General features: G+C 58.1%; 37 protein-coding genes, 1 tRNA gene and 1 pseudogene (1 of these 39 cut by a window edge). 6 read left to right on the top strand and 33 right to left on the bottom strand.

What is annotated here, in order from left to right; translation table 11 throughout:
* Positions 1-118: 118 nt before the first annotated feature.
* Entirely contained in the window at positions 119-1,159 is a 1,041-nt protein-coding gene (locus PHA01_RS25235; protein ID WP_271899034.1) for a glutamine synthetase beta-grasp domain-containing protein, read from the bottom strand.
* Positions 1,160-1,666: 507 nt separating this feature from the next.
* Between PHA01_RS25235 and PHA01_RS25230 the strand changes: the two genes are divergently transcribed.
* Positions 1,667-2,365: a DUF899 family protein gene (locus PHA01_RS25230; RefSeq protein ID WP_271899033.1), complete on the top strand. Its 699-nt coding sequence runs from the start codon at positions 1,667-1,669 to the stop codon at positions 2,363-2,365.
* 177 nt (positions 2,366-2,542) lie between these two features.
* On the opposite strand, the gene PHA01_RS25225 is transcribed toward PHA01_RS25230, so the two are convergent.
* From PHA01_RS25225 to fdnG, 10 genes and pseudogenes are all read right to left on the bottom strand, one after another.
* A complete protein-coding gene (locus PHA01_RS25225; RefSeq protein WP_334312056.1) occupies positions 2,543-3,160 on the bottom strand; it encodes a hypothetical protein in 618 nt (205 codons plus the stop codon).
* A 44-nt stretch (positions 3,161-3,204) separates the two neighbouring features.
* Positions 3,205-4,599: a selenium-binding family protein gene (locus PHA01_RS25220; RefSeq protein WP_271899031.1), complete on the bottom strand. Its 1,395-nt coding sequence runs from the start codon at positions 4,597-4,599 to the stop codon at positions 3,205-3,207.
* Between the two features lie 282 nt (positions 4,600-4,881).
* Complete coding sequence (locus PHA01_RS25215) at positions 4,882-5,370, bottom strand: hypothetical protein (protein WP_271899030.1); 489 nt, start codon at positions 5,368-5,370, stop codon at positions 4,882-4,884.
* Between the two features lie 26 nt (positions 5,371-5,396).
* Positions 5,397-5,492: transfer RNA gene (locus PHA01_RS25210), tRNA-Sec, on the bottom strand.
* Positions 5,493-5,615: 123 nt separating this feature from the next.
* Positions 5,616-7,448: pseudogene (gene selB / locus PHA01_RS25205) on the bottom strand (selenocysteine-specific translation elongation factor); the annotation flags it as partial.
* Entirely contained in the window at positions 7,445-8,860 is a 1,416-nt protein-coding gene (gene selA / locus PHA01_RS25200) for an L-seryl-tRNA(Sec) selenium transferase (protein ID WP_271899029.1), read from the bottom strand. The pseudogene selB and the gene selA, both read right to left, overlap by 4 nt.
* A 10-nt stretch (positions 8,861-8,870) precedes the next feature.
* Entirely contained in the window at positions 8,871-9,788 is a 918-nt protein-coding gene (fdhE, locus tag PHA01_RS25195) for a formate dehydrogenase accessory protein FdhE (protein WP_271899028.1), read from the bottom strand.
* A gap of 52 nt (positions 9,789-9,840) precedes the next feature.
* Positions 9,841-10,536 carry a formate dehydrogenase subunit gamma gene (locus tag PHA01_RS25190; protein ID WP_271899027.1) on the bottom strand — a complete coding sequence of 232 codons (696 nt, stop codon included), beginning with the start codon at positions 10,534-10,536 and terminating at the stop codon, positions 9,841-9,843.
* Complete coding sequence (gene fdxH, locus PHA01_RS25185) at positions 10,533-11,477, bottom strand: formate dehydrogenase subunit beta (RefSeq protein WP_271899026.1); 945 nt, start codon at positions 11,475-11,477, stop codon at positions 10,533-10,535. Before fdxH ends, PHA01_RS25190 begins: the two co-directional genes overlap by 4 nt.
* Before the next feature lie 9 nt (positions 11,478-11,486).
* Positions 11,487-14,573 carry a formate dehydrogenase-N subunit alpha gene (gene fdnG, locus PHA01_RS25180; protein WP_271899025.1) on the bottom strand — a complete coding sequence of 1,029 codons (3,087 nt, stop codon included), beginning with the start codon at positions 14,571-14,573 and terminating at the stop codon, positions 11,487-11,489.
* Positions 14,574-15,052: 479 nt separating this feature from the next.
* Here fdnG and PHA01_RS25175 point away from each other — a divergent pair, with 479 nt between their 5' ends.
* The 5 genes from PHA01_RS25175 (at position 15,053) to PHA01_RS25155 (ending at position 19,234) form a co-directional block, all read left to right on the top strand.
* Entirely contained in the window at positions 15,053-16,150 is a 1,098-nt protein-coding gene (locus tag PHA01_RS25175) for a transglutaminase domain-containing protein (protein ID WP_271899039.1), read from the top strand.
* Between the two features lie 38 nt (positions 16,151-16,188).
* Positions 16,189-17,250 (top strand): selenide, water dikinase SelD, encoded by a 1,062-nt coding sequence (gene selD, locus PHA01_RS25170; protein WP_271899024.1) that lies wholly within the window; start codon positions 16,189-16,191, stop codon positions 17,248-17,250.
* A 129-nt stretch (positions 17,251-17,379) separates the two neighbouring features.
* On the top strand, positions 17,380-17,670 hold the full coding sequence (locus PHA01_RS25165) for a DUF1236 domain-containing protein (protein ID WP_271899023.1): 291 nt from the start codon (positions 17,380-17,382) through the stop codon (positions 17,668-17,670).
* Between the two features lie 313 nt (positions 17,671-17,983).
* Positions 17,984-18,352: a hypothetical protein gene (locus PHA01_RS25160; RefSeq protein WP_271899022.1), complete on the top strand. Its 369-nt coding sequence runs from the start codon at positions 17,984-17,986 to the stop codon at positions 18,350-18,352.
* Positions 18,353-18,793: 441 nt separating this feature from the next.
* Positions 18,794-19,234 carry a hypothetical protein gene (locus tag PHA01_RS25155; protein ID WP_271899021.1) on the top strand — a complete coding sequence of 147 codons (441 nt, stop codon included), beginning with the start codon at positions 18,794-18,796 and terminating at the stop codon, positions 19,232-19,234.
* A 419-nt stretch (positions 19,235-19,653) separates the two neighbouring features.
* On the opposite strand, the gene repC is transcribed toward PHA01_RS25155, so the two are convergent.
* The 22 genes from repC to pcaC all read right to left on the bottom strand — a co-directional run.
* Positions 19,654-20,934, bottom strand: a complete 1,281-nt coding sequence (repC, locus tag PHA01_RS25150) for a plasmid replication protein RepC (RefSeq protein WP_271899020.1) — start codon at positions 20,932-20,934, stop codon at positions 19,654-19,656.
* Between the two features lie 159 nt (positions 20,935-21,093).
* On the bottom strand, positions 21,094-22,056 hold the full coding sequence (repB, locus tag PHA01_RS25145; RefSeq protein WP_271899019.1) for a plasmid partitioning protein RepB: 963 nt from the start codon (positions 22,054-22,056) through the stop codon (positions 21,094-21,096).
* A gap of 82 nt (positions 22,057-22,138) precedes the next feature.
* Positions 22,139-23,338 carry a plasmid partitioning protein RepA gene (gene repA / locus PHA01_RS25140; RefSeq protein WP_271899018.1) on the bottom strand — a complete coding sequence of 400 codons (1,200 nt, stop codon included), beginning with the start codon at positions 23,336-23,338 and terminating at the stop codon, positions 22,139-22,141.
* A gap of 250 nt (positions 23,339-23,588) precedes the next feature.
* A complete protein-coding gene (gene cydX, locus PHA01_RS25135; protein WP_271899017.1) occupies positions 23,589-23,714 on the bottom strand; it encodes a cytochrome bd-I oxidase subunit CydX in 126 nt (41 codons plus the stop codon).
* A 15-nt stretch (positions 23,715-23,729) separates the two neighbouring features.
* The gene (gene cydB, locus PHA01_RS25130; RefSeq protein WP_271899016.1) at positions 23,730-24,884 is read right to left on the bottom strand and encodes a cytochrome d ubiquinol oxidase subunit II; all 1,155 of its coding nucleotides are present in this window, start codon (positions 24,882-24,884) and stop codon (positions 23,730-23,732) included.
* 6 nt (positions 24,885-24,890) lie between these two features.
* Entirely contained in the window at positions 24,891-26,468 is a 1,578-nt protein-coding gene (locus PHA01_RS25125; RefSeq protein ID WP_271899015.1) for a cytochrome ubiquinol oxidase subunit I, read from the bottom strand.
* A gap of 84 nt (positions 26,469-26,552) precedes the next feature.
* Positions 26,553-28,241, bottom strand: coding sequence for a thiol reductant ABC exporter subunit CydC (gene cydC / locus PHA01_RS25120; RefSeq protein ID WP_271899014.1), 1,689 nt, complete (start codon positions 28,239-28,241; stop codon positions 26,553-26,555).
* Positions 28,241-30,013, bottom strand: a complete 1,773-nt coding sequence (gene cydD / locus PHA01_RS25115) for a thiol reductant ABC exporter subunit CydD (RefSeq protein WP_271899013.1) — start codon at positions 30,011-30,013, stop codon at positions 28,241-28,243. Before cydD ends, cydC begins: the two co-directional genes overlap by 1 nt.
* 4 nt (positions 30,014-30,017) lie before the next feature.
* On the bottom strand, positions 30,018-30,590 hold the full coding sequence (locus PHA01_RS25110; RefSeq protein ID WP_271899012.1) for a GbsR/MarR family transcriptional regulator: 573 nt from the start codon (positions 30,588-30,590) through the stop codon (positions 30,018-30,020).
* 395 nt (positions 30,591-30,985) lie between these two features.
* Positions 30,986-31,813, bottom strand: coding sequence for an iron uptake system protein EfeO (efeO, locus tag PHA01_RS25105; RefSeq protein WP_271899011.1), 828 nt, complete (start codon positions 31,811-31,813; stop codon positions 30,986-30,988).
* An 11-nt stretch (positions 31,814-31,824) separates the two neighbouring features.
* Positions 31,825-33,132 carry an iron uptake transporter deferrochelatase/peroxidase subunit gene (gene efeB / locus PHA01_RS25100; RefSeq protein ID WP_271899010.1) on the bottom strand — a complete coding sequence of 436 codons (1,308 nt, stop codon included), beginning with the start codon at positions 33,130-33,132 and terminating at the stop codon, positions 31,825-31,827.
* Positions 33,133-33,137: 5 nt separating this feature from the next.
* Positions 33,138-34,328, bottom strand: a complete 1,191-nt coding sequence (efeO, locus tag PHA01_RS25095) for an iron uptake system protein EfeO (RefSeq protein ID WP_271899009.1) — start codon at positions 34,326-34,328, stop codon at positions 33,138-33,140.
* Between the two features lie 30 nt (positions 34,329-34,358).
* The gene (gene efeU, locus PHA01_RS25090) at positions 34,359-35,192 is read right to left on the bottom strand and encodes an iron uptake transporter permease EfeU (RefSeq protein WP_271899008.1); all 834 of its coding nucleotides are present in this window, start codon (positions 35,190-35,192) and stop codon (positions 34,359-34,361) included.
* Between the two features lie 412 nt (positions 35,193-35,604).
* Positions 35,605-36,327 carry an ABC transporter ATP-binding protein gene (locus PHA01_RS25085; RefSeq protein ID WP_271899007.1) on the bottom strand — a complete coding sequence of 241 codons (723 nt, stop codon included), beginning with the start codon at positions 36,325-36,327 and terminating at the stop codon, positions 35,605-35,607.
* Positions 36,305-37,066: an ABC transporter ATP-binding protein gene (locus PHA01_RS25080; protein WP_271899006.1), complete on the bottom strand. Its 762-nt coding sequence runs from the start codon at positions 37,064-37,066 to the stop codon at positions 36,305-36,307. The genes PHA01_RS25085 and PHA01_RS25080 overlap by 23 nt, the downstream gene beginning before the upstream one ends.
* A complete protein-coding gene (locus PHA01_RS25075) occupies positions 37,063-38,061 on the bottom strand; it encodes a branched-chain amino acid ABC transporter permease (protein WP_271899005.1) in 999 nt (332 codons plus the stop codon). Before PHA01_RS25075 ends, PHA01_RS25080 begins: the two co-directional genes overlap by 4 nt.
* Entirely contained in the window at positions 38,058-38,921 is an 864-nt protein-coding gene (locus PHA01_RS25070; protein ID WP_271899004.1) for a branched-chain amino acid ABC transporter permease, read from the bottom strand. The genes PHA01_RS25075 and PHA01_RS25070 overlap by 4 nt, the downstream gene beginning before the upstream one ends.
* A 21-nt stretch (positions 38,922-38,942) precedes the next feature.
* Positions 38,943-40,115, bottom strand: a complete 1,173-nt coding sequence (locus tag PHA01_RS25065) for an ABC transporter substrate-binding protein (RefSeq protein ID WP_271899003.1) — start codon at positions 40,113-40,115, stop codon at positions 38,943-38,945.
* 183 nt (positions 40,116-40,298) lie between these two features.
* Positions 40,299-41,354 carry a 3-carboxy-cis,cis-muconate cycloisomerase gene (locus PHA01_RS25060; RefSeq protein WP_271899002.1) on the bottom strand — a complete coding sequence of 352 codons (1,056 nt, stop codon included), beginning with the start codon at positions 41,352-41,354 and terminating at the stop codon, positions 40,299-40,301.
* Between the two features lie 3 nt (positions 41,355-41,357).
* Positions 41,358-41,972: a protocatechuate 3,4-dioxygenase subunit alpha gene (gene pcaG / locus PHA01_RS25055; protein ID WP_271899001.1), complete on the bottom strand. Its 615-nt coding sequence runs from the start codon at positions 41,970-41,972 to the stop codon at positions 41,358-41,360.
* The gene (pcaH, locus tag PHA01_RS25050) at positions 41,972-42,712 is read right to left on the bottom strand and encodes a protocatechuate 3,4-dioxygenase subunit beta (RefSeq protein ID WP_271899000.1); all 741 of its coding nucleotides are present in this window, start codon (positions 42,710-42,712) and stop codon (positions 41,972-41,974) included. The genes pcaG and pcaH overlap by 1 nt, the downstream gene beginning before the upstream one ends.
* 13 nt (positions 42,713-42,725) lie before the next feature.
* Positions 42,726-43,125, bottom strand: the 3' portion of a protein-coding gene (gene pcaC, locus PHA01_RS25045; RefSeq protein ID WP_271898999.1) for a 4-carboxymuconolactone decarboxylase. The gene runs 8 nt beyond the window's last position; the window shows 400 of its 408 coding nt (coding positions 9-408); its start codon lies beyond the right edge, outside the window; it ends in the stop codon at positions 42,726-42,728.

Raw genomic sequence — 43,125 nt, 5'->3', positions numbered from 1 at the left:
CCTCGGAACAACTCGCGGGTGGGGGGCTGGGCGGCCTACTCTCAAAACCCCCCCCGGGGGGGCGCGCTTGGGGTCTGGTGCGCAAATCTAAATTTATTTTGGCCGCACTTTGCGTCCTTTAGGCAGCGACCGAGATGTCGCTTTCGAGAGGAACGGATGCGATGGTCTTGAGAATTTGGGACGCGATCTGATAGGGGTCGCCCTGTGAGTTCGGGCGGCGGTCCTCGAGATATCCACGGTAACCATTGTTTACAAAGCTATGCGGTACCCGGATGGATGCGCCGCGATCAGCCACGCCGTAGCTGAACGTATGAATGGACTGCGTTTCGTGCTTGCCAGTCAGGCGCAGATGATTGTCGGGGCCATAGACGGCGATATGATCGGCCGTTGCACTCTGGAAGGCGCCCATCAACTGCTCGAAATAGTCTTTGCCGCCGATTTCCCGCATATATTGTGTGGAGAAATTGGCGTGCATGCCCGAACCATTCCAATCGGTATCGCCGAGCGGCTTGCAATGATATTCAACGTCGATGCCATACTTTTCGGTCAAACGCTGCAATAGATAGCGCGCTAGCCAAATCTCGTCGGCAGCCTTTCTGGAACCCTTTCCGAAGATCTGGAACTCCCATTGGCCTTTGGCCACTTCGGCGTTGATGCCTTCGTGGTTGAGGCCCGCTGCCAGGCAAACGTCGAGATGTTCTTCGACGATCTTGCGGGCGATATCGCCGACGCTGCTATAGCCAACGCCCGTGTAATATGGCCCCTGTGGTGCTGGATATCCGGCTTCCGGGAAGCCGAGTGGACGGCCATTTTTAAAGAAGAAATATTCCTGTTCGAATCCGAACCATGCATTTTCGTCATCGAGGATCGACGCGCGCTTGTTCGAAGGATGCGGCGTAACACCATCCGGCATCATGACTTCGCACATGACAAGAGCACCGTTCTTACGCTCGCTATCAGGATAGATGGCCACTGGCTTCAACACGCAATCCGAACTTCTGCCTTCAGCTTGCATCGTGGAGCTGCCGTCGAATCCCCACATCGGCAAATCCTCGAGTGCAGGAAAACTGTCGAATTCCTTGACCTGCGTCTTGCCGCGAAGATTCGGCACCGGGGTGTATCCATCCAGCCAAATATACTCGAGCTTGTATTTTGTCATTTTTTTACCTTCCTTGTCTGAAGGCGTAGCGATCCAGGATATTCCGATGATCGAGTAACGCCAGCTTGCACCATGAGAAGACAAAGCATGTTCCATGCCAACTCATCTGGCCGTCTCGAATTTCTTCAAAAATTGCAGCGTCCAGAGGGCCAACCGTCGAAATAAGAACGATTCATGACAGGCGGGTAGAAGCCGATATCCTCCCTTCCAGCGACTGATCGCGATGTTAGCCAGTGAAACGACAACGAGTTCGGCAAAATCGCCTCTGATTTCGGCTGAGGGTGAAACGAACCGCATTAAAAAGCATCAAAGTGATTTTAATTTGAGCATCGCAAAATCGAATTTGCTGTCCGTATGAGCATGGTGAAAGGCAAAATAGTCGAGGCGGAACATCTCACAATACGATACGTTGATATCAACGTTATAATGCCCTAGACTTCTTTGTGGCAGGCTCATCCCAGCGACTGGGCCGCCGGATCGAATACACAACCACCCAAAGGATCGATCATGAACACCACCCATCCACTGACACCCGCAGCGGAGCTCGTGAAGCTGAGCGAAGCGCACTTTCCGAACGAAACCAATGAATACCGGCAGGCGCGCAATGCGCTGTTGGCGGAAGAGATCGAATTGCGGCGCCATATCGAGCGCGTTGCCGAGCAACGCCGGGCATTGCCACCTGGCGGCGAAGTCGCCAAGAACTATCGATTTGAAAGCGAGCACGGACCTGTGAGTTTCGCCGACCTGTTCAATGGCAAACAGACACTCGTGGCTTATAGCTACATGTTCGGGCCGCAGCGCAAGCGGCCGTGCCCGATGTGCACCTCGCAGCTCAGCGCCTGGGACGGCGAGGCTCGTGATGTCGAACAGCGCGTAGCCTTGGCGGTGATCGCGCGCTCGCCGATCGAGCGGCTTGTCGCTTTCAAAAAGGAACGTGGCTGGCACGACCTCAAGCTCTATTCCGACATGAGCGGCGACTATACTCGCGACTATGTAAGTTCCGAGGACGAAGATAGAGCCGCATTCAACGTCTTCACCCGTCGCGATGGCACGATCCGTCATTTCTGGAGCGAGGAAATGGGCGTAGCGACCGCCGATCCCGAGCAGGACCCGCGCGGCGCACCGGACCCCATGCCACTGTGGACCATTTTCGATGCAACGCCCGAAGGTCGTGGCAAGGATTGGTATCCGAAGCTTGAGTATTAAACAGATCCCGCTCTGAGTAGACAAAACTCGCTCTAGGGGCCGTTGAGATTCACGCTATGACGCGGCGAAAATGGTGGTTTCGAGCACCGGAGTGCAGCGTACATTCTGGTACGTGAGCACCGGAAGCACAGAAAAGCGCCATTTGCAGGCCGTCAGAGTGTGAATACCAACAGCCCCTCAGACAATCAGGACAATACCCGTAATCGCAAGCGCCGCGATCCAGATGGCATCAAAGTTGATCCATCCGCGGCGCAAAAATGCGAGGCCAAACCAATCGTAAACCGCGATCGCGACCAGCAGGATCACCGCGAGCATCGCTGCCATGTGCGTGCCGATAGCCGCCAGGGCTATCGGCAATGAACCCGCCGCTGTCAGTTCTTTCGCGGGGCTATTCGAGAGGCAAAGCGGGATGACAACCGGCACCAGCATGAGGCCTGCCCCATGGGCGGTCGCCATCAGGAATGACCACAACCCAAGTCCTGTCATTCCGGTTGTCATGCCAACCCGGACACGGTGGCGATGGCCGTATGTGGCGAAGTAGACAGCCCATGCGAGCAACACCACGCCGGCGATAATTTCGAGAACGCGCTGGTCGATGATCAGGCCGAGCAACACGGCCAAAAATGCAACGACAGCGATCGAAATCGCGTGCCCTATGGCGATAGGAATTACCGACAGGAAAACTGTCTTGCGGCTCCTTCTGTGCAGACCAAGCGCCACGGCAAAGAGCCAGCCCATCGCGGGATTGAGACCGTGAAAGACGCCAAGGCCAGCAAGTACCAGCCACGGTGACATGGCTATCATCTATGCTGCCATTCGTTTTGCGGATACCGGCCTCATCAAGGATAGCAATACGAGTCCGATGAGCAGTCGCCCCCTTCCAGCCGCACCTGATGCGGACGATGGCCTTTCGGCCAATCGACGAAGAAATTCTCGTCGAATGTGATCCCGCCGTTGTCCCCGACGTCAAGCTTTACCATCCAGCCGTCGATACCGTCCGGATAGAACTGCGGATCGATGGCGCGATAGAGCGAGTTGGTGAAATAGACACGCTTTCCGTCCCGACTGATTTCCACCATTTGCGGCCCGCCATTGAGCGCGCGGTTGCTGGCCTTCGGATGGGTAGCCCGGGAGACGATACCACCAATCCTGACCCGGCCGGTTTCTTTCGGGTGGAAAGGATCCGATACGTCATACTGGATCATATCGCCCGTGCCCCAGCATGAAACATAGAGGAACCGATCATCCATCGACAGATCGATATCGGTGACGAGCGGGGCAACCGCCTGGAAGCCCTGCAGCACAGGCGGTAGCAATGAAGCATCGGCAGGCTCGGCGGGAATCTCGATGATCTTTTTGACAGCCCATTTGTTACCGTCGCGATACCACGTCCAGATCGATGCGGAGAGGTCCTTCAAACTGATGACGCAGCCAACGAAACCATAGGCCTTGGTCGGATCATGCGCAGGGCGTAACTCGAACACGAGCTGGTGCTCTTCACCGAAATCGATCTCCTGCAGATGCTTGCGCTTGTGGAGGTCCCAGAAATGCAGTCTGCGTCCATATTTGCTGCCGAGCAGAATCTCCGGGACAAGCCCATCCTCGAATGTATCGGGCGTACCCCATTCACTTGTGATCATCGTGTCGTGGCCGAGGTGCCACCAGAAATCATAGGCGAGCTTTTGCGGCCCGCGATCCATCTCCCATTGGCCAAGCACATTGAAACTTTCGGGATCGAGCAGGAATATGCCACCGGGCGCCTTGCCCTCGGCGTTTCCAAGCGCATTGACATAAATCCCCTCGGGTCCGCAGTGAATGGTATGCAACCGGGAGTACCCCGCCTTTTCGGCAATTTCTTCGGGCTCGATAACCTTGACGATCATCGGATTTCGGGGATCTGGCTTCGTATCGATGATGTGCAGCCTCGACGATCGCAGGCCCGGCACGACGAGATAACGCCTTTCCATGTGGGGGTGCGGCGCATTGGGGCAAAGGCAGGACGAGCACGCATTCCAGCCAAAATGATGCAGTTCGTCACCCGCATTCGGCATGTCGACCTGGCCGACAATCCGGGAATAGGAAGGCGATTTCGGATCAACATCGACGACGGCGATTGCATCGGGTTTCTTGCGATCCGGATCGAAGGCGGCGACGTAGGCCAACTTTTCTGCCGGCGCCTTGGCGGCCATTCTCGGCGAGGGATAGAATGAGGGATCGGGTTGCCAGGTTGCCATGATGGAACTTCCTCTTGATCAAAACGAAGTCTTGCGCAGCGGTTTCCTAAAATGAATGTGACGGGCGATCTTCGCACCTGGAAGAAGCGCTGTCCAATCAAGTCATTTGATGACAGATGCAGTTCTGACTGGTTGTCTCAGAGCCCGTTTGGAAAGTCGCTGCGGCGAGACATATGGCGTGGTTTTCGAGAACCGGAGCGCAGCGTACATAAAGTACGTGAGCACCGGAAGCACAGAAAATCGCGTCAGATGACCGTCGCAGTAGAGTTTACACCCGGGGTCTCAGAAGTCGACGCGCGGCGTATCTTGCATCGGATTATCAAAAAGCATCCAGAACGAAACGCCGTGAGCCTCCTCATACCAGACCTCGAAGCGCCCAAGCGCATCATCAATACCTGACGTCCTATCAGGCATCCCCGCACCGTCCGAAGCACGATGAAGCGCAATGACCACAGGTGCGAAATGCGCAAGCGGTGCATCCCGGGTTTCACTATCCGACGACCAGCCCAACCTCACCCGCAACAGCGCTAGGGCGCGCGCGACGGCGATTTCCTCACCGCTCCGCTCGGCCGGATCACTATCGTCCTCCATTTGCGGCTTTGCCGCCTCGGCGACCGACCGCATCAGGTTCATCCGGCGAAAGGCGAAAGCACGTTCGCGCTCGAGTGCAGCTATGCGGGCCGCCGCCTCCCGCCGATAGGCGGTCTCGGCCGATTGCGCCTTGTCGGCGGCTTGCTGCAGCCGCTCGAGATAGGTGGCTACCGTCGTCATCGGGAGCTTCCGGAGTGGCCGGGTGGTGGCGGAAGAGAGTGGGAGTCGAACCCACCAAAGACCGTCTCTCGGCCCCTCCCGGATTTGAAGTCCGGACGCCCCACCGGGGACGATTCTCCTCCAGAAACAGTATTGTCGCTGGTCGCACCATCTGTATTCGCGAAGAGATCCAGACGGTTGCGGTTAACCCGACGAAGGTCGCCACGACGCAATGTGATGCTATGATGATCGAAGAAATCAAGGATCTGGATTGCAACCTTGCGACCATTTTCGACGCGGTCGCGAAACTGCGCGGCGGTAAACCAGCCTTCATCGGCAGCTGTGCTGATCTCGACGATGATGGCAACCATTTCTGCAACCGTGCCTCGCAGGAAGAAATGGTCGTGTGCCACCTCATGTACTTTGCCCATGCGGCTGCCCAGCTTCAGCAGCCGGCGCACCTGCGGCTCCGGCACAGCAAACAACGCGGCAATATCGCGGACGCGCGGCGGGCGGAAACGTTCGGCTCCGCCGAGTAGCGGCTCAATCGCATCCCACAGTCGCTCGTCAGCCGGGGCCATCGTCACTTCGTGCCCGGAAAGCCGGACCCAGGCTCCGTCCAGTGCGATCTCCCCGCCACGGACCAGACTTTGCAGGGCTGCACGGAACGCAGGTACAGGCAGGCGCAACTCAAGCTGCGTCCGCAGCCGTTCAATGCCGATCCCCAACAAATCCGGATTGTCAGCATGGAAAGCTTCCAGCCGGTCCAGAAGATCTCGCTGGAATTTCTTCCACTGCCCAAACGATATGCCGACAACCGAAGCATCAACAGGCAACTGCACCGCACCCACTGACTCTGCCAAAGCGCTGATATCTGCCATCACCAAGGCCCTGTCACGGGCGAAGGCCTCGATGTCCAGATAAAATGGCGGCACTGCAAGCAATGCTTCCAGCGCCCGATCCGGCTCGATCAGTTCGTGCGCATCGAGCTGTGCCCTTCGCTCCGGAGTGCGGCGTTTGCGGGCTGGCGCACGCAAATCCAGAAAGCGGCCGCCACCAATCGTGCGGCGCGCAGACGTGTCGCGGATCACGTAACGATCGCCAACCGCTGCAGCGATCGGCCGGTCGGGCACAAGTTGCACACGGGTACGTGTCCCGGGGGCTACTGGCTCATCGGCCAGCAAAGCGATGCGAGCGCCGACCTCGGTCGACGCATGATGCAGCCGAACCGGAAACCAGTGACCGATCGGCTTGCGTTCGGAGCCAAGCACACGCAATGTCGCGTCAATCCGGCTCGTCGGCGCATGCAGGCTGGCGTCAAGCACCACGTCGCCACGATTGATCGCTGCCTTCGTGATGTCTGCACCGACGAGATTGAGAGCGCAGCGATCACCGGCTCGGCCAACCTCACTCGGCCGGTTCTGTGCATGGATTGAACGGATGCGCGCTGACAGGCCAGAGGGGCTCACCGTCACATGATCATCGACAGCAATCGTTCCCGAAAGGACAGTTCCGGTTACAACGGTGCCTGCCCCCTGGATTGTGAATGAGCGGTCGACCGCCAGCCGGAAGCGGCCAGTTGCTTGGCGACGGGCAAACCTGCGTGCGGCGTCAACGATTTCATCGCGCAATGCCGCGATGCCACGACCCGAGATCGTTGAAACGGCAATGATCGGAGCATCGCAAAGCGCCGTGCCGGCAAGTTCGTTTCGTATTGCGGTTTCCACCTCGACGAGCCGTTCTTCCTGCACCAGATCGGCCTTGGTAAGAGCAACGACACCGCGTTCGATACCAAGAAGGTCGATGATGGCGAGATGCTCACCTGTCTGGGGCATTGCCCCGTCGTCCGCAGCGACGACCAGCAGGGCAAAATCGATGCCACTGGCCCCGGCAAGCATGGTGTGGATGAACTTCTCGTGCCCCGGCACATCGACAAAGCCGAGTATCTCTGCGCCTTCTACGGGCATGTAGGCAAAGCCGAGATTGATCGAAATACCGCGGGCCTTTTCCTCTTTCAGCCGATCGGTGTCGACATTGGTCAACGCCTTGACGAGCGATGTCTTGCCGTGATCGATATGCCCTGCGGTACCTACGATCATGGCGTGGTGACCTTGTGCGGCCCCGTTGAAACGCCGGCAAAATTCGCCGCAAAACCGGCCTCGTCCTCAAGGCAGCGCAGGTCCAGCACCAGCGCTCCGCGCTCGATACGGCCGATGACCGGCATCGGAAGTCGCCTGAGTCCAGCTGCGAGTTCAGCGAGCATGCTTCCACTGCCCTCGACCGGCGTCAGGGCCAAGCCGGCGCTCGGCACCGTGGAAAGCGGCAAAGCCCCGGAGCCGATCTGGCTTTCGCACGTAATAACGGCAACGCTGAAAGCGCCTTTCAGCGCACGCTCCACGATCGGCGCCAATCGCTGCGCCTGCGCGTCGATGGCGTCCTGCGAACGGGTAAGAAGCCGCATGGTGGGCAGCCGCTCGCTCAGGCGATCCGGATCGCGATAGAGCTGCAATGTCGCTATCAGCGCCGCAAGGCGGATTTTGTCGACACGCAGCGCCCGTTTCATCGGGTTCTTGTTGATCGTCTCGATGAGCGACTTGCGCCCGACGATGAACCCGGCCTGCGGGCCGCCCAGCAGCTTGTCACCGGAAAAGGTCACGATGTCGGCACCCTCAGCGATCGCTTCACGCACGGTCGGCTCGTGCGCAAGTCCGTAACGCGTGATATCCGTCAGTGTGCCGGAACCGAGGTCATTGACCAGGGGAACGTCCTTGCTGCGCGCGATGCCAGCCAGTTCACGCGCACCCACCTCCTTGGTGAAGCCTTCGACGCGATAGTTGGAGGTATGGACTTTCAGTATCAGCCCCGTATCGGGACCGATGGCATCGCGATAATCCCGGGCATGGGTGCGGTTCGTGGTGCCGACCTCGACGAGACGCGTACCGGCGCGCGCCATGATATCGGGCATGCGGAAAGCCCCGCCGATTTCAATCAGCTCACCGCGCGAGACGATGGCTTCCCTGCCCGCCGCCAGACTGTTCAGGACCAGAAGGACAGCCGCCGCGTTGTTGTTGACGATTGTCGCCTCTTCCGCCCCGGTCAGTTCGCAGATCAGGGAACGCAGATGATCATCGCGTTCACCGCGCTTGCCGCTCTCGAGATCGAATTCGAGTGCAACGGCCTCGCGCATGGCCGCCGTTGCAGCCTCGATTGCCGCTTGCGCAAGCAATGCACGACCGAGATTCGTGTGCAGTACCGTACCCGTCAAATTGAACAGGGGCCGGAGCGATGACTTGTCAGCCGCCTCAAGGCTGGCCAGCGCGGCAGCCATGATGGTTTCTGCGGAGGGAGCATTATGGCCATTGCGCACGTCATTACGTGCCTTTGCCAACGCACTCCGCAAGGCTTCAGTGAGGGCCGGACGGCCAAAACGTTCGATTATGCTAGCAGCCGACACCGACTTCAGAAGCTGGTCCACGGAAGGAATGCGGCGCAAGCTGGCATTGCTGTCCATGTCCACCCTCCTAAAAGCCGGCTAACAGCGGAGAAAAACCGCCACGGTGGTAAGGCCCATCCCGCATCAGGAGATCGAGGTTGAGGCTCGCCACATCATCGGCAGCGGGATCGGCTGCGGGCTCCTTGTCCTGATATAGGATCTTCGACCAGCCATGGCATTCATCGCAGGTCTCGGCCTTGACGATCCCGCCTTGTCCGTCAATTTCCTGGTAGCCGATCCCCTTGGTAGAACCGCAGAGCACGCATTTGACCCGGACATAGTGCCAGAGCGTGCCGCACAGGGAACATGAGCAAAAACGCGCGCCGTGCGAACCGGGCCAGCCGACGACCATCGAGGACATCGGGGCGCCACCACAGACAGGACAAACGCCATCGGCGACCGGCGCCAGCGCGGCCACATCAAGAACGGATGCAACACGGGCGAAATATACCTGTAGCCCCGCCCACACAAAAACATGCTCGGCAATCGCATCGCCGGGCAATGTGTTGGAGAATATGGTTTGCGCCATGGCAAGACGTTCGGCAGGATCGGCTGCTGTCACGCGAGCCAGCGCCTTAGCGGCGGCAACCGGCTTCTCGATTGTCGCAGCCGCGGCGAACAGGCGATCGAATAAAGTGCCAATCGCCGGGTCGCCCCCGATCAGGCTTCGGTCGAGCGGCGGCATTTCGAACTCGCGTGCACGCGCAATCGTTTCCGCATCGGGGCTCTCCGGCAGAGGCAGATCCGACTGGATATCGTTTTGGGCTTGGCCAAGTTCGGCAAGAAAATTCAGACAGGGTGCCAGATCGCTTGTTTCAGCCAACTGGCGCAGACGCCTCGATCTGGCAGAAAAAAGCGAAGCGGGATCGGGCAGACGCGCAAAGGGCGGTGACGCAATATTCCCAATCGCTGTTGGATCCGGTACGACCGCGCTTTTGCGACTCATAAAACTCCCTCACGAACCCGCCGGGCCACGTGGACCGATGTTGAACGCCCTGTTATTCGGCGGGCGTCGATTTGCCTTTTGACGCTTTGCCGACCAGCTCACGTAACCACTTGCGGTGATGCCTCCACGCCCAGCCGCCAGTCACAGAACCACGGGTCATTGCCCTTATTGTACCGCGCACCCAGATCGCTGCATAGACATGGATGATCCAGACACTGATAGCACAAACAGCCGCAATCGCGTGAATGAGCACGGCCCATCGTTTCTGCTCGATTGTGGTGAACACGGAGAAATACTGATCCCAGATTATCAGGCCCGTTGTAATCAGCACGATGATCAGAGCCGACATCGACCAGAAGACAAATTTCTGTCCGGCATTGTATTTACCGACCTCCGGCAGCCGTTCTTCATGTCCCGTCAGCACATCCCGAATGCGCGCGAGCCAGGTGCCATCCTCACGTTTCCAGAGATTGGCTTTCCAGAAGCGAAAAAACAGACCGAAAAAGCTGAAAAACAGAAGAACACCGATCCACGGATGAATGATCCGCGTCAACGGGCCACCGCCAAAGAGCCCCGTCAGGAAAAAGAGGCGGGGATGGAACAAGGCAAGGCCGGACAGCGCCAGGAGCACAAGGCTAATTGCCGTGATCCAATGATTGACGCGCGCACCCGCCGTGTAGCGGTCGACGGTAACGGGCTTGCCCGGATGAACGCTATCGCCCTTCTCCACGTCATAATCCGTGCTCATTGGCGAGGTTCCTCTCCGGTCAGCTTCTCGGCATTCTCTTCATCCTCTTCGGAAACCCGGTTCGGACCGGCAACGAGATAGTGCATGAACCCGGCTGCAGCAGCAAAACCGATCACAGCGAGCCCGGCATATTTCGTGACACCCTTCCAGGCCTCGACGATCGGGCTGATGCGCGGATTGTTCGGCAGACCGGCGTAAATCTCCGGTTTGTCCGCATGATGCAGCACATACATGACGTGTGTGCCGCCGACGCCCGGCGGATCGTAAAGTCCCGCATTGGCAAAACCGCGCGATTTCAGATCGGTGATGCGTCCTGCCGCGTGCTCCTTCATCTCGTCCTTGGTACCAAAAACGATCGCTTGCGTCGGACATGCCTTGGCACAGGCTGGTCCCTGTCCAACGGCGATGCGGTCGGAGCAGAGCGTGCACTTGTAGGCGGTATGAGTGACCTGTGAGATGCGCGGAATATTGAACGGGCATCCCTTGATGCAATAGCCGCAGCCAATACAGTTCTCGTGGATGAAATCGACAATGCCATTCGAATATTGCACGATGGCGCCGGGTGCCGGGCAGGCCTTGAGGCAGCCCGGATCCTCGCAATGCATGCAACCATCCTTGCGGATGAGCCACTCGAGATTGTTCGTTTCCGGGTTTTCCCACTCGGTGAACCGCATCAGCGTGAACATATCCGGCGTCAGATCATGCGGGTTATCGTAGACGCCGGTATTGATTCCGATTTCCGGATGTGTGTCGTTCCACTCGATGCAAGCCGACTGGCAGGCTTTGCAACCGATGCACTTGGAGACATCGATGAGCTTTGCCACCTCCGTCTGCCGTTGCGCGGGCGGCGTCACGGTTGACGCCGACCGGCGGATCAAATCCTTATCGCCGAATTTCGGGGGTACAGGCTGGGTCGTCGGGTTTGGGACAGGCGGGAACATGGTAACCTCCTATGCCACCGGCCCGGCGATGGGCTCGATATTGACCAGGAACGCCTTGTATTCAGGCGTCTCGATATTGGCGTCACCAACGAAAGGCGTGAGCGAGTTGGGACCAAAGCCCTTCTTCGCTGCCCCCGTGAAACCCCAGTGCAGCGGAATACCCACCACATGAACCGGCTTGCCGTCGCAGATCAAAGGTTTGATCCGCTTCGTGACCACTGCCTTGGCCTTGATCGATCCGCGCTTGGACCACACGCGCACCCAGCCGCCTTTGACAATGCCTTTCTCCTTCGCGAGTTCTTCCGATATCTCGACGAAGAATTCCGGCTGCAGGACGGCATTCACCCAGACATGCTTGGTCCAGTAGTGGAAGTGTTCAGTAAGACGGTAGGACGTTGCCGCATAAGGAAATTCCTGCGAAGCGGGTTCGGCAAACTGCGCGAAATCGCCCTTGAACACCCGCGCCACCGGATTGCCCCGGATTCTCGGAGCGATCAGGTTTGTGACCGGCGACTCGAACGGTTCGTAGTGAGACGGGAACGGTCCATCGCGCATCATGCCCACGACGAAGAGGCGCGACACGCCCTCTGCGTTCATGATGAATGGACCGACGTCCTGCGGTTTGGCTGTCGGTGCAATATCCGGCACGTCGTAGCCTGACCATTTCTGACCGTCCCACTCGATCAGCTTACGGCTGGGGTCCCAGGCCTTGCCATTCAGGTCCGCCGAAGCCCGGTTGTAGAGGATGCGGCGGTTGACGGGCCACGAAAAGGCCCATTTCAGGTAAGCGCCGGTCTCATCGGGGTCCGATGTATCGCGCCGGGCCATGTTGTTGCCGTTCTCGTTGAAGCAGCCGGAATAAATCCAGCATCCGCTCGTTGTGGAGCCGTCATCACGCAACGCGGCGAAGCTTGGCACCAGCTTTCCGGCTTCAACCACCACCTTGGTAGGATCTGTCGGATCCATCACCGGGGCCAGCGCTTTGCCGTTCAGTTCCTTGGCAAGTTCTTCGGCAGTCGGCTCGCCCGGATCGGCATAGGACCAATCAAGGTTGACGATCGGATCGGGGAATGCTCCGCCCTCCTTGCGGTAAAGGTCTCGCAGACGCGTATAGATCTGCGCCATGATCCAGTTATCCGTCTTCGCTTCACCGGGAGCAGTACCGCCGGGCCAATGCCACTGCAGCCAACGCCCGGAATTGGTGAGCGAGCCCTCGTCTTCAGCAAAGCAGGTCGAAGGCAGTTGATAGACCTCCGTCTGGATTTGCGAAGAATCGACATCATTGAACTCGCCGTGATTTTCCCAGAACCGCGATGTTTCCGTGTCGAGGGGATCCATCGTCACCAAGAACTTGAGCTTCGACAGGGACGCGGTCAGCTTCGTTCTGTTGGGTGCCGCAAGCAGAGGATTGAACCCCTGACAGATGTACCCTGTCATCTTGCCCTGGTTCATGAGTTCAAAGGCGCGCAGCACATCGTAACCGGGCACGTCGAGCTTGGGCAGCCAGTCATAGGCGAAATGGTTTTCCGGCGTCGCCGCCGGGCCCCACATCGACTTGAGGAAACTGACGAAGAATTTCCTGTAGTTCTGCCAGTAGCTCATCTGGTTCGGCCGGAGTGGCTTGAAACCGCGTGTCGACATGTAGGTGTCGAAATCCACCTCTTTTTCGTTTGGCAGCGTCATGTAGCCCGGAAGCAGGTTCGACATCAGGCCTACATCGGTCAACCCCTGGATATTGGAGTGCCCGCGCAGAGCGTTCATGCCGCCGCCACGTACCCCTATATTGCCGAGGATGAGTTGCAGCATCGCCATCGAGCGGATGTTCTGCGAACCCTTTGAATGCTGTGTCCAGCCAAGCGCATACATGGACGTCATCGTCTTGGTCGGCGTCGAGCATTCCGAGATCATCTCGGCAACCTTGAGGAACTTCTCCTTGGGCGTGCCGCAGATGCGCTCGACCATTTCGGGCGTATAGATGGAGATATGCGCTTTCAACAGGTTCCACACGCAGCGTGGATTGGTCAGCGTGTCATCGACCACAGCGTAACCGTCATCGCCGATCGCATAGTTCCAGGTCGACTTGTCATAGTCGCGCTTTGTCTCGTCGTAACCGGTAAACAGGCCGTCCTTGTATTCGAAGCCGTCCTTGACGATGAAGGCGGCATTGGTGAATGCCTTCACATAGTCCCACTGCACCTTGTCATTCGTGATGCAATGATTCATCACACCAAGCAGGAAGGCTATGTCCGACCCCTGACGGATGGGCGCATAGAAATCAGCCACCGACGCGGAGCGCGTGAAGCGGGGATCGACGACGATAAGCTTGGCACCACGGTTGGCCTTGGCCTCCGTGACCCATTTGAAACCGCACGGATGCGCTTCGGCGGCATTGCCGCCCATGATAACAACGAGATCCGTATTCCTGATATCAGTCCAGGAATTGGTCATTGCACCACGGCCAAATGTTGGGCCCAAACTGGACACCGTTGGGCCGTGTCAGACACGTGCCTGGTTATCGAATACCAGCATGCCAGCGCTGCGCACGACCTTATAGGTGGCAAACGCTGTTTCATTCGTTGTTGCGGAGGCGGCAAGGAAGCCGGTCGTCGTCCATCGATTGACGGTTACGCCGTCATTGTTCTTCTGGACAAAATTACCGTCGCGGTCGTCCTTCATCAGCCGGGCGATGCGATCAAGCGCGTCATTCCATGAGACACGTTCGAACTTGTCGGAGCCGGGCTTGCGGACCATCGGATATTTCAGGCGCGTCTCGGCTTTGACGAAGTCGAGGAGGGCGGCGCCCTTCGGGCACAGCGTTCCGCGATTTGTCGGATGGTCGGTGTCGCCTTCGATATGGACGATCTCGGCCTTTTCGCCCTTTTTCAGGTCGCCCTTCGAGTACATGATGATACCGCATGCAACAGAGCAGTAGGGGCAGGTGTTCCGGGTTTCGGTGGTGTTTACGAGTTTGAAAGCGCGGATCGCTTGGGCATGGGCGGCTTCGATCTCGCCGAAGCCAAAGGCGCCAAGCGCCGTACCCGCAACACCCGCGCCGGTCGCCGCAAGAAACTGGCGCCGCGAGAGTTCCATGTTCATAGCATGTTATCTCCCTTTGAACCGGCTACGCCGATAAAGCATGCCGGAGATCAGACACAAACCATTGGCATTTCGACTAAAATCCTACCTGACCATATTTTATTGTCAAATCAATAAGAAGCCATCAAACATGAATGTAATAATCAAATTAAAATGTATGCTGTGACCATCCCCCGGTGAATGACGTCGGTACAATACTCACCGCCTTTACTGCTCAATCCGGGGACACGCGAATGTCAGCAATGACGAATTGACGTTCAACCTCAAATGGACAAGAATAAAAGCGTGAGCTTACTTGTCGCTTCCGAGTTTCGGGGCAGTTGTGATGGTGCTTCCGACGCAGAACGCTCCCGGGTAACGGCGGGCTTTTTCTGGCGCATGCCCTCCTGTCTTCCGCAAAACTCGAAAAGCTTTCACCACATACAGTTTAACCGTCTGCAAGTGCCATTGATGTCATCAAATCGGGAGGGCATGAAATGATAGATCGTCGCGAGTTCCTGAAAATCGGCGCCGCAACGGCTGTATTGGCCGCAATACCAGGACGGGTGTTTGCAGGTCCTGCTTTTGCGCCAAAGCCTGCCGCCTGGCGGACATTCGAAATCACAACCCGTATCGAGCCGTCAGGCACCGAGGGCAGCGGGCGCGCATGGATTCCGTTGCCTGGTTTCAGCGCCAGCGATTGGAACCGGCCCGGGACGAGCACCTGGACAACCAATGCGACCGGCAACAGGATCGTGCCTAGTCCGACCAATGACACTGACATGCTGCTTGTTGAGTGGAAAGCCGGCAGCATAGCACCTGCCGTCGAGATCATCAGCCGTGTCGCCACGCGCGATCGCGCCATCGATCTTTCAAAGCCGGTGGGTCCCACGCCGCTGAACGCTGACGAGCGCGCACGATATCTGGCCGGCAGCCGACTTGTCCCCACCGATGGCATCGTCAAGGAAACATCCGACAGGATCGTCGGCGATACCGCAAACGAGATTCAAAAGGCGAAGCTGATCTACGATTGGGTGGTTGAGAACACGTACCGGAATGCCACCACGCGCGGCTGCGGTTCCGGTGATGTCGTGGCCATGTTGAGGAGCGGCAATCTTGGCGGCAAATGTGCCGATCTGAACGCTCTCTATGTCGGTCTTGCCCGAGCCGCTGGTCTGCCTGCGCGCGATATTTACGGTCTCCGGGTTGCGCCATCCAACTTCGGCTACAAGAGCCTCGGCGCCAAGAACGAGATCGTCACCAAAGCACAGCATTGCCGGGCAGAAGTCTATCTTTCTGACTTCGGCTGGGTGCCCGTCGACCCGGCGGATGTTCGAAAGGTCATGCTTGAGGAGGCGGATGGCGGTCTTCCGGCTGACAATCCCAAGGTGGTTGCGGCGCGCGAGGCGCTGTTTGGCGCCTGGGAAGGCAATTGGATCGCCTATAATGACGCCCGTGACGTGATATTGCCCGGTTCGAGCGGAGCAGCGCTCGGTTTCCTGATGTACCCGCAGGAGGAAGTAGCGTCGGTCAGGCTCGATTGCCTGGAACCCGACGCGTTCAAATATACGATCCGGTCACGAGAGATCACGATCTGACCTGATCTCGATTTCGCAAAATCGTATGGAGCCGCATTATGGATGATCGAACCTCGTCGCCGCCGATCCGCCTGACCTCTCTGTCCCATGGTGGCGGATGTGGATGCAAGCTGGCACCGTCTGTCTTGCAGCAATTGCTTGCAGATCAACCTGTCACCGGACCGTTTGCGCGGCTGCTTGTCGGAACCGAAACCGGTGATGATGCCGCAGTCTGGCAGCTCGATGACGAAACCTGCGTGATCGCGACGACGGATTTCTTCATGCCCATGGTCGATGATCCTTTCGATTTCGGCCGGATAGCAGCAACCAATGCGATCTCGGATGTTTATGCCATGGGCGGAAAACCGATCATGGCACTCGCCATTCTCGGCATGCCGATCGACAAGCTGCCGGCCGAGATGGTGCGCGAGATCCTGAGGGGCGGAAGCGCCATCTGCTCCGAGGCCGGTATCCCAGTCGCGGGCGGCCATTCGATCGATTCTCCCGAGCCGATCTATGGTCTTGCGGTCATCGGCACCTGCCCCATTGCCAGTCTGCGGCGCAACAGCGGCGCCAAGCCCGGTGACACGCTGATTCTGACCAAGGCGCTTGGTGTCGGTATCTACTCGGCGGCGTTCAAGAAAGGCATGTTGCCTGCAGATGCCTATGCCGAACTCATCGCATCGACGACGCTCCTCAACCGCATTGGCAGCGAACTCGCCAAGGATGCGGATGTGCATGCCATTACCGACGTCACCGGCTTCGGCATTCTCGGCCATGCCCTTGAGATGGCAAGAGGGTCGAATGTGCACATCTCGCTGCACGCGGACGATATTGCCGTTTTTATCCACGCCGCCGAACTCGCAAAGGCAGGTTTCGTCACCGGTGCCTCGCATCGCAATTGGGCAAGCTACGATACAGACATCGTCTTGCCCGCCGATTTCCCTGTATGGCGGCGGCACCTGCTGTCCGATCCCCAGACCTCTGGCGGGCTACTCGTTTCCTGCAGCGCAGAACGTACAGCGGACCTGCTCCAGCAGATCACCGCTGCGGGTTACCCCGCGGCCCGGATCGTTGGCTCAGTTGAGACGGGCGAGCCTGGATTGCACGTCCTTACCTGACGATCGCCCGATATTCCCCATCTGAGCAACAAGAGTTCCGCGACAGGTATCTGGTCGCGCGTTCGGAACCAAATCGCCCATCGTCGATTAGGCATGCTGAAGGGAAGGGTAAATTAAGGGAGAGAACCCATGAAACGCATTCTTCTACTAACCGCTGCATTGATGTTTGCGGGAGCCGGTCAGGTGCTCGCACAAGATACAGTCATCGTAGAAGTGCCGCAGCCAACGCGGGACTATGTGATCGCCAATCCATCTGAGGATATCATGATCGATGAGGATGTGGCCGTCGGAACTGCAATCCCCGAGGATGTCGAGCTGGTGCCTATACCCGACAGCCCTGATTACAGTTATGTCTATGTAAAGAAGCAGCCGGTCATCGTTTCGACGAAGGATCGAAAGGTTATCTATCTGTCCAATTAACACCAACCCAGCAAATCGGCAATTGACGCCAAACCAAAAAAGACGGCGAGTTTGCAAGCTCGCCGCCAAGTTGGTGAGCCCTGAATATTGGCGGCGTAGCTGCATCGAGGGCTCAGCTGACCTGGAAAATCAGCCTCAAAAAACAAATGAAATCCGAATTGGTTCCGCCTCCGTCTCCTGGCGGACTGAATAAAGCGTTGATCTTTTCATCCTTGGCCAGTGGTCGCGACCAAACCGCTCTGTCTGCATCCCTTAGGAACAATTGCCGCGGATATCGGTTTAACCAACTTGTCAACCAAGGAGGACGATCGAAATGAAAAATATTGCATCAGCTCTGATCGCCATAGGGGCGATCGCCTTTGCATCCAGTACCGCTTTGGCTGCATGTCCGGAAACCACAGGTTCAGTGAAAACTGAAGCTCAAACGGGTATCGCCAAGGATGGCAGCAAGGCGCCCCTGGAAAGTGACGCCAACAGCCAGACTCAAACCGGAGCAGCAAGCACTGGGACGACAACCAGTAGCAGTGAAGGTCAGACTGCTAAAAAAGATGGTCAGACCATGCCGTTAGCCAACAAGGAAGGTGGCGGTGACCCTAATCTTGCTACGTCGCAGCAGGACGTTAACGCCCAACAAAAAGGCGATCAAACCGCCATGGCCAAAGCAGAGGATTGTAAGGATTGAACAAAATGAAGAGGGGAGATCAATTGACCTCCCCTCCCAGCTAGACCTGCTTGAAACTAATGATTTTTAAAGCCAGGTCGTTTTTTATCCCAGCTGCAATTTAGTACCAGCGTCCGCGGCCGTACCAGCCACCTCCGCCCAGCAGAAGCACTATAAGCACTATTATAAGAAGTGTGGTGAGATCCATGGTTGGCCTCCTAAGTTGCTTGCGACCACGCACGCGTTTGGTCTGGCAGAACAACGTTCCTATGCAATCAATTGTTCCACTGCAGGCGCCTAGTGCCGCCCTCTGTGCCGTGTCCAAACCAAGCGCGCACGTTTTTGTGAACGCAATAGTCCAGGCCGCAACGTGATTGGACTTCGTGGTCCTTTGGAGTCACTTTTGTCGTCGGGGTTTTATTGCAATGGGCGGACCAACTATTGTCAGAATAGGAGGCCAAAATGAAGCATCATGCCCTTGAACAACTGCAGATCGTCGCCGAGGTCGATCAGGACTACCCCCGCCAAACCTTATCCAAAAGCCAACGTCTCGAGCGTTGGGCGGCGCTTCTCGAACAGAATCCTGAGCGGCGCCTTTCGACGTTGCATCAGACAGAGTATCAGCCTGCCAGTCAGCGCGCGGCCATGCGTGGAGAGGGCTCGCCGATCTCGGTGGCGTTCGACGATCCCGTCCTGCGCGCGGCCGGGTTGGAAAACGACAGTTATGGGGAAGCCAAACGGTTCTTCCAACTGACTGACCGCCAGCTGCACAATGTTATTTGCTATTGCCATTTCGGCGCGACAGTAAACGCCGCGACGGCTGCTTATTACATCCGTCGGCTCGTGCCTACAGGAACAAGGCGGGGTATGTTGGCTCGGTTGCGCGCGATGTTTGTCGGTTAGAACAGTCGGCGCTTCAAGGTCTTCTTCAAAGCGGCCCGCTCTCATCGAGCGGCCGCCAACATAATTTTCTGCGCTACGGATGCTCCCAAGAAAATAGAACCAAACATCCTTGCTGCTACCAAAAGCGGCAAAATTTATTTCCGCCTTTGATGGCCCGCCTCCCCTGCACTCCCATAGACCAACTGAGTTCTCATTAAGACCCTGTTTAGGTTAATACTTTTCTCCATACCGCAGCTAACTCCAAATTAATTTCCGTTTACTGGACTTCCTAATCACCTAAATCTTTCTAGCTATGGCGCTCGCCGTTGGATCTTCGCTACATCCACCTTGGACGCCCAACCTTCATTGCGAGACACACTGCCCGACAAAGCCCCGATATCTAGAGCTATCGTTGCTACTTCGAAATGGCAAATGTTGGCTCATGTCGCGGTGACCAATCGGACGTGCGAACCGTTGGCTCTAAGCTGTGCCAAAACCATCGGCCAGACCGAGAACTCGCCCCGCGCCGCCTTGTCGGTCAGCGACCTCAGATACCCACCGGCGGAATTGATCTGCTCGGCCCGTTCGAGGATGCATGCAATGGCGATGGCCGCATTTTCCTGTCCCAGGACATCGCAAGCTTCCTCATATGCTGAGGGGCTGACGCCAAGCATGGAGCGGACAACTACGGCCGCTGCCATCAGATCAGACCAATTTGCGATACCGTTCCTCGCATAGACGACGATTTGCGGACAAGCTTGGCGGACAAGGCCGAGCGGCACGGGTTTGGCATCAGGGAGATCGGTGTCCGTACCATCGTCCCCTCCCCTCGCTTCATCGCCCCTTGTCTCAATAGTCTCCTCGATTTCAGATTCTGGAGCAGTTTTTGCCCCTTGGGTTTTTCCAAAGCCGGGTTCAAGATCAGAGGTGGATTGGGTATTTGAATTATGTTTGTGGCGCTCAGAATGAGACGCTTTGGCGCTTGTTTTTTTAGAATTGAGCTTATCTTCCAATAGATTGGATATCTCCAGCTGGAGACATTCCAGTCCATCGACAGCTGGCTCCAGATCGTCAATCGTTGCCTGGCGCGGAATGTCGTCAATGACCGCACGAAACCGGGAGTATTGGGCGCTCCAGTCGATGTGCGGCAGTTCCTCAAAGCCGAGTTCGATCAGCTTGACGATATCGCGGCGTAGCAGGGTGACGCGCTCCTTCATCAGCTTCAGTTGCAACCGCTCCGAACGCACCTGTCCGGCCAGAGCTTCAAATTCAGCCGCACGCGAGACCAATGGTGCCAATGAGAAGCCGAATGCCTCGCCGCCCTCCCCTGCCCTCGCCTTGCGAGCGTAGCGCTTGCCATTGGGGCTGTCCTTGCGGAAAATCAGTCCGGTTTCCACCAGCGCACTCAAATGCCGCCGTAACGTCGCCGGCGCCATTCCATGCGCGCGCAGTGACAGTTGCATATTTGATGGAAACACCACGAGGCCGTTGGCCTCACAGAGCTCCGTCTGTGGGTAGAATGTCAAAAGCGCGTTCAAAACGACAAGCGCCCGATCGGAGATTCCGATCAGTGCCCTAGCCTCACACAGGCTGCGAAACAATTTCCATTTGTCGATCGACGCTTCCGGATCGATCTCTTGCGCCTGTGCCTGCGTTGCCAGCATGCCAAGCGACAGCGACCGCCGCCCGAAGGGCGTCGTGAATGCATTCCCGGTCTGCATTGTCTCTCACCTTTCTAAAGGCAAAAGAAATCCACTCGCCAAAACGACGTCAAAAAGTCTTGACACTGATTCGGGGAAATGCGATTCTCGATCCTGCTAGAGATATGAGAGAAGCCTTCCGAGACAGTGATGTTGAGGTGGGCTTTTTTCTTTTGCGGATTAATCTCCTGTTTTGGTTGAAGCTTGCGACCCCTGGAAAGCCCGATAGAGCTCGTCGAGGTTGTCTGCAATGTATGCGCCAAAGCGTGAGGCATTCTTCGCCTTCAAAGCCAGTGTGAATGCCTTGCCGCTATCCTTTATTTCCACCTTCACGGATTTGTCCTGGGCCGCCCAGGCTTTGGCCGCCGGTGCCACGGCTTTCGCCGGGCGCTTCGATTTCGCCAGGAAATCCGACAGCAAGGCGAACCGCGCATCACCGGTTTCAGCCGCGAAATCATCCGATCTTGTAAAGTCTGCCGCACTCTCGGCATTGCCCGGCACCTGCAGTAGCTTTGACAGCTGCCACCAACGGTCCCGCCCGGTAGCCTTGGCCGAGCCGATCGCGAGTATGATCGCCTCGGGAACATGAGCCGCGACCGACTGCATCTTCGAAAATGTCGTGGCATCCAGTGCAAGCGCAGATTTGATAACTGACTGATCGTAGCCGAGGTCAGCGAGACGCTTGGCGAACAACGTACGTTCGATGAAGGACAGGTTCGACCGGGCCGCGTTTTCCTGGCCCTGAGCGATCACATGGTCCTGGTCGGCCATCGGCTTGACGACGGCACGAACCTGTCGCCCGAGCTGCTTGGCCACCTTGACGCGGCGATGTCCGAAAACAACCTGATAGCGGCCCGCGACGGCGGGATGCGGACGCACCAGGATGGGCGAGTCCTGGCCCCGCTCCTTCACGGCGACAAGCAGTTCCTGAAAAGCCTCGTCGTCGTCATCGATCCGGTCCGATACAAAAGAGCCGTCGATGAGTTCCGGGTCGAGTTCGACAACACTGCCTTTGGCGAGTTCTTCGAATGAACTCTTGATCGAACGCGAAGCGCCGCTGACGACATAGGACAATGCATCATTGCGCTCAGGTCTTGCTGGCGCTGGGTTCATCACGCTGCTAAAAATGTCTTTACGGGCCATCTATCTGCTCCCGTTTCGGATTAACAAACTGATTTCACAAGCAAAAAGCATTGTTTTTACCGCCGTAAAGCTGCTTGTCATTTCAGCGCCCCCACGCTCTGTGGACGAGAGCTGTAATTTCTGAATTTACAGCGTCCAGCGACTCAATAGCGCGTTCATAGGTCGTGCGCGTGAAGCTCGTTTTCTCGACTTCGTAGAGCGTCTGCTTGGTTAGACCTGCATCCGATACCGCCGTCGATTTCAGCATCGGATTGGTGAGGATCTCCTCCGCCAGCATGGACTGCATGAACCCGACCATCTGGGCTTGCGGGATGTCCATCGGCTCATAACGTGTGATCAGGTAGCGGAACCAATCGAGTTCGACGCGTGCTCCGGCTTGCTTGACAGTCTTGAGGATGCCGCCAAGCATCAGCAGGAATTGCGACATCGACATGAGGTCGAGCATCTGCGGATGCACGGTGATCAATACGGATGTTGCCGCCGACATGGCCGTCAGTGTCAGATAGCCGAGTTGCGGCGGGCAATCGATAACCACTACATCATAGCGGCCGTCCACTTCCTCAAGCGCGCTGGCGATACGGGTGAAGAACTGGCGGCCGTCACGCGATGTCTTGTCCTGCATGGCAAGCGGCGTGTCATACTCATATTCCTGCAATTCGAGATTGGCGGGAATGATGTCGAGACCAGGAAAATTGGTTGGAATAATAACTTCCGATATGGGCCGGCGCTCGTCGTCATAACGGATAGCTTCATACAGCGACAGGTTCCGGTCGAGTTCCGGCTGGAAGCCATGCAGCGCCGACAGCGAGGCTTGTGGATCGAGGTCGATGGCAAGCACGCGGTGGCCGGTCAACGCCAGATATTGCGAGAGATGTGCCGCAGTCGTCGTCTTGCCCGACCCGCCCTTGAAGTTGACGACAGCGATGACCTGCAGCTTGTCGCCCTGCTTGCGGTGCGGAACATACTTCTTCACTTCGGTGCGGCCATTGCGGTCGAGATAATGACGCAACTCGAGCATCTGTTCGGCCGTATAGGAACGGCGGCCTGACGATACCTGGGCAGGGACCGGACCTTTTCCTTCGAGGTGCAGGCGCTTGAGATTGTTCTGCGTCACGCCAAGATAGTGCGCTACCTCGGCCATGGAGAACTGCCGCAATGTCTTCTTCGCATTCGGTGGAAATTTTTCCATCCGAAGCTGGTTCAGCCGGCGAGAAATCTCCGCACCCTGATCGAGGATCTTGTCATCGAACTCGAACTTTGGCAGAGGCATTGCGATGTTCATCGGAATCGAAACCTCTAATAGCGCTTTTTCAAAGCAATCCTTTTAAGAACCGCTATTAAGCTCCGATTCGATTGATCCGGCAAGATTTTTTAGGTTAACAAAAGGTTAACGCGTGTGAAGCTAACAACTTTACTGCACGACCTTCCATTTCGGCGAGTGAACGCCGGAGTGACACAGATTTGTTTTTCCTCGATAAATCCGCTGATTTTACCGCAGTAAATATTAGCGGATCATGTGGCGAGGGATACCCTTAAGACTCCTTCTTTGCCGCGTTCTTTCGGGATTTGTCGTCTTCCACCAGTTCGTACCACATCGCATTCAGTACAGCGAAGGCGGCGGCGAAAGGCAGTCCGAGAAGCCAGGCGAAATACCACATGTTCTTGTCCTTTCGTTAGTAAGCGTGACCGCTCTCGTCGTTGATCGTGTCCTCGTCGACCTTGCCCCAAAGAACATGGTAGACCCAGCTCGTATAGGCGACGATCAGCGGAATGAAGATCACCGTGACAACCAGCATGATGAACAGGGTCAAATGGCTCGACGATGCGTCCCACACGGTCAGGCTGGATCTCGGATCGAGCGAAGACGGGAGGATAAACGGAAACATCGAGACGCCCACCGTCGAGATGATGCCGAAGATCGACAGCGCGCTCGAAAGGATTGTCGCGATCTCCCATCTTGCTCTCAGCCCGACAAGTGCGCCAGCCGCACCAATGAAGCCAAAGACCGGTGCCAGGAGAAGCACCGGATAGCTGCCGTAATTGACAAACCATGCGCCGCTTTCTTCAACGACGGTTTTCATAAGGGGGTTCGACGCGCCTGTAGGGTCGATAGGGCTGGTTATGCGGTAGCCGCTGACTCCAGCCCATACCCACAGCCCGGCAAGGCAGAACAGGATGATGGTGATCAGCGCGGCAATACCGCCATATCTGCGTGCACGCTCCGCCACCGGTCCTGAAGTCTTCAACGCCAGCCATGCGCCGCCATGCATGACCAGCATAGCGACCGAGATGAGACCACACAGCAGCGCGAACGGGTTCAGCAGGCCGAAGAACGAGCCTTCGTAGAAGATGCGAAGGTCATTGTTAAACCGGAAGGGAACGCCCTGCAAAACATTGCCCATAGCCACACCGAAGATCAGCGCCGGCACAAAGCCGCCGATGAACAGGGCGCAATCCCAGGCAGCGCGCCATGTGTCGCTATCCCGCTTCGACCGGTACTTGAAACCGACGGGGCGCAGGATAAGCGATGCCAATATGACGAACATGGCGAGATAGAAGCCCGAAAAGGATACCGCATAGAGCGGCGGCCAGGCGGCAAAGATCGCTCCGCCAGCAACGATGAGCCAGACCTGGTTGCCTTCCCAGATCGGGCCGATCGTGTTGATGACGATACGCCGCTCCATATCGGTTTTTGCGACGAACGGCAGCAGCGTACCGGTGCCGAGGTCGAAGCCGTCGGTGATGGCGAAGCCGATCAGGAGGACGCCGATCAGCAGCCACCAGATCACGCGCAAGGTTTCATAATCGATAAATTGATGCAGGATCATGATCGTTTACTCCGCTGGCACGATGTTGGGGGAAATCAGCTTTGCTTCTGGCTCGAAGTCGGGTTCCGGACCCTTCCTGATTGCCTTGAGCATCAGCCCCATCTCGACGATGAAAAGCGTCGTGTAGATCACGACAAATCCGGCGATGGTTAAAAGCAGCGAAGACGCTCCGAGATTGGAAACCGCGGCCGCCGTCGGCAATATGCCTTCGATAGTCCATGGCTGGCGGCCGGATTCGGCAACGACCCATCCGAGTTCCGCTGCAATCCAGGGGAGGGGGATCGCAAACACCGCAATGCGCAGCAGGAAGGGATAGGCATCGATCTTGCGCCGTATGGAGAGGATGAAGAACGTCGCCGTGAGAAGGATAAAGAACACACCCAGACCCACCATGATGCGGAACGACCAGAACAGCGTTGGCACATTCGGCACCGTGTCCCAGGCGGCCTTCTCGATCTGTTCATCGGTCGCCTGACGCGGATCATCCACATAGCGCTTCAACAGCAGCGCATAGCCAAGGTCGCCGCCGTTCGTCTCAAAGGCGTCGCGCACCTCCTGACCGACTGCGGTGGTGCTGCCCGCTTCGCGAATACGCTGGAGCGCATCGTACGCAAGCAATCCGCTGCGGATATTGGCTCTGGCGCGGTCCACCAATTCCTTGATGCCCGGAATTTCGGTGGTCAGGGACCGCGTACCGATCAGGCCCATCACCCAAGGCACGCGCACGGCATAATGAGTCTCGCGCGCCTCGGTGTCGGGAATGCCAAAGACCGTGAAGGCCGCCGGAGCCGGTTCAGTTTCCCACATGGCTTCGATGGCTGCGAGCTTCATCTTCTGGTGCTCGCCGGAGAGGTAGCCGCTCTCGTCGCCAAGGACGACGACGGAAAGCGCCGAGGCGAGGCCGAACGATGCTGCGACAGTCATCGAACGCCTGGCGATCTCGATATGCCTGCCCTTGAGCGCATACCAGGCCGAAACACCGAGGACGAAAATCGATGCCGTCACGTAGCCCGCAGACACTGTGTGAACGAACTTCGCCTGCGCGACCGGATTGAACAAAACTTCATAGAAATCAACGACTTCCATGCGCATCGTCTGCGGATTGAAGGCGGAACCCACCGGGTTTTGCATCCAGCCGTTGGCGATGAGGATCCACAGCGCGGAGAAATTCGATCCCGCTGCCACAGCCCAGGTCGCCGCCAGATGCCCGACCTTCGAAAGCTTGTCCCAACCGAAGAAAAACAGCCCGACGAACGTTGCTTCAAGGAAGAACGCCATCAGCCCTTCGATCGCCAGCGGTGCGCCGAAAATGTCGCCGACATAGTGGCTGTAATAACTCCAGTTCATGCCGAACTGGAATTCCATGACAATGCCGGTGGCGACGCCGAGAGCAAAATTGATGCCGAACAGCGTGCCCCAGAATTTGGTCATCTGCCGCCAGATGACGCGTCCGGTCATCACATAGACCGTCTCCATGATCGCAAGGAGAATCGACAGTCCAAGCGTCAAGGGCACGAAGAGAAAGTGATAGAGAGCTGTGATCGCAAATTGCAGGCGCGACAGCGCCACGATATCGAGTTCCATTACTTTTACCGGGTCACCCCGGCCCCCTGTTAGCGGCCTTCACCTGGAGTGAACGCCGAATGAAATTTCTGCCTCAGACTTGCCTCAGTCCGGCCGCAGCGCGGCGAGGGCAGCGTCGAATTCCGGTTCTCCCCGTCGCGGCGCGCCGACAATCCGTCCGCGTTCGAGAATCAGCAGTTGGTCGGCGATCATCGCCTCCCGCCTGATATGCGTGGCGATGACGACGGACCGGCCTTGCATCTGCGCTTGAAGGCGCCGCAGCACATCGCGGGCTGTATTTCCGTCGAGACCCTCGGTCGGCTCATCCAGCAGCCAGAGTGGCGTGTCGCGCAAAAGCAGCCGCGCCAGTGCCAGACGGCGGGCCTGACCGCCGGAAATCCCAAACCCGCCTTCGCCAAGCATGGTGTCCAGACCTGCCGGCAGGGCGGCAACGGACTCTCCAAGGCCCGCTGTAGCAAGAACGTCGAGAAGACGCACATCGTCAGCATCTCGATCGGCAAGCCGGAGATTGTCACGCAGACTGTCCTGGAAGAGCTCTGTCCTCTGCGTCAGAAGAGTTGCTGGAAGGCGTTCAATGCTGCCTCCTGCCGCCGCAAGCTCGCCAGCGATCAGTGCCAGCAATGTGGACTTGCCGGCACCGCTCGCCCCGACAAGCGCGAGGCGTTCACCGCGAACAAGCGACAGTGACAGATGCCGAAGCGTGGGGAGGGGTGAGCCATCGTAGCAGACCGAAACATCCTCGAGCTGAACAGCCAGTTCACCTCGTGGCGAAACCGGTGGTTCGGGGGAGGGGAGGGGGGCGACGTTCGGCCCGATGCGCTTTGCGGCAAGCACGGTCCGCCCGAGTTCAACCGCGCCGCGACGCAGCCCCGCGAAGGGTTCCAGCGCCGCCAGTGCGATCAGCAGACCGAGGGCCGCAACAGGCCCACCGATCACCCCGCCGCTGACCAATAAAGCGACCGTGTAAAGTGTCCCGCCGAGCAGGAGTGCCGAGGCTATGCCGAAACCGGCTGTGACAAACATCTCGATACGATTGAGCGCATCATCCGTTTGCGAGAGGCGACGATCGGAAGCCATTACCGCAGTCCGCTGGGCGTTAAGCCGTCCGGCCATGATCAGGTCGATTTGCCCGGCGACGAGATCGATTGTGCGCGAGCGCAGGGTCTCCAGGGCGTGAGCGCGGCGGCGCGATGGTTTTGCTGCAAAGCGGGCGGCAATGAGCGGAATACCGAACCCGGTCAGCAGCAGCCACGACCCTGCGGCAAGACCCAACAGCGGATGCATGAGCCCGAGAGCGACGCTGATGGCGAGCGCCGTGCAAAGCGCGACGGCTGCGGGAACGAGAATGCGCAGATAAAGCGAATCCAGAGCATCGATATCGGCAGTCAGGCGAAACAGCAGCCTTGCCGGACGCTTCAACAGCCTCTGGGCCGCTTGCGATTGAGCCCAATTGCGGAAGACCTGTTCGCGCAGTCGCGCCAGCACACCAAGCGTTGCGTCGTGCGTGGTCAAGCGTTCGCCGTAGCGAGCGGCAGTGCGGGCGAGAGCCAGAAAACGGATCGCTGCGGCAGGCGCAAAAACATCGAAAGCGAATGCAGTGGCTGACGAGAGCCCCGCGATTGCCGTGGCGGTAATGAACCAGCCGGAAAGGCCTAGCAGGGCGATACCGGCGAACACGGTTGCCGCAGCCAGCAAAGCGCCCGCCAGAAGAGCAGCGCGCCGCTCAGCGAGGAATAGCGCCAATATGGGCCGGAATGCGCTCCACAGGGCCATTACACGCCCTCCTGGGGTGTTTTTGGCGGCAGAAGCACTATCCTGTCCATGCGGCTCGCCAGGACAGGATCGTGCGTCGCGACGATGAGCGTCTTGCCGGCAGAGATCCTCAGCAGGCTATCCATGATTTCATTGGCGGTGACCGTATCGAGATGTGCGGTCGGTTCGTCAGCGAGGATCAGCCCCGCATCCGGATTTGCCGCCGCACGCGCCAAGGCAAGCCGCAAGACTTCCCCGCCGGAAAGGCCGGATCCGCCTTCGCCGATCGGCGCGTTTGCGTGCGCATTGGCCACGTCGTGCAGGGCGGCCTTGCCGAGCGCTGCTCCGATCTCATCGGATCCGATTTCCGGGCGGCCCAGCGCTACATTGTCCGCAACCGTGCCAGCAAAAAGATGCGGCTTCTGTCCGACCCAGGCAATGCCTGTCCGAAGCTCTGCCGCAGTGGCCGGCGTGAGCGGAATGTTTCCAACTGCGATCCGCCCGCTTTCATAGGGCGCTAGCCCGGCTATCAATGCGAGAAGCGTGGATTTTCCCGAGCCGCTTGGACCCAGCACCGCAATGTGCTCAGCCGGCAAAACATCGAAGCTGAATTCGTCAAAAACCGCCGAGTTATTGCCCTTGTGGTGGAATGCGATCTCTTCAACCTGGACGCCCGGAACTACCGCATGGATCGCAGTTGTATGACTAGCGCCCTTGTTGGCACCCGGCAGGACAACGCCATCGTTGGACAGCGCGTCCAGCGCTTCCATCGCTGCCTCACCCGCAGCCCGGTCGTGCCAGACCGAGGACAATTCACGCAGCGGTTCGAAGAAAGCCGGTGCCAGTAGAAGAATGAAAAGGCCTTCGGTTAGGCTCAAACGCCCGCCCCAGGCACCGAAATTCAACTGGCCGAGCAGGTGGAAACCAACATAGACGGCGACCATGGCAACACCCAATGCCGCAAACAGCTCGAGCACTGCCGATGACAAAAACGCAATTTTAAGTACCGCCATCGTACGTATCCGCAGCGATTGCGCATTGTCGCGCAGGCGATGCGCGGTCAAATCCACGGCATCCAGTGAACGGATGGTGCCCAAACCGCGCAACCGGTCGAGCAGGAACGCATTCATGCCGCCCATTTCGACAAGCTGTTTCTCGCTCGCCGCTTTGGCACGCCAGCCAATCAGCGCCATGAAAACCGGGATCAGAGGAGCGGAAACTAACAGGACTATAGCTACCGCCCAGGACAACGGCAGAACACAGAGCATGATAGCAACGGGAACAATCGTGGCCTTCAGCCGTGCCGGGCGAAAACGCGAAAGATAGGGCACGATGGCCTCTGCCTGCTCGGCCAGCACACTCGCAGCGAAACCGGAAGCGGGTCGCTCCATATCCAGCGGTGAGCGCCGGGCCAGCGCCGCCACAGCTTTTTCGCGCTTCGTGGACAACACGGCTCGGGCGGCGCGAAAAGCAAGCCGGCTTCCAACCGCATCGAGCAGTGCCCGGAACACGCCAATCACAATGACGCCAAGAACCAGCCAGTGGATATTCGCCATTCCTTTGCCGGCAACGATGCTACCCACACCCGTGGCGAGGAGCAAAGCCTGCGGTAGCCACAACAGAGATGCAATCACCAGAACGAGGGGCGCTACCCTCTCGGCACGTGCAGCGCTAGGAGAACTCGCGGATTTTTCCGCCAAATTTGATGACGCGGTCCGCAGCGCTGCACTGTCGTCCGCAAAATCACTCTGCGTGCGGAGCGCTATCGAGGACGAATGTGCTGCGGGTCCCATGCCATCAACCTTTTTCGGTAGTGCGCTTCGACCTGCCGAGGGACACGATCTTGTCCTTCGCCTCCAGCAGTCTTGTAACTTTCGCGCCCAGCGTCAATAGGGTCGCCAAACGGTCCGTCTCAAGCTTCTTGACGTCGTCGTACCAATTGGTCAGTTGCTCGATGAGGTTGTGCATCTCACCCATCCGCGCCTGCGCGTGGCGTTCTGCGTCGCTTGCTGGCTGCTGCATCAGGATTTCGCGCAAAACGGACAGTGTCGGATCGACTTCACGCTTCTTTCGTTCCTCTGCAAGTGTACGCAGAATCTGCCAGACATCGTCGGGCGTCGTGAAGAAATCACGGCGGTCGTCAGGAAGATGTTTAAGCAGGACGAGGTTCCACGCCTGCAACTCGCGCAAGCTCATCGACACGTTCGAGCGGGAGATTCCCAGCGCATCGACGATCTGTTCGGCATTGAGCGGATCGGGCGAGACATAGAGCAGGGCGTAGATCTGGCCGACGGTGCGGTTGATTCCCCACCGGCTTCCCATTTCACCGAAGTGCAGAACGAAGGATTGAACGAGCGGCGGTAGATTCATCAGCTTATCCCGTTGCAACTGTCATTTCAGTAATTACTGAAATTACGATATTTAATAAATCGTAAATTTGCAAGAGTGTGGATTTGGAGTGCACAGGGAAGGTGAGGGAGGGGGTCCAAAAGATGCAACAAAAAGCCCGGCCCGATCGGAACGATCGAGCCGGGCCAGAAAAATGTACATATGCGCCGCGTTTATCTCCCCCCTTGTGGGGGAGAAAGGATTTTCTTGGATTTAGCCCTTTCGCTAAATCCTTAGAAAATCCAAGAGAGGGGATAGCATCACCTCAAACTGTAAATCCCCTCACTTGCGATTTCTAGCACTTAGCAAAAGCTGAGATGCTGAAATCGCTTTCTCTCCCACAAGGGGAGAGATAATTGGCATCGTTGGTCAGCGGACTAATTTAAACCCAGCTTCCCACGCAGCGTCGACAGGTCTTCGGCAAGCGTGTTGACGGCAGCAGCCAGCACGGCACGGTCATCTTCGGTGAGCTTGTCATAGAGTTCATAGCCGTCAGCCGTCTTGTACTTGGCCAAGGTCGTATCGACCGTGTCGAAATTGCCCGATACCTTGGTCACGAAAGCGCTGTCTTCCTTTTCGACCAGCGGACGCACGAGATCGAAAATCTTGCGCGAGCCATCGAAGTTCGCCTTGAAGTCCCACAGATCGGTATGGCTGTAGCGATCTTCTTCACCCGAAATCTTGGTCGCCGCAACTTCTTCCATCAGCGCGGCCGCACCACCGACAACCTTCTCGGGTGGCAGGGTCAAATCGGTAATGCGCTTGTTGAGTTCGGTGACATCGGCCATCAGCTTGTCGGCGAATGGTCCGAGGTCCTTGGTGCTGTTTTCGGTGAAGAGGCCGTATTCGATACGGTGGAAACCGGTGAACTCCGGATCCTTCTCGGCCTTTTCATGATCGTCGGCGCGCGAATCGATCGAACCATCGAGATCGCTGAACAACTCTGCGATCGGCTCGATCGCTTCGTAGCTCATGCGCGTCGAACCGAAGAGCGACTTGGCCTTGTCCACATCGCCTGCCTTGACCGCATCCGTGAACGCCTTGGTGTCGGTCACGAGTGTTTCAAGGTTTTCCGACACGTAGATCTTGTAGTCGGCAATTGGCTGAACGAGATCGAGCGGTGCAACCTCGGCATTTGCCATTCGCGGCAAAGCTGCAGCTGCAAGTGTCAACAGGCTGACAGACAGTACAAGTTTGAGTTTCATCCTTAGTCCCCTTAAGATTTGCGGACCACGTCGTGACCCGCTGCTTCCAATAATGTCCGGCCGACAAAATCGCTTTCGTCCTGCGGGCCGGGTGGCGTGAAGAAAAAGCCGCCGCCAATCGGCTTGATGTATTCCTCGAGCGGCTCGCCATCGAGCTGGCGCTGCACCGTGATGAAGCCCTTCTCCAGATCCGCCTGGTAGCAGATGAACAGGAGCCCCTGTTCGAGCTGGCCGGATTTGCTCACCCCGTTCGAATAGTTGAACGGGCGGCGAAGAATGAGGTTTGCCTCGGAATCCTTCGTGCGAAAATTGGCAAGTCGTATATGCGCGTCGAGCGGCGTCACCGTCCCTTCCGGATCCTGGGAATAGTCAGGCACATCATGCTCGGTGTTTCCGCCGCCATGCGGTGCGCCAGTCGCCTTCTTGCGGCCAATGATGCGTTCCTGTTCGCCGAGCGGCGTGCGGTCCCAGCGTTCGACGAAATTGCGGATGATGCGCACTGCCTGATAGGAGCCGCCGCGCGTCCATTCAGGCTCGGTCCCGTTCTCCGGCACCCAGACGATCTTGTCCATCAGTGCAGCATTGTTGGCGTCGGGGTTGGCCGAACCGTCGCGGAAGCCGAGGAAATTGCGCGCGCTTTCGTGGGCTCCGTCCGGTTTCGGCGGCAGGACAGGCACCGAGCCTTCCTGCTTCCAGCGAAGCACCATCAGATCCGGCAGGTTTTTCAGGACGTCGCGCAGGGCGTGAATGTTCGTATCGGGCGTGTTCGAGCTGATCTGCAACGCCAGGTCACCATGGCACAGATCGGCATCCAGCGCGTCATTGCGGGAGGCCTTCATGCGCGAAAGACGCGCAGGTTTGTGCGGCGCCAGCCAATCGCGGTCGTCGAAGAACGACGAACCGAGCGAAACCGTGATGGTCAGGTTGTCCGGCGGAACCACCGGCCCCAGCAGTCCCGAATCCGCCGGTGGCAGCTTGTCGTCCAGTTCTGGCGGCGTGCCGCCTTGCATGAGAAAGGCGATGCGGCCCGATAGCGTCCGGAACAGCCGCTCCACGTCTGCCGGTGTTTCCGCCAAAACGTGAAACGAGGCGATCATGCCTGCAGCCGGGCGCGGCGTGACAATGCCCGCCTGGTGCAGACCATAGAATGATTGGCGCTCCTGCGTCTTGTCGCTGACCGGCGCATCGGTGACCTGTCCCCCTTGCTTTTCCGCCGCGCGTGCCGTGGTCAGCCCGGTGGCCAATGCGCTGCCTGCGGCACCGACGCCGAAAAGCACGTTGCGCCGTGTTGTCACCAGTTTGTTGTCGTTGGTTGTCATCGCCGTTACTCCAGTCCTACGGCCGCATTGAGCTTGCCGATCGCCTCGGCCAGCCCTTGCATCTTCTGCGCCAGTGCCTTGCGGCTATCCGCACTCACCTTGTCGTAGGCCGGATAGCCGTCCGGACCCTTGAGTGCAGTCAACGCGCTGCTGGTATCTGTCAGGCGGCTGTCGATATCGGCCACCACCTGTGGCGCCGCCTGCACCGCAACCGGTTTCAGCAGAGCCATCATCCGCGAAACCCCGGCAATATTGGCTTCGAAATCGGCAAGATCGGTCTGTGCGTAATGATCTTCGCCCGTGGTGATCTTCGTATCGGCAATCTGCCCGACAAGCCGTCCCGCGCCCTTGGCGATCTGCTCGGGCGGAATGCGCAACCCGCGTATCCGGTCCTTCAGTGCCGTCACGTCGCCCAGCAGCTTCGCCGAGACTGGCGCCAGCCCGTCAAGGCTGTTCTTGGCGTAAAGACCGTATTCAATACGATGGAAGCCGGTGAAACCTGGATCCTCCTCGCGCTTTTCGAGATAGTCCGCGACCGGATCGATGGCGTTGTGGAGATCGGCAAAGAGGTCGGCCATCGGTTCGATCTGCTTATAGGGAGCACGCGCCTTCTGATAGGATTCGCGCGCCTTTTCGAGATCGCCGGCCTTGATCGCGTCATCGAGAGCCTTCGTCGCCTTCACCAGCGAATTCGCCTGCATCGCCATGAACACCTGGAATTCGGCCAGCGGACCGATAAACGATACAAGCGCCGGCCGCGCAGCCTCCGCTTCGGATTCGGCCGATGGCGTGACGTGCAAGGTTCCACGCGGATTGTTGAGCAGGCCGCACGTAATCTCGTAGGTTCCGGCCTTGAGTTTTGCCTGCATCGTCTGGGTAAAGCCCGGCACGATATTCTCGCGCTCTTCCAGAACCATCACACCGTCGAGGATTTCCCACTCAAGCGCGCGGTTGGATTTGTTGACGATGGTGAAGGTCGAGCGCCCGGCCGGAACCGTAATCTCGTTGGGATCGCATGCGCTGTCATTGATCGTGACAGTGATAGCCCCGCTTGAACCCGCCGATTTCAAACCTTTCGATGCATAGTAGAAAGCCACACCGCCTGCAACGACGAGAAGCGCGGCCCCCGCAACCGCCAGCTTCATCAGCTTTTGCGATGAAGGGCGGGGAGAACTGGAGCCGGCGGTTTGCGTCATATAAAATTTCTTTCGGTCAATGAGAGGCGATCAATGAGAAGGTTGCGCGGCAGTTGTTCGACTGCCCATTGGACGCAGGAACATGAAGAAGCTGATGGATAGGAAGGCGACATAGACGATGACTTCGCCGAGTGTCGGCATGTCCTGGTAGCCGAACATTCCGGAGAGCAACGTACCCAATGGGCTGCTGACCGGCAGGACGCCGCTCAGGTCGAAGACGACTGTCTGCAGGCTGTTCCAGACACCCGCCTCGTGGAAATGCCGCAATGTGCCCGCCAATATCCCGGCGGCGACCACCAATATGAAAAGACCCGTCCAGAAGAAGAACCGGCGCAGATTGAGGCGGATACCGCCCATATAGATGCCGTAGCCAAGCACGATCGACACCAGAATGCCGAGAAGCGCGCCAAGCGGCGCATCGCTGTTGGTGCTCTGCTGGAAAATGGCGAGCAGGAAGAATACCGATTCGAGCCCTTCGCGGGCCACGGCGAAGAACACCATGGCAATCAGCGCGGGGGCCTGTCCTGTCGAATGCGAAAACGCCGAGTCGATCGAATGATGCAGTTCCGATTTGATCGAGCGCGCCGCCTTGCGCATCCAGAACACCATCGACGACAAGACGATGACGGCAATCAACCCGACAATGGCTTCGAAGAACTCCTGTGCCTTCTGGGGGAACTCGGCGCTGACCATCTGCAGTCCGGCTCCGACGAAGAGCGACAGCGCAATCGCAAGCAGAATCCCGACCCAAACCGCCGGCATCCATTCGCCTCGACCGGTCTGCTTCAGATAGCTCGCGACAATGCCCACGATCAGGGCCGCCTCGATGCCCTCACGCAGCATTATCAGGAATGGAACCAGCATAGATCAGACCCTCGGCCAACCCTTGACGTCTCTTCGAGACGCGCTTTGGCGCCGCGGGAGTCATAGACTGTCGCGAAAAACGAAGCAATAACAATATATTAGAAGAATTCTAAGGAATAACCGGAGGAAATTTGTCAATTATTCCAATATGTTGATTGTTTCAATCCACAATCGAATGCAACCTAATGTCGAGAAGGCCCCCTGCGCCGCCACATTCTTTCCACAATTGCATTGCGCTGGCCGATACCCTCCCCCTTGTGGGGAGGGACGGAGCGTAGCGACGGGGAGGGGTCTTTCTCTTATCTCGATGTTTCAAACCCCTCCCTGCTGCTTCGCAGCCTCCCTCCCCACAAGGGGGAGGGTGAGGGGAGCTTAGCTATGCCAAGGATCACCTTGTCAAAGGATTGGCTCGCTAGTGCGGAACGCTCGCCACGCCAAGCAATTGATCGACCGTATCGCGATCACCCGCCAGTTGCTCCGATGAACCATCCCATACGATGCGACCGCGTTCGAGAATGATCACCCGTTCGGCAAAATCGAGAGCGCTCTGGATACGCTGCTCGACGAGCAGGATGGTCATCTCGCCGCTCGAGGCGAGTTGCGAAAACGCCGCCATCAGTTCCTCGCATATCACCGGCGCCAGCCCCTCCAGCGGTTCATCGAGCAGCAGCACAGTCGGCTTGCCGAGAATGGTGCGGGCGGTCGAGAGCATCTGCTGTTCGCCGCCGGAAAGTTTTGCCCCGGAATTCGCCCGCCGCTCGTAGAGCCGCGGGAACATGTCGTAGGCCTCCTGCAACGCACTGCGTGGCCTTCCCTTCAACCCGACGAAGAGGTTCTCTTCGACAGTCAGGGACGGAAAGATACTGCGGGATTGCGGTACGAAGCCAAGCCCGCTCCAGGCCCGGGCGGAGCTCTCCATGTGGGTAAGGTCCGCATCGCCGAGTTTGATCGTACCGTCATAGCGCCGTGTCTGCCCCGCAAGCGTTGCAAACAATGTCGTCTTGCCGACGCCGTTTCGCCCAAGCACCGCGATGCGCGAACCAGCCTCGGCGGTGAACGAAATATTCTCCAGCACCCGGGTCGGACCATAACCCGCGCTCAGACCCTTGACTTCAAGCCGCGCTGCCATTGGCATACCCTCCGAGATAGGCCTCGCGCACCCGCAAATCATTCGTCGCATCGACAGGCAGGCCGTCGAAGATGATTTCACCTGCCGCCAGCACGATCACCCTCTTGGCAAAACGAAAAACCAGATCCATGTCATGCTCGATCATCAGCACCGCGAGATCGGCCGGCAGTTGCGCCAATGCATTCTCGATCAGGAACGTATCGCTGTGCGGCACGCCCGCGGCCGGTTCGTCGAGCAACAGCACCTTCGGCCGCAGCGCCAGCGCCAGTGCAATTTCCAAAAGGCGCTGTTGCCCGTAGGCGATCTCGCTGACCGGAACCCGTCCCAGTGCCGTCAGATTGAGCGTCTCGAGAATTTCATATGTTTCACGCATCACGTCCGGCATGGCCTGAGAGGAACCCGCCATCCGGCCGGACTTGCCTTGCCGCTGCAGGATCGCCAGCGCGACATGCTCTTCCGGGGTCATCTCGCCAAAAAGCCGTGTCACCTGAAACGAGCGAACCAGCCCGGCGCGCACACGCCTCATCGGATTGAATCGCGAAATGTCTTCGCCGCCCATCAGGACCTGTCCGAAGTCCGGACGCAGATGGCCGGTTACCAGATTGACGAAGGTGGTTTTTCCGGCGCCGTTCGGGCCGATCAGCGCCACGCGATCACCCTTGCCCAGCGCCAGCGAGACATCACGCGTAACGTTCAGCCCGCCGAAGGCCTTCTGCAGATGATCGACCTCGAAGAGTGCAGTCATTTGGCACCCCGCCTGTATCGTTCAACGAAAGTTGCGGCTGTGCCATAAAGCCCCTTGGGCGCAAACAGCACCACGGCGATCAGCAGTGCGCCGACGATCGTCAGCCAATGGAACGGGTTGGCGGCAGAGACCAGATCTTCGATCCAGATAAAAGCAATCGTGCCGATCAGCGCTCCGTAAAGCGAGCCCACTCCGCCCAGAACCAGCATGACCAGCGCTTCGGCGGAATTGGTGAAGCTCAGGCTGTCGAGGCCGACGACCTGTGTCGATACCGCATTGAAGGCGCCGCCGACACCCGCGACCAACCCCGAGATCGCATACATCTTGATCAGGGTGAGCTTGACCGAGGCGCCCATTGCGCTGACCCGAACAGGATCCTGCCGGATACCCCGGCAAAGCATGCCGAAGGGTGACCGAACCAGAATGCGCAGGAGTATGAATACAAGGAGGAGCAGGACGATGCCGAAGACGTAGGCAGTACGGCCCCAGAGATCGAACTCGAAAACGCCGAGGATGGGATCGGGCGAGATGCCGGAAAGCCCATCGCTGCCCCCCGTATATTCCGATGCCTTGTTGGCCGCCTCGTGGAACAAATGGATGATGGCGATGGACAGCACAAGCTGGGCGAGGCCATGTCCGCGCAGGATGACGACGCCCGAAATCAGCCCCGCCAAAGCACCGCCAATTGCGCCGATGGCGATCATGGTGATCGGTTCGGTGATCCCGAAATGCGCCGCGGCGATGCCGGCCGCATAGGCGCCACTGCCGAAGAGTGCGGCATGACCCAGCGTCGCAACGCCGCAATATCCGGTCACCAGATCGAGCGACAGCACCAGCAGCATGATCGCGATCATGCGCGTCAGCAGGGCCAGATTGTTGGGAAAAAGGAAATACCCCGCCAGGGCCGCAATCAGAATGACGGAAATGCCAATGAGGTCGCGCTGCCAGCCCCTGGTTTGGGCAGGTATTGCCGTGACAGATACCCCGGCGCTCATTTGGCTCTTCCCATCAGACCGCGTGGAAACACCCAGACGATGGCTATCACCGCGAGATAGAAGAAGAACTCGCCATATTCCGGCACGAGGTAGCGCCCCGTCGTATCGATGGCGCCGAGCAACAGGCAGGCGATCAGCGCGCCGGGGATGGAGCCCGCGCCGCCGACCGAAACGACGACAAGAAACGTCACCATGTAGCGCAGGGCGTAATAGGGTTCGACCGGCAACAGTTCCGCACCGATCACCCCGCCAAAGGCTGCAAGCCCGACAGCAAGCGCGAAACTTGCCGCATAGACGATCTTGGTACGCACGCCGAGCGCCGCCGCCATCGCCGTATTGTCCACCGAAGCGCGCAGTTTGACACCGAAGGACGTGCGCTCGATCAGATACCAAAGTCCCAACGCGACAACCACACCGCAGCCGATGGCAAACAGCTTGTGCGCCGCAATGGTTCGGAAACCGATATCGACGGGACCCTGCAGTCCGGCGGGGAGGGGGATCGTCTTCAGCGTCGGACCGAACACGTAATTGGCGAGGCCGATGACGCAAAAGGTGATGCCGATGGTCATCAGCACCTGCGTCAGTTCCGGCGCGCCGTAAATCCGCCGGTAGAGAAAACGTTCGAGGGGAACGGCAATGATGATCGTGCCAAGCACGGCAATCACGATCGCCAGGCCATAGCCAAGCCCAAGATCGCGCGCCGCGTAGGAAGCGATATAGCCCCCGATCATGGCGAATGCGCCGTGGGCAAGGTTGATCACGCGCATAAGGCCCATCGTCACCGACAGGCCAATCGAGATGACGAACAGGATCATCCCGTAGGCCAGGGCATCGACGCCAATGCTGAAGAACGTCTGCATCAGATCATTCCGGTTTTGGGACTACTTCGCAGCCGCCAATCCCGGATCCGGCTGCTTCTCAAACGTCTTGATTTCCTTGTTGAAGTAGACGCCGTCGGCACCCTTCGATACTTCACGCAGATAGATGTTCTGGGTGATGTGGCGCGTTTCCGGATCGATCGAGACCGGACCGCGTGGGCTTTCCCAGGTGAGGCCCTTCACCGCATCGACCGCCTTCTGCGCATCCTGCTTGCCGCCGGTCGCCTCGATCATCTTGCTGATGACATACATGCCATCATAGGCGCCGACCGAAGGGAAGGAGAGTTCGGCCGGGTTGCCGATTGCTTTTTGGGCGGCGGCGACAAATGCCTTGTTTTCCGGTGAATTGTGCGCCAGCGAATAATGGAACGTCGTCAGGATGCCGAGGCCCGCATCGCCAATCGCCGGCAGATCGGATTCCTGGGTCAGGTCGCCCGGCGCGAGAAACTGGATACCCGCCTGCTTCAGGCCGTTCTCGTTATAGGCCTTGACGAAACCGAGCGTGGTTGGACCCGACGGCAGGAAGGCAAAAACCGCCTGTGCCCCGGAATTGCGAACCCGCTGCATCACCGGGCTGAAATCATTGGTCGACAGCGGCATGCGGATGGATTCGACAACCTTGCCACCTTCTTTCTCGAACGTCGTCTTGAACGCGTTCTCCGCATCGACACCCGGGCCGTAATCGCTGACGACTGTAATTGCCTTCTCCACACCGCGCTCGCGCGCGATCTTCGCCATCGGCGCCGACGTCTGCCATGTGGTGAATGAAGTGCGGACAACCAGCGGGCTCTTGGTGACGATGGCCGACGTCGCCGCGTTCATGATGACCATCGGCACATTCGCCTGCTTGAGCAGCGGCGTGACCGCCATGGCGTCCGGGGTGAAATAGAAGCCGGCAAGATATTGCACGCCTTCCTTGACCACCAGTTCCTGCGCCAATGCTTTCGCCTGGGCCGGGTCGGCCTGCGGCACATCCCGGTAGAGGATTTCAATTGTGTTCTCGCCAACCTTGTCACCATGGGTTGCAATGTAGGCGTCGATGCCCGCCTTGAAGTTTTTACCTTGAATTGCGAATGGTCCCGAGAAGGGTCCGACAACGCCAATCTTGATGACTTCGGCATAGGCACTTGCACTCATCAAAATTGATGCGGCGACGGCCAGAATGAGCTTTTTCATGGTTCCTCCCTCAATCGAAAACGGCTTTTTCAGAACATTGCACACGACCCGCGGTTTCCGAAGCAGGAATGAAACGAAAAGATGCGATTCTTACGCAAGACCAAGCGATTCCTATGCACGAAATGTCGATTCTGGCGCAAGATTTTCCACTCGCAATTGCATTTTAGTTGCGTGTGGTTGACATCACGCCTTGCCAAGGCTCTCAATCGAACTAAGCAGGCCGTCAGCAGAACGCAATGCGGTCGTCGTTGTTGCAACCATGGATGGCAGTATCATCCACTCCAAAGTCCATGCCGCGCCTGAACGTTCCTGCTCATGGATCAGGGCGTGGTGCATGCCTGAAACCTGTGTGGCATTGTAACGGGCGAGCGCAACCAGAAGTTCAGCAAGGACCGGATTTTGCTTGTGCGGCATTGCCGATGACTTGCCGCCGCCACTCAGTTTGATCTCGGTCGAGCCTTGTGCGAGAAGCGCGATGTCCTGGCCGATTTTCCCAAGCGAACCGGAAATCAGCGATAAAACGTCAGCAAATTCAACAATGATGTCGCGCTGGCTGTGCCATTGCGGCGTATCGTGAAGGCCGAGTAGGGCGGCCATTCGCTCGCGAACCGCTGGCCCTTTATCCCCCAATTTCTCCAGCGTTCCTGCCGCTCCGCCGAACTGGATCACCGGGAATTCGAGCTTCAATATGTCGAGGCGCTTGCGGTGACGCAGCAGCGGTGTCCGCCAGGATTCGATACGGTCACTGACTGCTATCGGGATGGCCGCCTGCATGCGGGTATGCCCCATCAAGCCATTGTTCCCGAACGTCTTTTCAAGCTGATCCAACTCGGCGATGATATCGGATAATCCGGTTTCGAGGCGTGCCATAACTGGCTTCAGCCGGATCATGAGGCTCGTGTCGATGACGTCCTGGCTGGTCGCACCAAGATGCAGGGACGCGCGGTGCTCCAACGGAATAGACTCGCGCAATTGCCGGATAAGTTCCGGGATGACGACACCATCCGATGCAACCGCCGATCTGAGCGCGGCCATGTCGGGTGAAAAAGCCTGGCACGCCTTCTCGATGGCCTCCGCAGCCGAATTTTCTATAATATTTTCAGAAGCTTGCGCCTTGGCCAGAGCGACTTCGAACTGAATCATTGCCGCAATATCGCTCTCCGCCGAGAACCATTGCGCTGCTTCTTCGTCGCCGATCAAACCGGACAGAAATGGATGATCGAAAGGAGAAATACTCATCGCCTATACATCGAAAAAGATGGTTTCCTTGTCGCCTTGCAGATAGATATCAAAGATATAGCTTGATCCATCGCGTTTCGCGATCAGCGTCGGGACGCGATTGCGATGCTCGATGCGTTGCAGGATCGGGTCCTTGTCATTCGCCGCTTTCTCGTCGTCGAAATAGATCCGCGTCTGCAACCCTATGTTGATCCCCCGCGCCACGATCCAAACCGTGACATGCGGCGCCATCATACGCCCGTCCTTGAAGGGTACCTGTCCCGGCTTCACGGTTTCGAAGCGATATTCGGCCGTTTCCATGTCCGTCGGACAGCGTCCCCACCCGGTAAAATTGGGATCTGCGGTGCCGCGCAACTCGGATGGACTGTTGTAGAGCCCCTTGCTATCGGCTTGCCAGATCTCGAGCAAGGCGTCGCGGAGCGGCGTCCCGGTGCCGTCGAAAACGCGCCCTCGTAAGATAATCCGCTCGCCCTGCGTCTTGTCATTGACCATGGAGACGCCAAGATCGTTCTCGTAAACACCTGTAATCTCAGCGAAATTCGGCGTGCAGCCGATATGGACGTAAGGTCCCGCTGTCTGCGATGGCGTTTCCTTCAGGTAACCCAATTGTTGCACCATCAGTTTCCCTCCATGCGGTTTTCGAACAGGGTCGAGCGGCGGCCGCGCAACACGATATCGAATTTATAGGCGCGTGCATCCATCGGAATGGTGTTGTTCATATCGAGCGCCGCGATGAGCTGTTCTATCGCTGCCTTGTCCGGAATGGATTTGACGATCGGGCAATTCCAGATCATCGGATCGCCCTCGAAGTACATCTGGGTAATCAACCTCTGCGCGAAACCATGGCCGAACACCGAGAAGTGGATATGCGCAGGGCGCCAGTCATTCACGCCGTTCGGCCAAGGATATGCTCCCGGCTTGACCGTGCGAAAACGGTAGTACCCATCATCGTCGGTAATCGTCCGGCCGCACCCGCCGAAGTTGGGATCGAGCGCCGCAAGGTATCCCTCGCGCTTGTGCCGATAGCGTCCGCCTGCATTGGCCTGCCAGAATTCCAGGAGTGCACCCGCAACACCCTTGCCGCGCTCATCTACAACTCTGCCGTAAACAATAATGCGCTGCCCGATCGCGCTCTCGCCGGGCTTCGCATAATTGTAGATAAGATCGGCATCCAGCTCGCCCAGCATCGCATGGCCGAACACCGGCCCGGTGATCTCCGAGAGCGTATTATCGAATGAAATCAACGCTCTTTGCGGCGAACGCACGACGCTCGTCTTATACTCTGGCGTATAGGCTGGTGGGTGCCACTGCCTGTCCCGCTGAAAGAATGCGCCGGTCTCCGGCTTCCTGTTGGACATTGTGGGCCTCCCGTCAGGCTGTCTTTTCGGCCGTAGCGAGGTCTTTATAGACCTGCTTTGCCAGTTTAATCGCATGGTTGGCCGCCGGAACGCCCGCATAGATTGCAACGTGCAGTAGCGCCTCGCAAATATCGTCCTGGGTCGCGCCAGTGTTCGCGGTCGCCTTGATATGCATGACCAGCTCCTCGTCCTGTCCCAATGCCGCCAACAGCGCGATGGTCACAATCGAGCGCTGCCGCTTCGTCCAGCCCGGCCGCGACCAGACATGACCCCAAGCCGCTTCAGTGATAAGCTCTTGAAATGGCTTGTCAAAGTCCGTCTTGTTTGCCTCGGCGCGATCGACATGCGCATCGCCGAGGACAATCCGGCGCGTCGCCATGCCTTCAGCATAGCGATGGGAAGGAACGTCTGTA

The sequence above is a fragment of the Candidatus Phyllobacterium onerii genome (genome assembly GCF_028331445.1).
Lineage (GTDB): Bacteria > Pseudomonadota > Alphaproteobacteria > Rhizobiales > Rhizobiaceae > Phyllobacterium > Phyllobacterium onerii.
Note: the sequence above shows the minus strand (reverse complement) of the source record. Positions and strands in the feature narration are given on the sequence as shown.

Coding starts and splice junctions, on each gene's coding strand:
- PHA01_RS25160 (WP_271899022.1), top strand. CDS start 17,984: ATGAAAAATATTGCATCAGCTCTGATCGCCATAGGGGCGATCGCCTTT.
- PHA01_RS25070 (WP_271899004.1), bottom strand. CDS start 38,921: ATGCAGACGTTCTTCAGCATTGGCGTCGATGCCCTGGCCTACGGGATG.
- cydC (WP_271899014.1), bottom strand. CDS start 28,241: ATGGCCCTGTGGAGCGCATTCCGGCCCATATTGGCGCTATTCCTCGCT.
- cydX (WP_271899017.1), bottom strand. CDS start 23,714: ATGTGGTATTTCGCCTGGCTTCTCGGACTGCCTTTCGCCGCCGCCTTC.
- efeU (WP_271899008.1), bottom strand. CDS start 35,192: ATGCTGGTTCCATTCCTGATAATGCTGCGTGAGGGCATCGAGGCGGCC.
- repB (WP_271899019.1), bottom strand. CDS start 22,056: ATGGCCCGTAAAGACATTTTTAGCAGCGTGATGAACCCAGCGCCAGCA.
- cydD (WP_271899013.1), bottom strand. CDS start 30,013: ATGGGACCCGCAGCACATTCGTCCTCGATAGCGCTCCGCACGCAGAGT.
- repC (WP_271899020.1), bottom strand. CDS start 20,934: ATGCAGACCGGGAATGCATTCACGACGCCCTTCGGGCGGCGGTCGCTG.
- PHA01_RS25080 (WP_271899006.1), bottom strand. CDS start 37,066: ATGACTGCACTCTTCGAGGTCGATCATCTGCAGAAGGCCTTCGGCGGG.
- PHA01_RS25125 (WP_271899015.1), bottom strand. CDS start 26,468: ATGGAACTCGATATCGTGGCGCTGTCGCGCCTGCAATTTGCGATCACA.
- efeB (WP_271899010.1), bottom strand. CDS start 33,132: ATGACAACCAACGACAACAAACTGGTGACAACACGGCGCAACGTGCTT.
- PHA01_RS25075 (WP_271899005.1), bottom strand. CDS start 38,061: ATGAGCGCCGGGGTATCTGTCACGGCAATACCTGCCCAAACCAGGGGC.
- PHA01_RS25155 (WP_271899021.1), top strand. CDS start 18,794: ATGAAGCATCATGCCCTTGAACAACTGCAGATCGTCGCCGAGGTCGAT.
- pcaH (WP_271899000.1), bottom strand. CDS start 42,712: ATGTCCAACAGGAAGCCGGAGACCGGCGCATTCTTTCAGCGGGACAGG.
- PHA01_RS25220 (WP_271899031.1), bottom strand. CDS start 4,599: ATGGCAACCTGGCAACCCGATCCCTCATTCTATCCCTCGCCGAGAATG.
- PHA01_RS25065 (WP_271899003.1), bottom strand. CDS start 40,115: ATGAAAAAGCTCATTCTGGCCGTCGCCGCATCAATTTTGATGAGTGCA.
- PHA01_RS25110 (WP_271899012.1), bottom strand. CDS start 30,590: ATGAATCTACCGCCGCTCGTTCAATCCTTCGTTCTGCACTTCGGTGAA.
- repA (WP_271899018.1), bottom strand. CDS start 23,338: ATGAACATCGCAATGCCTCTGCCAAAGTTCGAGTTCGATGACAAGATC.
- PHA01_RS25060 (WP_271899002.1), bottom strand. CDS start 41,354: ATGAGTATTTCTCCTTTCGATCATCCATTTCTGTCCGGTTTGATCGGC.
- PHA01_RS25215 (WP_271899030.1), bottom strand. CDS start 5,370: ATGACGACGGTAGCCACCTATCTCGAGCGGCTGCAGCAAGCCGCCGAC.
- PHA01_RS25230 (WP_271899033.1), top strand. CDS start 1,667: ATGAACACCACCCATCCACTGACACCCGCAGCGGAGCTCGTGAAGCTG.
- fdhE (WP_271899028.1), bottom strand. CDS start 9,788: ATGAGTCGCAAAAGCGCGGTCGTACCGGATCCAACAGCGATTGGGAAT.
- efeO (WP_271899011.1), bottom strand. CDS start 31,813: ATGAAACTCAAACTTGTACTGTCTGTCAGCCTGTTGACACTTGCAGCT.
- pcaG (WP_271899001.1), bottom strand. CDS start 41,972: ATGGTGCAACAATTGGGTTACCTGAAGGAAACGCCATCGCAGACAGCG.
- PHA01_RS25085 (WP_271899007.1), bottom strand. CDS start 36,327: ATGCCAATGGCAGCGCGGCTTGAAGTCAAGGGTCTGAGCGCGGGTTAT.
- efeO (WP_271899009.1), bottom strand. CDS start 34,328: ATGACGCAAACCGCCGGCTCCAGTTCTCCCCGCCCTTCATCGCAAAAG.
- PHA01_RS25225 (WP_334312056.1), bottom strand. CDS start 3,160: ATGTCACCGTGGCTGGTACTTGCTGGCCTTGGCGTCTTTCACGGTCTC.
- fdxH (WP_271899026.1), bottom strand. CDS start 11,477: ATGTTCCCGCCTGTCCCAAACCCGACGACCCAGCCTGTACCCCCGAAA.
- PHA01_RS25165 (WP_271899023.1), top strand. CDS start 17,380: ATGAAACGCATTCTTCTACTAACCGCTGCATTGATGTTTGCGGGAGCC.
- selD (WP_271899024.1), top strand. CDS start 16,189: ATGGATGATCGAACCTCGTCGCCGCCGATCCGCCTGACCTCTCTGTCC.
- cydB (WP_271899016.1), bottom strand. CDS start 24,884: ATGATCCTGCATCAATTTATCGATTATGAAACCTTGCGCGTGATCTGG.
- selA (WP_271899029.1), bottom strand. CDS start 8,860: ATGGACAGCAATGCCAGCTTGCGCCGCATTCCTTCCGTGGACCAGCTT.
- PHA01_RS25190 (WP_271899027.1), bottom strand. CDS start 10,536: ATGAGCACGGATTATGACGTGGAGAAGGGCGATAGCGTTCATCCGGGC.
- PHA01_RS25235 (WP_271899034.1), bottom strand. CDS start 1,159: ATGACAAAATACAAGCTCGAGTATATTTGGCTGGATGGATACACCCCG.